The 54,891-nt window shown below is 72.0% G+C and carries 55 protein-coding genes and 1 tRNA gene (2 of these 56 only partly in view); 23 read left to right on the top strand and 33 right to left on the bottom strand.

The features are described 5' to 3' along the window. A protein-coding gene (locus AC230_RS28235; protein WP_049719186.1) for an aminotransferase class I/II-fold pyridoxal phosphate-dependent enzyme crosses the window boundary here: on the bottom strand, window positions 1-1,202 show its 5' portion. Its footprint begins 19 nt before the window's first position; 1,202 of the gene's 1,221 nt are visible here — the first part of the coding sequence; it begins with the start codon at window positions 1,200-1,202; its stop codon lies off the left edge, out of view. A gap of 300 nt (window positions 1,203-1,502) precedes the next feature. Here AC230_RS28235 and AC230_RS28230 point away from each other — a divergent pair, with 300 nt between their 5' ends. Next, entirely contained in the window at window positions 1,503-2,726 is a 1,224-nt protein-coding gene (locus AC230_RS28230) for a glycosyltransferase family protein (RefSeq protein ID WP_049719185.1), read from the top strand. A 19-nt stretch (window positions 2,727-2,745) separates the two neighbouring features. On the opposite strand, the gene AC230_RS28225 is transcribed toward AC230_RS28230, so the two are convergent. Then, window positions 2,746-3,291 (bottom strand): YbjN domain-containing protein, encoded by a 546-nt coding sequence (locus AC230_RS28225; protein WP_049719184.1) that lies wholly within the window; start codon window positions 3,289-3,291, stop codon window positions 2,746-2,748. A 120-nt stretch (window positions 3,292-3,411) separates the two neighbouring features. Next, window positions 3,412-6,048 carry an ATP-dependent chaperone ClpB gene (clpB, locus tag AC230_RS28220; protein WP_049719183.1) on the bottom strand — a complete coding sequence of 879 codons (2,637 nt, stop codon included), beginning with the start codon at window positions 6,046-6,048 and terminating at the stop codon, window positions 3,412-3,414. Between the two features lie 172 nt (window positions 6,049-6,220). Here clpB and AC230_RS28215 point away from each other — a divergent pair, with 172 nt between their 5' ends. Together AC230_RS28215 and AC230_RS28210 are read left to right on the top strand one after the other, a co-directional pair. Further along, window positions 6,221-6,655 carry a pyridoxamine 5'-phosphate oxidase family protein gene (locus tag AC230_RS28215; RefSeq protein ID WP_049719182.1) on the top strand — a complete coding sequence of 145 codons (435 nt, stop codon included), beginning with the start codon at window positions 6,221-6,223 and terminating at the stop codon, window positions 6,653-6,655. Window positions 6,656-6,746: 91 nt separating this feature from the next. Further along, the gene (locus AC230_RS28210; RefSeq protein WP_241833390.1) at window positions 6,747-7,157 is read left to right on the top strand and encodes a hypothetical protein; all 411 of its coding nucleotides are present in this window, start codon (window positions 6,747-6,749) and stop codon (window positions 7,155-7,157) included. 72 nt (window positions 7,158-7,229) lie between these two features. On the opposite strand, the gene AC230_RS28205 is transcribed toward AC230_RS28210, so the two are convergent. The 4 genes from AC230_RS28205 to dnaK are packed head-to-tail and all read right to left on the bottom strand — an operon-like array spanning window position 7,230 to window position 11,402. Further along, complete coding sequence (locus tag AC230_RS28205) at window positions 7,230-7,682, bottom strand: heat shock protein transcriptional repressor HspR (RefSeq protein ID WP_049719181.1); 453 nt, start codon at window positions 7,680-7,682, stop codon at window positions 7,230-7,232. Between the two features lie 4 nt (window positions 7,683-7,686). Next, the gene (gene dnaJ / locus AC230_RS28200; protein WP_049719180.1) at window positions 7,687-8,853 is read right to left on the bottom strand and encodes a molecular chaperone DnaJ; all 1,167 of its coding nucleotides are present in this window, start codon (window positions 8,851-8,853) and stop codon (window positions 7,687-7,689) included. Between the two features lie 60 nt (window positions 8,854-8,913). Then, a complete protein-coding gene (gene grpE, locus AC230_RS28195; protein WP_049719179.1) occupies window positions 8,914-9,549 on the bottom strand; it encodes a nucleotide exchange factor GrpE in 636 nt (211 codons plus the stop codon). Then, window positions 9,546-11,402: a molecular chaperone DnaK gene (dnaK, locus tag AC230_RS28190; RefSeq protein ID WP_049719178.1), complete on the bottom strand. Its 1,857-nt coding sequence runs from the start codon at window positions 11,400-11,402 to the stop codon at window positions 9,546-9,548. Before dnaK ends, grpE begins: the two co-directional genes overlap by 4 nt. A 255-nt stretch (window positions 11,403-11,657) precedes the next feature. Between dnaK and AC230_RS28185 the strand changes: the two genes are divergently transcribed. The 3 genes from AC230_RS28185 to AC230_RS30475 all read left to right on the top strand — a co-directional run bounded on the left by AC230_RS28185 (window position 11,658) and on the right by AC230_RS30475 (window position 16,529). Continuing rightward, window positions 11,658-13,934 carry a 4Fe-4S dicluster domain-containing protein gene (locus AC230_RS28185; protein WP_049719177.1) on the top strand — a complete coding sequence of 759 codons (2,277 nt, stop codon included), beginning with the start codon at window positions 11,658-11,660 and terminating at the stop codon, window positions 13,932-13,934. Window positions 13,935-14,092: 158 nt separating this feature from the next. Then, window positions 14,093-15,040 (top strand): Yip1 family protein, encoded by a 948-nt coding sequence (locus AC230_RS28180; protein WP_078871636.1) that lies wholly within the window; start codon window positions 14,093-14,095, stop codon window positions 15,038-15,040. 118 nt (window positions 15,041-15,158) lie between these two features. Next, window positions 15,159-16,529, top strand: a complete 1,371-nt coding sequence (locus AC230_RS30475) for a fibronectin type III domain-containing protein (protein ID WP_053161400.1) — start codon at window positions 15,159-15,161, stop codon at window positions 16,527-16,529. Window positions 16,530-16,578: 49 nt separating this feature from the next. On the opposite strand, the gene AC230_RS28170 is transcribed toward AC230_RS30475, so the two are convergent. From AC230_RS28170 to AC230_RS34435, 3 genes are all read right to left on the bottom strand, one after another. Then, window positions 16,579-17,076 carry a phosphoribosyltransferase gene (locus tag AC230_RS28170; RefSeq protein WP_049719175.1) on the bottom strand — a complete coding sequence of 166 codons (498 nt, stop codon included), beginning with the start codon at window positions 17,074-17,076 and terminating at the stop codon, window positions 16,579-16,581. A gap of 28 nt (window positions 17,077-17,104) precedes the next feature. Beyond that, entirely contained in the window at window positions 17,105-17,680 is a 576-nt protein-coding gene (gene dcd, locus AC230_RS28165) for a dCTP deaminase (protein WP_049719174.1), read from the bottom strand. A gap of 82 nt (window positions 17,681-17,762) precedes the next feature. After that, a complete protein-coding gene (locus AC230_RS34435) occupies window positions 17,763-17,891 on the bottom strand; it encodes a hypothetical protein (RefSeq protein ID WP_277816939.1) in 129 nt (42 codons plus the stop codon). 303 nt (window positions 17,892-18,194) lie between these two features. Between AC230_RS34435 and AC230_RS28160 the strand changes: the two genes are divergently transcribed. Further along, window positions 18,195-18,268 (top strand) — tRNA-Gly (locus tag AC230_RS28160). A 51-nt stretch (window positions 18,269-18,319) separates the two neighbouring features. Here the strand turns inward: AC230_RS28160 and AC230_RS28155 are convergent. From AC230_RS28155 to AC230_RS28100, 12 genes are all read right to left on the bottom strand, one after another. Next, a complete protein-coding gene (locus AC230_RS28155) occupies window positions 18,320-19,480 on the bottom strand; it encodes a tyrosine-type recombinase/integrase (RefSeq protein ID WP_078871635.1) in 1,161 nt (386 codons plus the stop codon). Then, on the bottom strand, window positions 19,480-19,716 hold the full coding sequence (locus AC230_RS28150; protein ID WP_078871634.1) for an excisionase family DNA-binding protein: 237 nt from the start codon (window positions 19,714-19,716) through the stop codon (window positions 19,480-19,482). Before AC230_RS28150 ends, AC230_RS28155 begins: the two co-directional genes overlap by 1 nt. Then, window positions 19,710-21,107 carry a replication initiator protein RepSA gene (repSA, locus tag AC230_RS28145; RefSeq protein WP_049719173.1) on the bottom strand — a complete coding sequence of 466 codons (1,398 nt, stop codon included), beginning with the start codon at window positions 21,105-21,107 and terminating at the stop codon, window positions 19,710-19,712. The genes AC230_RS28150 and repSA overlap by 7 nt, the downstream gene beginning before the upstream one ends. Continuing rightward, complete coding sequence (locus AC230_RS28140) at window positions 21,104-21,361, bottom strand: hypothetical protein (RefSeq protein ID WP_049719172.1); 258 nt, start codon at window positions 21,359-21,361, stop codon at window positions 21,104-21,106. The genes repSA and AC230_RS28140 overlap by 4 nt, the downstream gene beginning before the upstream one ends. After that, window positions 21,361-21,540 carry a hypothetical protein gene (locus tag AC230_RS28135; RefSeq protein WP_049719171.1) on the bottom strand — a complete coding sequence of 60 codons (180 nt, stop codon included), beginning with the start codon at window positions 21,538-21,540 and terminating at the stop codon, window positions 21,361-21,363. Before AC230_RS28135 ends, AC230_RS28140 begins: the two co-directional genes overlap by 1 nt. Window positions 21,541-21,827: 287 nt before the next feature. After that, complete coding sequence (locus tag AC230_RS28130; protein ID WP_049719170.1) at window positions 21,828-22,013, bottom strand: hypothetical protein; 186 nt, start codon at window positions 22,011-22,013, stop codon at window positions 21,828-21,830. Between the two features lies 1 nt (window position 22,014). Further along, window positions 22,015-22,341 (bottom strand): hypothetical protein, encoded by a 327-nt coding sequence (locus tag AC230_RS28125; protein ID WP_049719523.1) that lies wholly within the window; start codon window positions 22,339-22,341, stop codon window positions 22,015-22,017. Window positions 22,342-22,362: 21 nt separating this feature from the next. Next, window positions 22,363-22,551 (bottom strand): mobile element transfer protein, encoded by a 189-nt coding sequence (locus tag AC230_RS28120; RefSeq protein ID WP_049719169.1) that lies wholly within the window; start codon window positions 22,549-22,551, stop codon window positions 22,363-22,365. Window positions 22,552-22,564: 13 nt separating this feature from the next. Next, window positions 22,565-23,230, bottom strand: a complete 666-nt coding sequence (locus tag AC230_RS28115; RefSeq protein ID WP_049719168.1) for a DUF2637 domain-containing protein — start codon at window positions 23,228-23,230, stop codon at window positions 22,565-22,567. Between the two features lie 281 nt (window positions 23,231-23,511). After that, window positions 23,512-23,703, bottom strand: coding sequence for a hypothetical protein (locus AC230_RS28110; protein ID WP_049719167.1), 192 nt, complete (start codon window positions 23,701-23,703; stop codon window positions 23,512-23,514). 92 nt (window positions 23,704-23,795) lie between these two features. Then, window positions 23,796-25,136, bottom strand: a complete 1,341-nt coding sequence (locus AC230_RS28105) for an FtsK/SpoIIIE domain-containing protein (RefSeq protein WP_049719166.1) — start codon at window positions 25,134-25,136, stop codon at window positions 23,796-23,798. Window positions 25,137-25,138: 2 nt separating this feature from the next. Beyond that, window positions 25,139-25,468, bottom strand: coding sequence for an SCO3933 family regulatory protein (locus AC230_RS28100; RefSeq protein ID WP_049719165.1), 330 nt, complete (start codon window positions 25,466-25,468; stop codon window positions 25,139-25,141). 157 nt (window positions 25,469-25,625) lie between these two features. Here AC230_RS28100 and AC230_RS28095 point away from each other — a divergent pair, with 157 nt between their 5' ends. Further along, complete coding sequence (locus AC230_RS28095; RefSeq protein ID WP_049719164.1) at window positions 25,626-25,946, top strand: putative quinol monooxygenase; 321 nt, start codon at window positions 25,626-25,628, stop codon at window positions 25,944-25,946. Continuing rightward, window positions 25,943-27,181 (top strand): helix-turn-helix domain-containing protein, encoded by a 1,239-nt coding sequence (locus AC230_RS31635; RefSeq protein ID WP_078871632.1) that lies wholly within the window; start codon window positions 25,943-25,945, stop codon window positions 27,179-27,181. Before AC230_RS28095 ends, AC230_RS31635 begins: the two co-directional genes overlap by 4 nt. Window positions 27,182-27,948: 767 nt before the next feature. Here AC230_RS31635 and AC230_RS28080 read toward each other — a convergent pair. Then, the gene (locus tag AC230_RS28080; protein WP_049719162.1) at window positions 27,949-28,920 is read right to left on the bottom strand and encodes a helix-turn-helix transcriptional regulator; all 972 of its coding nucleotides are present in this window, start codon (window positions 28,918-28,920) and stop codon (window positions 27,949-27,951) included. 135 nt (window positions 28,921-29,055) lie between these two features. On the opposite strand from AC230_RS28080, the gene AC230_RS28075 reads away from it, so the two are divergent. Further along, on the top strand, window positions 29,056-29,637 hold the full coding sequence (locus AC230_RS28075; protein WP_049719161.1) for a TIGR03086 family metal-binding protein: 582 nt from the start codon (window positions 29,056-29,058) through the stop codon (window positions 29,635-29,637). An 18-nt stretch (window positions 29,638-29,655) separates the two neighbouring features. On the opposite strand, the gene AC230_RS28070 is transcribed toward AC230_RS28075, so the two are convergent. Next, the gene (locus tag AC230_RS28070) at window positions 29,656-30,849 is read right to left on the bottom strand and encodes a PucR family transcriptional regulator (RefSeq protein ID WP_049719160.1); all 1,194 of its coding nucleotides are present in this window, start codon (window positions 30,847-30,849) and stop codon (window positions 29,656-29,658) included. 177 nt (window positions 30,850-31,026) lie between these two features. Between AC230_RS28070 and AC230_RS28065 the strand changes: the two genes are divergently transcribed. Together AC230_RS28065 and AC230_RS28060 are read left to right on the top strand one after the other, a co-directional pair. Next, window positions 31,027-31,941, top strand: coding sequence for an SGNH/GDSL hydrolase family protein (locus AC230_RS28065; RefSeq protein ID WP_049719159.1), 915 nt, complete (start codon window positions 31,027-31,029; stop codon window positions 31,939-31,941). 139 nt (window positions 31,942-32,080) lie between these two features. Next, window positions 32,081-33,550 (top strand): helix-turn-helix domain-containing protein, encoded by a 1,470-nt coding sequence (locus AC230_RS28060; protein ID WP_049719158.1) that lies wholly within the window; start codon window positions 32,081-32,083, stop codon window positions 33,548-33,550. A 13-nt stretch (window positions 33,551-33,563) separates the two neighbouring features. Here AC230_RS28060 and AC230_RS28055 read toward each other — a convergent pair whose 3' ends face one another. From AC230_RS28055 to AC230_RS34780, 4 genes are all read right to left on the bottom strand, one after another. Next, window positions 33,564-34,298 carry a nucleotidyl transferase AbiEii/AbiGii toxin family protein gene (locus tag AC230_RS28055; RefSeq protein ID WP_049719157.1) on the bottom strand — a complete coding sequence of 245 codons (735 nt, stop codon included), beginning with the start codon at window positions 34,296-34,298 and terminating at the stop codon, window positions 33,564-33,566. 126 nt (window positions 34,299-34,424) lie between these two features. Further along, the gene (locus tag AC230_RS28050; RefSeq protein WP_049719156.1) at window positions 34,425-34,820 is read right to left on the bottom strand and encodes a rodlin; all 396 of its coding nucleotides are present in this window, start codon (window positions 34,818-34,820) and stop codon (window positions 34,425-34,427) included. Between the two features lie 204 nt (window positions 34,821-35,024). Continuing rightward, on the bottom strand, window positions 35,025-35,417 hold the full coding sequence (locus AC230_RS28045) for a rodlin (RefSeq protein WP_049719155.1): 393 nt from the start codon (window positions 35,415-35,417) through the stop codon (window positions 35,025-35,027). A gap of 224 nt (window positions 35,418-35,641) precedes the next feature. Then, complete coding sequence (locus AC230_RS34780; protein WP_049719154.1) at window positions 35,642-36,043, bottom strand: acyl-CoA carboxylase subunit epsilon; 402 nt, start codon at window positions 36,041-36,043, stop codon at window positions 35,642-35,644. A 245-nt stretch (window positions 36,044-36,288) separates the two neighbouring features. Between AC230_RS34780 and AC230_RS28035 the strand changes: the two genes are divergently transcribed. Next, window positions 36,289-36,861: a TetR/AcrR family transcriptional regulator gene (locus tag AC230_RS28035; protein WP_049719153.1), complete on the top strand. Its 573-nt coding sequence runs from the start codon at window positions 36,289-36,291 to the stop codon at window positions 36,859-36,861. A gap of 4 nt (window positions 36,862-36,865) precedes the next feature. On the opposite strand, the gene AC230_RS28030 is transcribed toward AC230_RS28035, so the two are convergent. Further along, the gene (locus AC230_RS28030; RefSeq protein WP_049719152.1) at window positions 36,866-37,558 is read right to left on the bottom strand and encodes a ScbR family autoregulator-binding transcription factor; all 693 of its coding nucleotides are present in this window, start codon (window positions 37,556-37,558) and stop codon (window positions 36,866-36,868) included. 724 nt (window positions 37,559-38,282) lie between these two features. Between AC230_RS28030 and AC230_RS28025 the strand changes: the two genes are divergently transcribed. Next, window positions 38,283-39,395 (top strand): alpha/beta hydrolase, encoded by a 1,113-nt coding sequence (locus tag AC230_RS28025; protein WP_049719151.1) that lies wholly within the window; start codon window positions 38,283-38,285, stop codon window positions 39,393-39,395. On the opposite strand, the gene AC230_RS28020 is transcribed toward AC230_RS28025, so the two are convergent. Next, complete coding sequence (locus AC230_RS28020) at window positions 39,352-40,548, bottom strand: alpha/beta hydrolase (RefSeq protein WP_049719150.1); 1,197 nt, start codon at window positions 40,546-40,548, stop codon at window positions 39,352-39,354. The genes AC230_RS28025 and AC230_RS28020 overlap by 44 nt on opposite strands. 258 nt (window positions 40,549-40,806) lie before the next feature. On the opposite strand from AC230_RS28020, the gene AC230_RS28015 reads away from it, so the two are divergent. The 6 genes from AC230_RS28015 (at window position 40,807) to AC230_RS27990 (ending at window position 46,338) form a co-directional block, all read left to right on the top strand. Continuing rightward, on the top strand, window positions 40,807-42,204 hold the full coding sequence (locus AC230_RS28015) for a carotenoid oxygenase family protein (RefSeq protein WP_049719521.1): 1,398 nt from the start codon (window positions 40,807-40,809) through the stop codon (window positions 42,202-42,204). Between the two features lie 120 nt (window positions 42,205-42,324). After that, the gene (locus tag AC230_RS34430; RefSeq protein WP_078871631.1) at window positions 42,325-43,359 is read left to right on the top strand and encodes a VWA domain-containing protein; all 1,035 of its coding nucleotides are present in this window, start codon (window positions 42,325-42,327) and stop codon (window positions 43,357-43,359) included. Window positions 43,360-43,527: 168 nt separating this feature from the next. After that, window positions 43,528-43,731 (top strand): hypothetical protein, encoded by a 204-nt coding sequence (locus tag AC230_RS28005; protein WP_049719149.1) that lies wholly within the window; start codon window positions 43,528-43,530, stop codon window positions 43,729-43,731. Beyond that, on the top strand, window positions 43,728-43,976 hold the full coding sequence (locus AC230_RS28000; protein WP_422125647.1) for a DUF7848 domain-containing protein: 249 nt from the start codon (window positions 43,728-43,730) through the stop codon (window positions 43,974-43,976). Before AC230_RS28005 ends, AC230_RS28000 begins: the two co-directional genes overlap by 4 nt. 125 nt (window positions 43,977-44,101) lie before the next feature. Next, on the top strand, window positions 44,102-45,817 hold the full coding sequence (gene metG / locus AC230_RS27995) for a methionine--tRNA ligase (protein ID WP_049719147.1): 1,716 nt from the start codon (window positions 44,102-44,104) through the stop codon (window positions 45,815-45,817). A 143-nt stretch (window positions 45,818-45,960) separates the two neighbouring features. Further along, entirely contained in the window at window positions 45,961-46,338 is a 378-nt protein-coding gene (locus AC230_RS27990; protein WP_049719146.1) for a hypothetical protein, read from the top strand. Between the two features lie 66 nt (window positions 46,339-46,404). On the opposite strand, the gene aspS is transcribed toward AC230_RS27990, so the two are convergent. Then, on the bottom strand, window positions 46,405-48,192 hold the full coding sequence (gene aspS / locus AC230_RS27985; RefSeq protein WP_049719145.1) for an aspartate--tRNA ligase: 1,788 nt from the start codon (window positions 48,190-48,192) through the stop codon (window positions 46,405-46,407). A 151-nt stretch (window positions 48,193-48,343) separates the two neighbouring features. On the opposite strand from aspS, the gene AC230_RS27980 reads away from it, so the two are divergent. Next, window positions 48,344-50,500, top strand: coding sequence for an ATP-binding SpoIIE family protein phosphatase (locus AC230_RS27980; RefSeq protein WP_049719144.1), 2,157 nt, complete (start codon window positions 48,344-48,346; stop codon window positions 50,498-50,500). Window positions 50,501-50,525: 25 nt separating this feature from the next. Here the strand turns inward: AC230_RS27980 and AC230_RS27975 are convergent, their stop codons facing one another. Further along, entirely contained in the window at window positions 50,526-51,491 is a 966-nt protein-coding gene (locus tag AC230_RS27975) for a pirin family protein (RefSeq protein ID WP_049719143.1), read from the bottom strand. A 106-nt stretch (window positions 51,492-51,597) separates the two neighbouring features. Between AC230_RS27975 and AC230_RS27970 the strand changes: the two genes are divergently transcribed. Next, complete coding sequence (locus AC230_RS27970; protein ID WP_049719142.1) at window positions 51,598-52,566, top strand: trypsin-like serine peptidase; 969 nt, start codon at window positions 51,598-51,600, stop codon at window positions 52,564-52,566. Between the two features lie 751 nt (window positions 52,567-53,317). Here AC230_RS27970 and AC230_RS27965 read toward each other — a convergent pair. Further along, on the bottom strand, window positions 53,318-53,770 hold the full coding sequence (locus AC230_RS27965; protein ID WP_049719141.1) for an SseB family protein: 453 nt from the start codon (window positions 53,768-53,770) through the stop codon (window positions 53,318-53,320). A 131-nt stretch (window positions 53,771-53,901) separates the two neighbouring features. Here AC230_RS27965 and AC230_RS27960 point away from each other — a divergent pair, with 131 nt between their 5' ends. Then, window positions 53,902-54,891: the 5' portion of an acyl-CoA dehydrogenase gene (locus tag AC230_RS27960; RefSeq protein WP_049719140.1), read on the top strand. The gene runs 837 nt beyond the window's last position; 990 of the gene's 1,827 nt are visible here — the first part of the coding sequence; its start codon is at window positions 53,902-53,904; its stop codon lies beyond the right edge, outside the window.

The following is a 54,891-nucleotide window of genomic DNA, read 5'->3' as shown; positions in this document are numbered from 1 at the left end:
GATCGGTCGCCGCTCTCCAGCCGTTCCACCGCCGCCCGGACCGACTCCTCGCTCCGGCAGAACGAGAATCGCACCAGATGGGACGGGGCGCCCGGGCGCACATAGAAGGCGGAGGTGGGAATGGCCACCACCCCGGCGCGCGAAGGGAGTTCACGGCAGAATCGCACGCCGTCCCCGTGCCCCCACGCGCGGATGTCCGCCTGGAGGAAATACCCGGCGTCCGCCCGGTACGGGCGCAACCCGGCGCGCTCCAGTCCCGCGCTCAGCAGGTCGCGGTTGCGCCCCAGGACCCGCCGCACCTCCGCCGCCCACCCCTCCACGCCCCCCAGGGCCCGTGCCAGCGCCTCCTGGTACGGCGTACCGGAGGCGTAGGTGAGGAACTGCTTGACCCCGGCCACCGCCGCCACCAGCCGCGCCGGGCCGCACACCCAGCCGACCTTCCAGCCGGTCACGCTGAACGTCTTGCCCGCCGACGAGATGGTGAGCGTCCGCTCCCGCATCCCCGGCAGCGCGGCGATCGTGCGGTGCTCCGGCCCGGGGGCGCCGGGACCGGAGCCGAGGACCAGGTGCTCGTACACCTCGTCCGTCACGGCCACCAGGCCGTGCTCCCGGCAGACCGCGGCGACGGCGGCCAGCTCGTCCGCCGTGAACACCTTGCCGGTCGGATTGTGCGGGGTGTTCAGCAGCAGGACGCGGGTGCGCGGCGTGACGGCCGCCCGCAGCGCGTCCGCGTCGAGCACGAAACCGTCCCCGTCCTCGGCCAGCGGCACGGCCACGAGCTTCGCACCCGCGAAGCGGGCGCCCGCCGGATAGGCGTCGTAGCAGGGATCGAAGGCCAGCACCTCGTCACCCGGGTCGCAGAGCCCCAGCAGCGCCGCCGCGAGCGCCTCGGTGGCCCCCGTGGTCACCAGCACCTCGCCCCGCGGGTCGTACGCCAGCCCGTAGCGCCGCAGCTGGTGCGCCGCGACGGCCTCCCGCAGGGCGGGCGCGCCGTGCGCCGGCGGGTACTGGTTGGCGCCCGACCGCACCGCCTCCGCCACGTCCGCCAGCAGCTCCGGCGGGCTGGGCAGCTCCGGTACGCCCTGCCCCAGGTTCACCGCGCCGGTGCGGCGGGCCAGCTCGGTCATCTCGGTGAAGACCGACGTCCCCACCCCGGCCACGCGCTCGGCGGGCCGCCACGCGCCCGTCCCGTCCATTCCCATGAAGCCCTCCCCAATCGGCCGTCGGCCCACGGTCCTTGATCGTCCCCACCCTAGGCGGGCACCCGCCCGTCGCGCCCGGTCCCGGACGGGCCGGGCCCTGAACGGCCCGGCGCCCGGACGTCCTGCGCCGAGTGGGTGGAAGCCACACCGCGTACGGGCGTGACGCGTCGCGCGCGCGAGACGGCCGACGCATGGTCGGTATGCCCGCCCGTTCCGCACCGGCGCCGTCCCCGGCGCCCGGCCGGTCACGCCGGCCGGAGTCCACCGGCGCCGGCCGGGGGAGGTCCCCGAGGAGGTCCCGTGTCAGCCGGCCCCGTCGTCAATCCCAGCGCGGCGCCCGTCCGCGCGCCGGAACCGCGCCGCGCCACCGGCGGCCGCCCCGTCCGCCGCACGGACCGGGTGCGCGAGGCCCTGCGCCGCGCCCTGCCCGCGCTGGGGCTCTACGCCTCGGCCCGGCTGCTCGGCCTCGCCATGATGGCCGGCTGGGCCTGGTCCACCGGCCGCCACCCACGCACGCTGCTCGGCCACTCCTGGGACGGCATCTGGTACGCGGGCATCGCCCGCAACGGCTACGGGCTCGTCCTGCCCTCCCCCACCAGCCGCGGCGTGATCTTCAACGACCTCGCGTTCTTCCCGCTGTTCCCCGGCCTCGTGCACACCGTGACGACGCTGACGCCGTTCGGCGTCGTCTCCGCCCAGCTCGTCGTCTCCTGGAGCTCGGCCGTCGCCGCGGCCTGGGGGATCTACGCGGTCGGGGAGCGGCTGTACGGCCGGCGGACCGGCACCTGGCTCGTCCTGCTGTGGGGCCTGCTGCCGCACGCCATCGTGCAGACCATGGGCTACACCGAGTCGCTGATGACCGCGCTCGCCGCGTGGAGCCTGTACGCGGCCGTCACCCGCCGGCCCGTGTGGGCCGGCGCGCTCTCCCTGGTCGCCGGCCTCTCCCGGCCCAACGCCGTCGCCGTGGCCGCCGCCCTGATCTGCGCCACCGCGCTCGTCCTGTGGCGCGACCCGCTCGCCCGCGCCGACCGGCGCCTGTGGGCCGGCGCCGCGCTCGCCCCGCTGGGCTGGACCGGCTACGTCCTGTGGGCCGGCATCCGCTCCGGCGACGGGCCGCTCGGCTACTTCGCGGTGCAGCGCCGCTGGGGGTCGCGCTTCGACTTCGGCGCGGACGCGTTCCGGTTCGTCCGCCACCTCTTCACCGGCCGCGACTTCATGGCCTACTACGCCTCGCTGGCCATCCTGGTCGTCGCCCTGGTCGCGCTCGTCCTGTTCGTGCTGGAGCGGCCGCCCGCCCTGCTGCTCGCCTACGTCGTCGTGCTGTGCGTCATCGCGGTCGGCGGCTCCAGCTACTTCGCGTCCAAGCCGCGGTTCCTGATCCCCGCCTTCCCGCTGCTGCTGCCGCTGGCCCTGGGCATGGCGAGAGCCCGGCCGCGCACCGCCGTCGTGGCGGTCGGCGCGCTGGCCGGGCTCTCGTTCGTCTACGGGACGTACCTGGTGACGATCGCCCGCATCCCCATGTAGCTCCCCGCCGAGGCCGGGATCAGGCGTCGTCGCCGGGCTTGTCGTCGCCCTCGTCGCCCTGCTCCAGCTCTTCCTCCAGGCCCAGCTGCTCCACGAGCCACTTGTCGAACTCGACGGAGGCGCGGACCCAGCTGACGGTGCTGGAGACGAAGTGCTCCAGCGACACCCCGACGCCGATCAGCATCTGCGCCTCGCCGATGAGGCGGACGGTGCCGTCGTCGTTGGTGTGCGTGTAGACCTTCGGCCACAGGGTGCGGCGGTTCCAGTCGTCGACGACCTCCAGGAGGCGGGCCTTCTCGTCGATGCCGTGCGGCCGGTCGTAGAACGTCCGCACCGAGAAGACCTGCTGCTCCTCCTCACCGCGGAACATGAAGTACGTACGGAACTGCTCCCACGGAGCCGCCAGATCGCCCTCGTCGTCGACGAGGTACTTCAGCTCCATCTGCTCCAGGAGCTGCTTGACCAGGTCCTGGTCGGGGATGACGGGGCCGGTGGGGCCCGTCTCTTCGGGCTGCGGCTCGGGCTGGCCCCCGAAATTCGGAATCGAGGACGGGTCGATGCTCACCGTGGATTTCCCTTCGTACGGTTGCTGCCATCCTCCCCCACACCGGCCCCTGCCCCGCAACCCCCGGCGCATGCGTCTCTCGCGACCACGCGGCCGGGGGCGCCCCCCGGGCCCCTCGGGCTAGGCCGTCCGGGCCTCCCGGCCGGCGGCCCGCACCGAGAGGCCCTCCTCGCCGGGGATCCGCTCGACGCGGACGGTGTCGCCGTCGCGGACGTCGCCGGCCAGGATCGCGCGGGCGAGCCGGTCGCCGATGGCGGTCTGCACCAGGCGGCGCAGCGGACGGGCGCCGTAGGTGAGGTCCGCGGCACCGGGCTCCTCGTCGTGGCCCAGCGCGGCCAGCCAGTGCAGGGCGCCCGCGTCGACGTCGAGCGTGAGCCGGCGGTCGGCCAGCCGCTTCTGGAGCTGGGCGATCTGGATGCCGGCGATGCGCTCCAGCTGGCCCGGGCCCAGCGGGTGGAAGACGACGATGTCGTCGAGGCGGTTGAGGAACTCGGGGCGGAAGGAGGCCCGGACGGTCTCCAGCACCTTCTCCTTCTTCTGCTCCTCCTTCAGCAGCGGGTCGACCAGGAAGGTCGAGCCCAGGTTGGAGGTGAGGATGAGGATGGTGTTGCGGAAGTCCACCGTCCGGCCCTGGCCGTCGGTGAGCCGGCCGTCGTCCAGGACCTGGAGCAGGATGTCGAAGACCTCGTGGTGGGCCTTCTCCACCTCGTCCAGCAGGACCACCGTGTACGGGCGGCGGCGGACGGCCTCGGTGAGCTGGCCGCCCTCCTCGTAGCCGACGTAGCCGGGGGGCGCGCCCACCAGGCGGGCCACCGAGTGCTTCTCGCTGTACTCGCTCATGTCGATGCGGACCATGGCCCGCTCGTCGTCGAAGAGGAAGTCGGCGAGCGCCTTGGCCAGCTCGGTCTTGCCGACGCCGGTGGGGCCGAGGAAGAGGAACGAGCCGGTCGGCCGGTCGGGGTCGGCGATGCCGGCGCGGCTGCGCCGCACCGCGTCGGAGACGGCCCGTACGGCCTCCTCCTGGCCGATCAGCCGCCGGCCCAGCTCCTCCTCCATGCGCAGCAGCTTCTGCGTCTCGCCCTCCAGCAGCCGGCCGGCCGGGATGCCCGTCCAGGCGGCGACGACCTCGGCGATGTCGTCGGAGCCGACCTCCTCCTTGACCATCAGGTCCCTGGCGACGGCCTCCTGCTCGGCCTCGGCCCGCGCGGCCTCCTCCAACTCCCGCTCCACGGCCGGGATCTCGCCGTACAGCAGCTTGGAGGCGGTGTCGAAGTCGCCGTCGCGCTGGGCCCGTTCGGCCTGGCCGCGCAGGTCGTCCAGGCGCTCCTTGAGCTCGCCGACCCGGTTGAGGGACTGCTTCTCCTTCTCCCAGCGGGCGGTGAGGCCGCGCAGCTCCTCCTCCTTGTCGGCCAGGTCGCGGCGGAGCTTCGCCAGGCGCTCCTTGCCGGCCTCGTCCGTCTCGTTGCGCAGGGCCAGCTCCTCCATCTTCAGCCGGTCGACGGCCCGTTGGAGCTCGTCGATCTCGACGGGCGAGGAGTCGATCTCCATGCGGAGCCGGGACGCGGCCTCGTCGACCAGGTCGATGGCCTTGTCGGGGAGGAAGCGGGAGGTGATGTAGCGGTCGGACAGCGTCGCGGCGGCGACCAGCGCCGAGTCCGCGATCTGCACCTTGTGGTGGGCCTCGTAGCGGCCCTTGAGGCCGCGCAGGATCGCGATGGTGTCCTCGACGGACGGCTCGGCCACCAGCACCTGCTGGAAGCGCCGCTCCAGCGCCGGGTCCTTCTCGATCCGCTCGCGGTACTCGTCGAGCGTGGTGGCGCCGACCATGCGCAGCTCGCCGCGGGCCAGCATCGGCTTGAGCATGTTGCCCGCGTCCATCGCGCCCTCGGAGGCGCCCGCGCCGACGACGGTGTGCAGCTCGTCGATGAACGTGATGATCTGGCCCTCGCTGGACTTGATCTCCGCGAGGACGGTCTTCAGCCGCTCCTCGAACTCGCCGCGGTACTTGGCGCCGGCGACCATCGCGCCCAGGTCCAGCGAGACCAGCCGCTTGTCGCGCAGCGACTCGGGGACGTCGCCCTTCACTATCCGCTGCGCGAGGCCCTCGACGACGGCGGTCTTGCCGACGCCGGGCTCGCCGATCAGCACCGGGTTGTTCTTCGTGCGCCGCGAGAGGACCTGTACCACGCGCCGGATCTCGTGGTCGCGCCCGATGACCGGGTCGAGCTTGCCCTCGCGGGCCGCCGCCGTGAAGTCCGTGCCGAACTTCTCCAGCGCCTTGTACGTGCCCTCGGGGTCGGCCGTGGTCACCCGCTGCCCGCCGCGGGCCTTCTCGAAGGCGTCCAGCAGCCGCTTCGCGGAGGCGCCCTGCTGCTCCAGCAGCTCGGCGACGCGCCCGCCCTTCGCCGCGAGCCCGATCAGCAGGTGCTCGGTGGAGATGTACTCGTCCCCCAGGTCGCGCGCCCGCTCGCCGGCGTCCACCAGCACGGCCTGGAGCTCCCGGGTCGGCTGCGGGGGCGCCACGGTGGACCCCTGGACGCTCGGCAGGCCGGCCAGCGTCCGCTCGGCCCCGCCGCGCAGCACGGCGGCGTCGGCCTCGACGGCGGCCAGCAGATCCAGCAGGTTCTCGTTCTCCCGGCCCGCGAGCAGGGCGAGCAGCAGGTGGGCGGGGGTCATGTCGGCATGCCCGGCCGCCACGGCCCGCTCATGGGCGGCACTCAGCGCCTCACGGCTCTTGTTGGTCAGCTCGGCATCCACGGCGGTGGGCTCCTCCTCGGCTCGTCCTGCTGTGGGGTCCATGCGATAAGTTGAGTCTAGTCCACTCAACCTCGGTTTGGGGAGGCCTTCCCGCAGACGCCCCACCTGCGAGTGAAACCGCCCGGGCCGGGGGCCGCCACCGCAGGCCGGGACGCGCCACTACGCTGCCCCCATGGCCCTCGACCTGCGCGACCTCCCCGCTCCCTACCTCGCCTTCTGGCGCGGCCGGCACTTCCCGACGCTCACCACGCTGCGCCGCGACGGCAGCCCGCACGTCGTCCCCGTCGGCGCCACCTTCGACGCGGCGACGCGCACCGCCCGCGTCATCACCCGCAAGCAGAGCGTCAAGGTCGCCAACGTCCTCGCCGCCGGCCCGGACGGCGCCCGGGTCGCCCTGTGCCAGGTCGCGCCGGGCGGCTCCTGGGCCACGCTGGAGGGCACGGCCGTCGTACGGACCGAGCCGGAGGCCGTCGCCGACGCGGTCGCCCGCTACGCCGAGCGCTACGGGCGCACGCCCGAGCCCAACCCCGACCGCGTCCTCGTGGAGATCGCCGTCCACCGCGCGATGGGCAGCGTCCGCGCCGCCCGGGCGACCATGGAGGCATGACGCACGACCCCCTCTTCGGCGAGATCGCCATCGCCCTGGACCGCGAACGCGGCACCCTGACCGTCTCGGGCCCGGCGGTCCGGAGGTCGTCGTGAGCCGCCCGCCCGGCGCCGCGGACGACGAACACGTCCCCATCGGCACCCGGGACGCCGACTTCCTCGCCCTGACCGTCGACGGCGAACGGGCCGTGCTCGGCCTCGGCAGGGGCCGGCTGACCCGCCGCTCGTACGCCGTCGACGCGACCTGCGCCGGCACGGCGTACCGCCTCGTCCCCGACTCCTTCGACGCCAGCCGCCTCCTGCGCGACGGCCGCCGGCTCGGCTCCTTCACCTCCGGCCTCACCCCCGACGGCACGTGCACGGCCTCCGCCGACTGGGCCGCGGGAGCCGCCCCCACCCCGCTCGACGCGGCCGTCGGCCACGCCCTCGCCGCCGCCTTCGGCACGGGCGCCCACCCCGCCTGGATGCTCGCCGTCGAGGCGGTCGGCAACCTGCTGCCCTAGGCGCGCCCGGGGTACGCGAAGGCCCGCCGCCCCCGGGAAAACGGGGGGCGGCGGGCCTTCACCGGAAACGGTTCAGCGCTCGCGCTTGTTGGGCCGCCAGACGACCAGGGCGCTGGTCTGCTGGACCTCCTGGTACGGGACCAGGTCCCGCCGGTAGGAGGCGTGCACCGCGGCCTCGCGCTGCTGCATCGCGGCGGCGGCGCCCTCGACCACCGTCTGGAGCTCGGCGACGCGCTGCTGGAGCGCGGCCACCTGGTTCTCCAGTTCGATGATGCGCTTGATGCCGGCCAGGTTGATGCCCTCGTCCTGCGACAGCTGCTGCACCTGGCGGAGCAGCTCGATGTCGCGGGCCGAGTAGCGGCGGCCGCGCCCGGCCGTGCGGTCGGGGGAGACCAGGCCGAGGCGGTCGTACTGCCGGAGGGTCTGCGGGTGCAGACCCGAGAGCTGGGCCGCGACGGAGATGACGTACACCGGTGACTCGTCGGTCAGCTCGTAGGGGTTACGACGGCGTCCGTCGCCGTTCATCGCGTCACGCTCCCTTCGCCGCCTGGAACAGCTCTGCGCGCGGGTCCTCACCCGCCGTCGCCTCGCGGAAGGACTCCAGCGCGTCCCGGGCCTTGTCGCTGAGGTCCTTCGGCACCGTCACCTCGACGGTGACCAGCAGGTCGCCGCGGGTGCCGTCCTTGCGCACCGCGCCCTTGCCGCGGGCGCGCATGGTGCGGCCGTTGGGCGTGCCGGGCGGGATCCGCAGGGTGACCGGGGGCCCGCCCAGGGTGGGCACCTTGACCTCGCCGCCGAGCACCGCCTCCGCGAAGGTGACCGGCACCGTGACGGTGAGGTTGTCGCCCTTGCGCCCGAAGACCGGGTGCGTGCCGACGTGGACGACGACGTAGAGGTCGCCGTGGGGCCCGCCGCGCTCGCCCGGGGCGCCCTTGCCGCGCAGCCGGATCCGCTGGCCGTCGGAGACGCCCGCCGGGATCCGGACCTGCATGGTGCGCGACGAGGTGGCCCGGCCGCTGCCCTTGCAGACGTCGCAGGGGCTCTCGGGGATGAGCCCGCGGCCCTTGCAGTCGGGGCAGGGGTCGGCGATGGAGAAGCCGCCGCCCGTCCCGCGCGACACCTGGCCGGTGCCGACGCAGGTCGGGCAGACCCTGGGCGTGCCGTTCTTGTCGCCGGTGCCGGAGCAGGCCTTGCAGGCCGCCGAGGAGGACATCCGCAGCGGGACGGTGGCCCCGTCCACGGCCTCGGTGAAGCTGAGCGTCACCTCGGACTCGATGTCCTGGCCCCGGCGCGGCTGGGTGCGGGTGGCCCCGCCGCGGTTGAACAGGCCGCCGAAGACGTCGCCCAGGCCCCCGCCGAAGCCGCCGGCCCCGGCTCCGCCCTGGGCGCCCCCGAAGAGGTCGCCCAGGTCGAAGTTGAAGGAGCCGCCGCCGCCCGGACCGGGGCGGAAGCCCCCGTTGCCGAAGAGCGCGCGGGCGTCGTCGTACTCCTTGCGCCGCTTGGGGTCGGCGAGGACGTCGTACGCCTCGGAGATCTCCTTGAAGCGCTCCTCGGCCGCGGCGTCGCCCTTGTTGGCGTCCGGGTGGAACTCGCGGGCGAGCTTCCGGTACGCCTTCTTGATCTCCGCCTCGCCGGCGTCCTTGGGGACGCCGAGGGCCTTGTAGTAGTCCTTCTCCAGGAAGTCCTTGGTACTCATCCCCGGCGTCCCTCCTTCCGGTACGAACAGTGCGAACGGGGTGTGCGGTCGGTCATCGCGTCAGCCCTCGTCCGGGCCACCGCTCTCCTCGTCGGACTCGCCCTCGGCCTTGGGCTGGGCGCCCGGCTGGGGCTCGGCGACCGCGACCCGCGCCGGGCGGATCGTACGCTCGCCGATCCGATACCCCGGCTGCAGGATCTGCACGCACGTGGTCTCGGTGACGTCCGGCGCGTAGCTGTGCATCAGCGCCTCGTGGATCAGCGGGTCGAAGGGCTCGCCCTCCTTGCCGAACTGCTGGAGGCCCATCTTCGCCACGACCGTCTCCAGCGACTCGGCGACGGACTTGAAGCCGCCGACGAGCTCGCCGTGGTCACGGGCGCGGCCGATGTCGTCCAGCGTGGGGAGCAGCTCGGACAGGAGGTTGGCCGTGGCCACCTCCTTGACCTGCACCCGGTCGCGCTCGACCCGGCGGCGGTAGTTCTGGTACTCCGCCTGGAGCCGCTGGAGGTCCGCGGTGCGCTCGTTGAGCGCGGCCTGGGCCTGGTCCAGCTGCGCCTGCAGGCCCACCTCGACCAGCTCCTCGCCGGCCGGGGCCGCGCCCGCCTCCTCGGCGGGTGCGGCGCCCTTGTCGTCGGCCGGCTTGCCGGAGGGAGTGCCTTCAGGCTTGTCGTCGAAGCCCGGGGTCTCCTCCGTCACGCCGACGCACCGCCCTTCGGCTTCTCGTCGTCGACGATCTCCGCGTCGACGACGTCGTCCTCGGCCTTGGCCTGCTGGCCGCCGGCCGCGCCCGCGGCGCCGGCGGCACCCTGGGCGGCCTGGGCGTCGGCGTACATGGCCTGGCCGAGCTTCTGGCTGACCGCGGCGACCTTCTCGGACGCGGTGCGGATCTCGGCGGTGTCCTCGCCCTTCAGCTTCTCCTTGAGCTCGGAGACCGCGGTCTCGACCTCGGTCCTGACCTCGGCGGAGACCTTGTCCTCGTTGTCCTTGAGGAACTTCTCCGTCTGGTAGACGAGCTGCTCGCCCTGGTTGCGGGTCTCGGCGGCCTCGCGGCGCTTGTGGTCCTCCTCCGCGTACTTCTCGGCCTCCTCGCGCATGCGGTCGACCTCGTCCTTCGGCAGCGAGGAGCCGCCGGTGACGGTCATCTTCTGCTCCTTGCCCGTGCCGAGGTCCTTCGCGGCCACGTGCATGATGCCGTTGGCGTCGATGTCGAAGGTGACCTCGATCTGCGGGACGCCGCGCGGGGCCGGCGGGAGGCCGGTCAGCTCGAACATGCCCAGCTTCTTGTTGTACGCCGCGATCTCGCGCTCGCCCTGGTAGACCTGGATCTGCACGGACGGCTGGTTGTCCTCCGCCGTCGTGAAGATCTCGGAGCGCTTCGTCGGGATCGTGGTGTTGCGCTCGATCAGCTTGGTCATGATGCCGCCCTTGGTCTCGATGCCGAGGGACAGCGGGGTGACGTCCAGCAGCAGGACGTCCTTGACCTCGCCCTTGAGGACACCGGCCTGGAGCGAGGCGCCGATGGCGACGACCTCGTCCGGGTTGACGCCCTTGTTGGCGTCCTTGCCGCCGGTCAGCTCCTTGACGAGCTCGGCGACGGCCGGCATACGGGTCGAACCGCCGACGAGGACCACGTGGTCGATGTCGGACAGGGCGATGCCCGCGTCCTTGATGACGTTGTGGAACGGGGTCTTGCAGCGCTCCAGCAGGTCCGCGGTCAGCTGCTGGAACTGGGCGCGGGTGAGCTTCTCGTCCAGGTGGAGCGGGCCCTCGGCGGAGGCCGTGATGTAGGGCAGGTTGATCGTGGTCTCGGTGGACGAGGACAGCTCGATCTTGGCCTTCTCGGCGGCCTCGCGGAGGCGCTGGAGGGCCATCTTGTCCTTGGACAGGTCGACGCCGTGCCCGTTCTGGAACTGCTTGACCAGGTAGTCGACGACGCGCTGGTCCCAGTCGTCACCACCGAGGTGGTTGTCGCCGTTGGTGGCCTTGACCTCCACGACGCCGTCGCCGATCTCCAGCAGCGAGACGTCGAAGGTGCCGCCACCGAGGTCGAAGACGAGAATGGTCTGGTCGTCCTTGTCGAGGCCGTAGGCCAGCGCGGCGGCCGTCGGCTCGTTGACGATGCGCAGGACGTTGAGGCCCGCGATCTCGCCGGCCTCCTTGGTGGCCTGACGCTCGGAGTCGTTGAAGTACGCCGGGACGGTGATGACCGCGTCCGTGACCTTCTCGCCCAGGTACGCCTCGGCGTCCCGCTTCAGCTTCTGCAGGATGAAGGCGGAGATCTGCTGGGGGTTGAAGTCCTTGCCGTCCAGGTTGATCTTCCAGTCGGTGCCCATGTGGCGCTTGACCGACCGGATGGTCCTGTCGACGTTGGTCACGGCCTGGCGCTTGGCGACCTCGCCGACCAGCACCTCACCGTTCTTCGCGAAGGCCACGACGGACGGCGTGGTCCTGGCGCCCTCGGCGTTGGTGATGACGGTGGGCTCACCGCCCTCGAGAACACTGACGACGGAGTTCGTCGTACCCAGGTCGATGCCGACCGCACGTGCCATGTCGATTCCTCCAGCTGACTTGAGTGGAACAGGCTCAAGGGTGCAGCACGGACGCCCCCGTGTCAACGGAGCTGAGTCGGGCGGGCTCAACTCTCATGCGCCGAAGATCGGCAAGAGGGGGTTCCCAAGGCTTGCCTGCGCGACGCAGATCACCGGCGCTGCGGGTATATCCCGCGGCCGTGAGTGAGTAGTCTCGTACGGACTGGATAAGTTACCGATTAGTAATTCGCTCTCGCAGGTCCGAGGAGCCCTCCCATGCAACTCGCCGCGATCATCGTGTCGCTGGTCCTCATCGCGGTCGGCGTCGCGCTGTTCGGCCGTGCCATCCTGCAGATCTACCAGCACATGCGGCTCGGCCAGCCCGTCCCCAAGGGCACCCGCACCGGCGAACCCGGGCGGCGCACGGTCACGGTGGTCAAGGAGTTCCTCGGCCACACCCGCATGAACCAGTGGGGCCCCATCGGCATCGCACACTGGGGCGTGGCGGTCGGCTTCTTCGCCCTGCTGCTGACGATCGCCAACGCCATCGGCCAGCTCTTCAAGGCCGACTGGCTGCTCCCGCTCATCGGCGACTGGCTGCCGTACGAGATCTTCACCGAGTTCTTCGCCCTGGTGACCACGCTGGGCATCCTCGCCCTGATCGTCGTCCGCCAGCTCAGCAAGCCGGGCAGGCCGGGCCGCAAGTCCCGCTTCGCCGGCTCCAACTTCGGCCAGGCCTACTTCGTCGAGGCCGTCATCCTGATCGTCGGCGCCTGCATCCTGACGCTGCGCGGCCTGGAGGGCGCCCAGCACGGCGTGGACGGCTACGAGGCCGGGTTCTTCGTCTCGTACCCCCTGGTCGCGGCGTTCAAGGGGCTGAGCGTCGGCACGCTCCAGAACCTCACCTACCTGGTCGCCGGCATCAAGATCGCGACGTCCTTCATCTGGATGATCACGGTCTCGCTGAAGACCGACATGGGCGTGGCCTGGCACCGCTTCCTGGCCTTCCCCAACATCTGGTTCAAGCGCGAGTCCGACGGCGACGTCGCCCTCGGCGCGCTCCAGCCGATGGTCAGCAAGGGCGAGCCCATCGACTTCGAGGACCCGGCCGAGGACGCGGTCTTCGGCGTCTCGAAGATCGAGGAGTTCTCCTGGAAGGGCCTGCTCGACTTCTCCACCTGCACCGAGTGCGGCCGCTGCCAGTCGCAGTGCCCCGCCTGGAACACGGGCAAGCCGCTGTCCCCGAAGCTGCTCGTCATGGCGCTGCGCGACCACGCGCACGCCAAGGCGCCGTACCTGCTGGCCGGCGGCGGCAAGAACGCGGAGGGCGAGGAGCGGGCCACCGAGGAGCAGCTCGCGAACGTGCCCGCGGCCGCGCTGGCCGAGGCCGACCGCCCGCTGATCGGCACGCTGGAGGAGAACGGCGTCATCGACCCGGACGTCCTGTGGTCCTGCACCACCTGCGGCGCCTGCGTCGAGCAGTGCCCGGTCGACATCGAGCACGTCGACCACATCGTCGACATGCGCCGCTACCAGGTGATGATCGAGAGCTCGTTCCCCTCCGAGGCGGGCACGATGCTCAAGAACCTGGAGAAGAAGGGCAACCCCTGGGGCCTGGCCAAGAAGCAGCGGCTCGCCTGGACGAAGGAGGTCGACTTCGAGGTCCCGGTCGTCGGCAAGGACGTCGAGGACCTGACCGAGGTCGACTACCTCTACTGGGTCGGCTGCGCCGGCGCCCTGGAGGACCGCGCCAAGAAGACGACCAAGGCGTTCGCGGAGCTCCTGCACATCGCGGGCGTCAAGTTCGCCATCATGGGCGGCGAGGAGGCGTGCACCGGCGACTCGGCCCGCCGCCTCGGCAACGAGTTCCTCTTCCAGCAGCTCGGTCAGCAGAACGTCGAGATGCTCAACATGGCCTTCGGCGAGGACGCCGACGAAGGCGTGAGGGTCGAGAAGTCCAAGAAGAAGATCGTCGCGACCTGCCCGCACTGCTTCAACACCATCGCCAACGAGTACCCGCAGCTCGGCGGCGAGTACGAGGTCATCCACCACACGCAGCTGCTCCAGCACCTCGTCGACGAGGGAAAGCTCGTCCCCGTCACCCCGGTCGAGGGTCTGATCACCTATCACGACCCCTGCTACCTGGGCCGCCACAACAAGGTCTACACACCGCCGCGCGAGATCATCGCCAAGGTGCCGGGCCTGCGGAACGAGGAGATGCACCGCCACAAGGAGCGCGGCTTCTGCTGCGGCGCCGGCGGCGCGCGCATGTGGATGGAGGAGCGCATCGGCAAGCGCATCAACAACGAGCGCGTGGACGAGGCGCTGTCCCTCGATCCCGACATCGTCTCGACGGCCTGCCCGTTCTGCCTCGTCATGCTGACGGACTCGGTCAACGGCAAGAAGAACGAGGGCAAGGCCAAGGAGTCCGTCCAGGTCGTGGACGTGGCCCAGCTCCTGCTCGACTCCGTCAGGACGCCCGTCGAGCCCGGGGGCGACGGCGAGACGGCCGACGCCCCGGAGCCGGACCCCGACCCGGAGCCCGTGAAGTAACCCCCTCCACCGTCCCCGGGGCCCGCGACGCGCTCGCGGGCCCCGAGGTTTTCCCCTAGGGGTTGTCACAGCTCCGCAGCAAGCGGGCTCCGCGGGCCCCCGCCGGGCTCCACCACCCCTCGCGAGCGGGTACGTTCGAAGGCGTGGCTGGATTCAGGATGGGACGCGGCGGGGACCCCAACGGGCCCGACGCCGCGCGGCAAGGACGACACCCGGGGCAGCAGGCCCCGTACGGCGGCCCCGCGTACGGCGGGGGCCCGGGCCCCGGCCACGCGCCCGGCGGTTACGGCGCTCCGCAGCCGCAGTGGCAGGCCCGCCCCGGCGGGCAGGACGAACCGGAGTACTTCGGGCCGCAGGGGGGCCACGACCCGTACGGCCGGCCCGGCGACAGCCCCGGGCACACCCAGCAGTTCGGGATCGGCGACGCCCCGGACGCGTACGGCGCCCCCGCCGGCCGCGGTCACGACGGCTACGGCAACGGCGGCTACGGCGACGGCGCTTACGGCGACGACGGCTACGGCGACGCGCAGACCTACGGCGCCCAGGCGCCCGCGCCCCCGCCCGGCCCCCGGCTGCACTGGAAGGACCTGCTGACGGGCGTCGTGCTGCGCCCCTCGGCCACCTTCTGGCAGATGCGCGACCACGCCCTGTGGGGCCCCGCGCTGATCGTCACCTTCGTCTACGGCCTGCTCGCGGTCTTCGGCTTCGACAAGGCCCGCGAGGACGTCCTCAACGCGACGCTCGCCAACAGCTTCCCGCTGGTGCTCACGGCGGGCGTGCTCGTCCTCGTCTCCGCCCTGATCATGGGCGCGGTCACCCACACCCTGGCCCGCCAGCTGGGCGGCGACGGCCTGTGGCAGCCGACGATCGGCCTGTCGATGCTGATCATGTCGATCACGGACGCGCCGCGGCTGGTGCTCGCCGTCTTCCTCGGCGGCGACAACACCCTCGTGCAGCTGCTCGGCTGGGCGACCTGGCTGCTGGCCGGCTATCTGCTCACCTCGATGGTGAGCAAGTCCCACGACCTGCCCTGGCCGCGGGCGCTGGGCGCCTCCGCGATCCAGCTCGTCGCCCTGCTGTCGCTCATCAAGCTCGGCACTCTGTAGCCGGCCGCACCGCCCGCGAAGGCCCCCGGACGCGCCGCGTCCGGGGGCCTTCTGGCAAGATCACCGCGGCGTCCCCCCACACCCTTGCGCCACCGGCTCCACCCGCAAGGACCTCTGTATGCCCCGACGCACCGCCGTACGCCGCGCCTCGGCGACGGCCCTCGTCCTCTCCTCCGCCGCCCTCGGGCTCACCGCGCAGGCCGGCGCCGCCCACGCCGCGCCCGTGACCTGCGCGCCCGGCGTCTGGAAGGCGGAGTTCTTCCCCGGCACCGGCTTCCGCGGCACCCCGCGGAAGACCGCCTGCGACAAGGACATCGCCGAGAACTACGGCACCGGCGCCCCGGCCGGCCTCCCGCGCGACAACTTCGGCGTCCGCTGGACCACCACCCGCGACTTCGGCTCCGGCGGCCCCTTCACGCTCTCCGCCGAGGCGGCCGACGGCATCCGCGTCTATGTCGACAACGTCCTCAGAATCGATCTGTGGAAGGACGTGGCGAAGACGCAGAAGAAGGGGGTCCGGGTCACGGTCCCCAAGGGGAAGCACACCCTCCGGGTCAACTACGCGGCCTTCACCGGCCCGGCGAACGTGAAGTTCTCCTACGCCCCCGTCACCGGCAAGGCCGACGACAAGGTCAAACCGCTCGCCCCGACGGGGCTGAAGGCCGCCTACGACGCCACGTCCAGCCGGACCACGCTGGCCTGGGCCCGGAACAACGAGCTGGACCTCGCGGGCTACCAGGTCCACCGCCGCGCCGGGTCCGGCCCCTGGACGGTCGTCTCCGGCAGGAAGCCGCTGACCGGAACCTCCTTCACCGACCGCCCCGCGAAGGACGGCAGCGACTACTCCTACGCCGTCACCGCCGTCGACCAGGCGGGCAACGTCTCCGGCCGTTCCGCCGGGGCGAGGATCGTCACCCCGGCTCCGGCCCCTCCGGCCGCCCCCACCGGCCTGAAGGTGTCGGGCGACTACCTGGAGGCCGGGCTGGCCTGGGCGAAGAACAAGGAAACGGACCTGGAGGGCTACAAGGTCTGGCGCCGTGACCCGCGGCACGACTGGCGGCTCGTCCTGACGACGCACGGCACCTCCGCCACCGACGTGCCCCCGGCCGACGGCACCGTCTACGAGTACGCCGTCAGCGCGGTCGGCGGCCGGGGCAAGGAGTCACCGCGCTCCGCGTCCGTCTCCTTCACGTCCGTGGACAGCCGTCTGCCCCAGGCCCCGACCGACCTCGCGGCCTACGACGTCCCCCGGGGAGCCGCCCTGTACTGGCGGACCCGTGACGACGCCACGCGCTTCCGCATCTACGTCCGGGACGAGGGCCGCCCCGACTTCACCTACCTCGGCTCCGTCCAGGGCACGGACCTGAAATATGTCGACTGGACCATCCGGCCGGGCGTGACCCGGAGCTACTACATCACCGCTGTCAACGACCAGGGCGTAGAGTCCGGCCCCAGCAACGTCGTGCGCAGCGGCGAGGAGCCGCTCTGACGTACGGCAGAGGGCCCCGGCTCTTCCGAACCGGGGCCCTCGTCGACCGTCACGCGTCGAGGACCTGGCCCTCACGCCGCACCACCGGCGGCTCCACGCTCCACGGGAAGTTGATCCACTCGTCGGTGCGCTTCCAGACGTACTCGCACTTCACCAGCGACTGCGGCTTCTCGTAGATCACCGCGCTGCGGACCTCCGCCACGTGCTCCAGGCAGAAGTCGTGCACCAGCTTGAGCGTCTTGCCGGTGTCGGCGACGTCGTCCGCGATGAGCACCTTCTTGTTGGAGAAGTCGATCGCGTTCGGCACCGGCGCCAGCATGACCGGCATCTCCAGCGTCGATCCCACGCCGGTGTAGAACTCGACGTTGACCAGGTGGATGTTCTTGCAGTCCAGCGCGTAGGCGAGGCCGCCGGCGACGAAGACGCCGCCGCGCGCGATGGAGAGGATGATATCCGGCTCGTAGCCGTCGTCCGCGATGGTCTGCGCCAGCTCACGGATGGCCTGCCCGAAGATCGGGTAGGTCAGGTTCTCGCGGATGTCACTCACTGTTGCTCTTCGCCTTGTTCCCTGGTCGTCAGACCTGCGTGCGATGGAAGTTCTGGAAGGACCGCGAGGGCGTCGGCCCGCGCTGGTGCTGATAACGGGAACCGTGCTTCGCGGACCCGTAGGGGTGCTCGACCGGCGAGGTCAGCCGGAACATGCACAGCTGGCCGATCTTCATGCCCGGCCAGAGCTTGATCGGGAGCGTCGCCATGTTCGACAGCTCCAGCGTCACGTGCCCGGAGAAGCCCGGGTCGATGAAGCCGGCCGTGGAGTGCGTCAGCAGCCCCAGCCGGCCCAGGCTGGACTTGCCCTCCAGCCGGGAGGCGATGTCCCCGGGCAGCGTGATGACCTCGTACGTCGAGGCCAGCACGAACTCGCCGGGGTGCAGGATGAACGCCTCGTCCCCCTCCGGCACCACCTCGCGCGTCAGATCCGCCTGCTCCACGGCGGGGTCGATGTGCGGGTACCGGTGATTCTCGAACACCCGGAAGTAGCGGTCCAGCCGCACGTCGATGCTCGACGGCTGCACCATCGACTCGTCGTACGGATCGATCTTCACCCGCCCGGCGTCGATCTCGGCCCGGATGTCCTTGTCTGAGAGAAGCACGGGTCGAGGATACGCGGAGACGGAGCACGGCGCGGGCCCGGTCCGAGGGGACCGGGCCCGCGCCGCCCTCACCGCCTTATGATCAACGCTTCCGGTGCGCCACCGGCACCGAGTGCCGCAGCCGGGCGCAGCGCGGGCAGCGCAGCAGCCGCCCGGGGCCGAGCCGCTCGGGACCGAGGTTCTGCATCGGGAACGAAGCGGTGCTGAACACGTGCCCTTCGGCACAACGAACGACGGTGCGCTCCATCGAGTCCCTTTCCCCTGGACGTGAAAGACAAAAGCCACATTAGGGGATGTATAGGACTTGCCTCCACGCGGCACTCCCACACCCCCGGACGGGCCGTCCGCGCCACACGGTACGCCCCAACTCCCCTCCCCCACGCCCGCGTCCCCCTCCCGCGCCCACCCTTTCCACACCACCCCCGCAAGCAGAAAAGGCCCCTGGCGACAGATGCGCCGGGAGCCTCGGATGGGGTACAGTATGCGACGATGCGACGCCTTGAGGGGCGTCCGCGCGGGCGTAGTTTAATGGTAGAACATGAGCTTCCCAAGCTCAGAGCGCGAGTTCGATTCTCGTCGCCCGCTCCAAGCAGAAGGCCCAGGTCATCGACCTGGGCCTTGCTCGTTGTCTGGACCACGCTAGGCGTCGCGCACCAGATCCGCACCAGAAGAGCCGTCTGCCGCCTTCTCCCGCTCAGCCCTTACGCGAGCGTCGATCCCGCCGGCCACCTCACGCTGCCGCTCGGTCTCCGAGTGCTGATAGATCATCGCCGCTCGCTCCGACGACTGCCCGGCGCGAACCATCGTGTCCTTGAGCGTGGCGCCCGACCGCGTCGAGAGCGTATGGCCCGTGTGCCGGAGGTCGTAGAAGCGGAAGTTGTCCGGCAAGCCAACCTTCGTACGGGCCTTGCGCCACCTCCGTCCGAACGTCGATCGCCGGAAGGGAGCGCCCTTCTCTCCCACGAAGAGGAGCCCGTTCGGATCCTTCTCAGCAAACCAGTTCAGGTGCCGTACGACGTCCTTCCGCATGAACTCCGGCAGCACGATGAACCGTTTGCCAGCATCCGACTTCGTCTCCCCGACCACCCTTCGACCGGTGCACAGCTCCGGAGCGGCACGACGGACCCAGAGGCCGAGCGGTTCCAGACTGACGTCCGGACGACGTGCCTCGGCTTGTTCCTCCGGACGCGCCGGGCCGTAAGCGCCGAGGTAGACCATCAACCGCCAGCGCGGGCCCACGGCATCGGCGAGCGCATCGACCTGGGCGACGGTCGCGGTGGGACGTTCCTTGGCGCGCTCGCGGCCGGCCCCCCGGACCCGGCAGGGATTCCGGCGGATCAGCTCGTCATCGACCGCGGTCTCCAGAACGGCCTTGAGAAGGCGGTACGCCTTGGCCACGGTCGTGGGGGCCTTGGTCGTGGCCAGCCGCTCCGTCCGCCAAGTGCGCACGCGGGGTGCGGTGATCTCGTCGAGATCCCAGTCGCGGAAGGTCGGGAGGACATGCAACCGGAGCAGTCGGCGGTACAACTCTGCGGTGGTGGGCGACAGTTCTCGCTCCTCAACCCACTGGAGGGCATAGACCTCGAAGTTCACGGCCCCGGCGTTCGGGTCCTGCCAGTTGCCCCGGGTGAGATCCGCCTCGACCTGGGACAGCCAGACCTCAGCGTCGGCCTTGGTCTCGAAGGTCTCGGGGGCCCGGTGTTCCTGCCCATCAGGAGCGCGGTAGCTGGCCGTCCAACGGCCCGACCGGTACTGACGGACAGAGCCAAAGCGCCGACGCCGCCCCTGGTTGTTCCCCATCAGGCAGCCCTCCGATGCCGGTTAAGCCGCCGCCGCACGACTACAGGCTCCACGGTGTGCACCGCCACGAAGTCGACCAAGGCACTTTCGGGGATGCGGACATGCCGACCAACCTTCACGAACCTGATCCGACGCTCCGCGATCAGCCGCCGAGGAAAGCGCTCACCACTTACCTCCCAGGTACCGAGGAGTTCGGCAGCTTCACGCACGGTGAGAAGTCGGTCCATGGTCACCAGTCCCCTCCTGCCTCGGTAGCGCCGAGATCAACTAAAGCTTCACGAGCGGTTTCGCGGTTGAGGTGGATGTCCCGGGCGATGCTGGCAGCAAGCCAGGATTCGCCAGGAGTGTGGCCATGGCCGGCGTAGGACCAGTGGGCGACGACGTAGGTGGTGGCTTCGGGGTGGTCGTCGGGGTTGGGCAGGCCGAGGCGTTCGCGTTCTTGGGCGACGCGGTAGTCGGCGCGCGTCTGGCGCAAGGCGCCCAATGTGGTGGAGTAGTGGCGGGACTTGGTGGAGAAGTGGCCTCGGAAGCCGAGCATGTGGGCCCAGTCCCGAAGCTTTCGGCCCGGATAGAGGGCGTGGAGGTCGAGGCACGCTGCGATGAGCCGGGCGGGGTGGTCGGGTACGCCGAGCAGGACCAGGGCTTCTTTGTTGCCGATACGGCGGTCGACGGTGCCGGTGGTTTCGGCGGCTTTGGTGGCGTACTTGGCGACGTAGGAGGCGACGGCTTGTTCGGTGAGGTCTTCGCCGTGGCCGAAGGCTCCGATGGGCTGGACGTCGAGCTGGGTGCCCCAGCGCAGTGTGCGGGCGGGTTGGTCTCCTGCCGGGGATACGTCAATCGCGACGCGGACGGCGGCCGCGTGGATGGCGGCGGTGAGGAGGTCGAGCGTGGCCCAAGCCGGCGGCGGGGTGCCGGGTCCGATGGGGCCGTCGAAGCGGATCACGGCGTGGAAGTGGACTGCTCCGCGTTTTTGGTACTCGGCGACCTTGCCGAAGGAGACGCGGGACTGTTCGCGGGCGTCCTTCTGCGTGAGTCCGACGCGTCGGGCGATCTCGCGGCGGAGGTAGATCGTGAAGTAGCGCCACAACTCGGAGGCGTAGTTGTTCCACAGCACGGCACCCGCGTAGTCGTAGGTATCCGCATCGAGCGGGGTGCCGAGTTCGGGCGCGTCCTCTGCGTGGCGGGTGCCGCAGGCGCAGGGCCGGGTGCCGGGGCGGTTGTGGACGGGACCGAACGAGGGCGCGGTGAGGGTGGCGAAGACGCGGGGGTGATCGCGGATGGTGTGAGGGGTGCCCTTGTCGGGATCGCCGACGAGTCCGGCGCGGATGAGGTGGTAGGTGTCGCCCGCGTAGGTCCAGGCGCACGAGGGGCAGCGGGAGGCGCGGCGGTTGCCGCAGGCGATGCGGAGCCGGCCGCCGGGTTCGGTGTCGGTCGAATAGGAGTGCAGGACCGTGCCGGTGACCTTGTCGCGGGTAACGGTGGAGCCTTGCAGATGGATCGGGTCGGAGCAGCCGCCGGTGCGGCGGATCTGTTCGTGCCAGCGGTCGTAGCCGGGGGACCCGGCCACCCTGAGCAAGTCGCCCAGGGTGATCGGGTCGAGGCCCGCCACGGTGGCGGAGTCGTTCACCAGCGTCGCCCCTGTCGGTGGTCGTTGGCGTTGTCGCAGGAGGGCCCGGACTGGCCACGCCCGGTGGGCTTTTCGGGCTTACTGCGGTGGGTGTCGTACTTGGCGTGGGCGTAGCGTGCTCGGAGAAGGTCACTGCCGTCGCGCTTGGCCCGGTCGATGGCCGCCCCCATGACGCGGTCGATCTGGTTCTCGCGCTCTACCTCTTCGCGGAGTTCGCGTTCGGCGTCGCTTTCCTTGCGGGAGAAGAGGCCCATCAGCGGTTCCTCCCGTCGGTGGGAGCGGTCGTGTGAGCGTCGAGCCAGGCTTCGGCGCAGACCTTGTGGACGGGCTTGCCATGGTCGGAGCGCATGGGGGTGGGCTTGCCGCAGATCACGCACGGTTCGTCGTTGAAGCGATCGAAGTGCTTGGCGTCCCGCCAGTTGAGAAGCGCCACGGCGATCAGCCCCTCACCCTGGTGAGGGCGGTTCGTGCCGGGGCTGCGTTGCCAGTGCCGCGACACGCGGGACAGGCAACAGTGACGGTTTCGCGGGTGCCGTCGGGGGCCCGCGTGCCGATGGTGACGGCGACGGTGGGGAAGCCGTCGCAGTCGTGGCAGCGGCGTAAGCGGGCATAGGTGGTCTCGGGCATGATGATGCTGTCCCTTTCGGGTCCGTTGGATCTGGAAGTGGTGGAGCCGTCCGGGGCGGCGGATCTTTGGCGAGAAGGCCGCCCCGGAGGGTGTTACTTGACGCGGCCGGAGCGCGTGCGGGAGGCGTTGAAGACGCGCTTGTCTTCGCGCGTGGCGGTGCCGTTGTCGATGCGGTCGGCGATCTCGTTCAGACGGCGCACGCCTTCGCGCTTGGCTTCCTGGATCTGACGGTCTCGTTCGTCGTGGTCGATCTCGGAGCGCTTGCTGAAGATGCCCATGTCAGTGGCCTTTCTGCTGGTTGAGGAGGGAGCGGAGGACGACGGCGCACACGGCCACGGAGGTGGCGGTGATGGCGACGGCGAGGAGGAGCGAGACGAGGACCGCGCCGACGACGAGCACGACGGCAGCGCCACCGCCGACGACAGCGACGAGGGCAGTCGGGGTGAGGCGAACGGTCGTGCCGGTCAAAGCCGGTGCGGGGGCCGGTGCGGGCGGGGTGTGCTGGCACGCACACGAGATGTGCTCAGCAGACGCAGATGTGGTCGGCGCGCTGGAGGCGGACGGGGTCGTGTAGGTGGTCACCGGCGGGTACTTGGGTCGGAACACCACGGGGTTCTCCTTTCGCGGTCAGGCGGGGCAGTGGTGGGTGCGGGCGGCGAGTTCGGCGCCGGAGCGGTCGGGGTAGTCGCCGGAGAATCCGCAGCCGGGGGCCGTGCAGGCGGCCGTGTACTTGGCGCGGCCCCGGCTGTCGTAGTGGGTGCCAACCTGGACGGGTCCGAGGCGGATCACATCGTGGAATCGATGCGGTCGCGGCATGTTCGGCTTCCTCTCAGGCGAGTTGGGCAGCGATCGCCTCGGCCAAGGCAGGTGTGACGCCGAGGCGGGCACGGAGGGTGGCGGTATCGATCGGGCTGCCAGTGCGGGCATGGTGGACTTCGGCGACCTTGCGGGCGTGTTCAACCAGCGCGGCCGGCACCGCCGGGAGCGGATCAGCGCCTGATTCCGGTGCCGAGGGCTCCAGTTGAGGCGTTGCCTCCGGGGGCGGCTCTCGCTCGATCACGACCGGGGGAACGGGCTCTTCGGCCGCTTGCGCCTCGACCGGATCCGGTTGGCCGGGCAGGGTTGTCGGGGCGTGGACGAGGAGGGTTCCGCCGAGGAAGGCGAGGGCGGGCCAACCGGCGACGAGAATGCGCAGGATGGCGGGGACGTGGTGCAGGTCGAGGAGTCCGGCCGTGGCGACGTTGGCGCCGAGTGACGCGCTCAGGGCGATGACGAACCAGGTCCATGCCGCTCGCGCTGGTTCGCCGTTGGCCTGCAAGGTGCGCATGCGTCGCCAGGCTGCAACAAGCAGGAGATCGACGCTGATCGGGTAGGCCCAGGCTTTCCAGCCGTCTTGACCTGCGGCTTGGGCGATGTCGTGCAGGTGGGCGAAGGACAGCGCCCCTGCGATCACGGCTTGGACGAGTACGGCGTCGAAGCGGATGGTGCGGAGCATGGTCGGTCACCTCCTTCGAGGTGGTGGCCGGTGCCGGGCGGCGCACGGTCAGCCGCCCGGACCGGTCGTCGATCAGGTGGTGGAGGCTTCGCCGGAGCCGAGGCAGGTGGGACACAGGCCCTCCTGCTGAGCTACTTCGCGCTGGCGGCCGCGTCGGCCGACCATGACCGGGAAGGTCACCGTTCCCTCCCCCTTGCACGTCGGGCACTTCTTCGCGGCAGCGGGCTTGGCGCCGGTTGAGGAGCGGCGGGCAGCAGTCTTACGGGCGGTGGCCATGGGGGTCACCGGATCCGGTGGCAGTCGCAGCGGATGACGCGCCCGGCCTTCAAGTCGGGGTACTTCCTGAACAGTTCGGCCAGGGTTCCCTCGACCAGTTCACGGGGGTCCGTGCCGTGATCGGTGAAGCTGTCGCCGCTGAACGTGTGGATCCCGTTGCCGAGCTTGATGGCGATGTAGAACTGCCAGTGGTCCATGGATCGCTCCTTCGTACTCAGGGCCGTTTTGGGCATGGGGCGGGTAGGGACGTGGCGCGAAGGCGGTCGCGCCGACCGGGATGAGGCTGGTGTCAGTCGGTCGCGGAGTCAGGTGTGACCAGCGACGACACGTCGTCCGGGATCGATTCGACGACCGGCCGGAAGGGCGCCAGGAACGGCAGCTCGGGGGTCAGGTGGGCGTACTTCTCGCAGGCGGATGCAGCTTCAGCCCGCGTTGTTTCGGGGGTGCGGATGCGGGACCAGCCGCCGGAGGAGTCGCCGGCCACCGCCACGCCGGGCCGGTCCGGCGGGATCGTCGCCGCTGCGGGAACCGCTTCCGGCGCGATGTCGCCCAGCCCCATCTCGGCGGTCTGCTTGTCGTTGACGCGGTGCACCACCCGGCCGGTGAGCTGGGCACGGAGCATCGTGGCGCCCTTGCCGAGTTCGGATCCGAAACGCTGCCCGCAGAACTCCAAGTAGATGCCGACCGCACGAGCCAGTTGGGCGAGGCGGACCATGTTCGTCACCATGCGGTCCCGGCGCTCTTCGTCCCTCTTCGCCGCGACGAGGAAGAGTTCCGCGACCTCATCCACGAGGACGACCAGCGGCACCGGCCGCACCTTCTCCGACAACTCCCACAGGTCCGACACCCCATGCTCACTGAGGAGATCGAAGCGCAATTCCATCTCACGCACGAGGACTTCCAGCAGCTGCAACGCCTCGGCCGGGGTGATCGCGAGAGCGGAGAGCCTCGGTATGTAGGCACTGTGTTCCACGCCCCGCTTGCAGTCGATACCGATCAGACCGACCGGCAACTTCGCCAGCCCCTTGATCAGATTGCGCTGATACATCGACTTGCCCGACTGGTTCGCCCCGAGCGTCAGCGCGTGAGGAACCCGCCGGTAGTCCCGCACGAACACGGTCCCATCGTCCCGCAACGCGACCGGCACCACCATCGGCCCGGACGGCACCCGGCGCGGCATGCGGACGCGACGCAGGACGTCGTAGCCCGTCATCCGCAGTTCCACCACACCGGGCTTGATCTCCACGACGCGCACGGAGTGAACTCCCCATGCATGCCGCAGGCGTTCGGACGCGGCAGCCACGTCCATGGGTTCGAGGCCGGCCGGGAGCCGAAGACGGACCCGCAAGCCAGTCGAGGTTCCCCGGACCGCTCGGACCTTCGGCGGGACCGGTTGCGCGTCCGGACGACGAGCAATGTTCCGCGCCAGGAAGGCCCGGAGGGCGGACGGCCGGACCGTCAGCCCACACACATCCATCGTGGACCGGTACGTGAACGTGAACCGACCCCAGGTGACCGGCAGTCCGACCACCGACCAGTACAGACGAGGAGCACGCACCTTCGCATAGCCCAAGCCGCCGGCACCGGCTAACGCGCCGGACGCTTCGAGGATCGTGGCCAGGTCCGACATGATCAGACCCCGGACGTGATCGCGACGGCACGGAACGAAATCCCGTGGCGCTTCTGCCCGTTGAACTCGTTCTCCCAGTCCCGCGCCTTGAGCCCGACCACCGAGACCGGCGTACCCGGCGTCAACGCCTCCGTGATCCCGGTCTCCGGCACGGTCACCTGGTAGAGGTTCCCCTCCCCCTCATCCGAGATCAGCAGACCCACCACGGACAGCCCCGCACCCGTCTCCCGGTCCACGGCCCGCTCCCCGGTCTGCTTGTTGACCACCTTCGGCACCGGCGCCGTCGCCACGAACACCACAGCGGTCGAGAGGTCGATCTTGAAGGACGGCATGAACTCGCCTCCTCGGCAGCGCAGTTAGCCACCCGGTCACTGCCGGGTAGCAGCTTCCCTACGACCGTACTCGCAGAAAAATTGCGAGTCAAGAAGTTCTGCTACTCGCAGGAACCCTGAAGCCCTGAGAGACTGGCTGCGACCGAGAGGAGTGCACATGAGCGAGGGATTTGGCCTGGTCGTCCGCTTCACGCTGCTCGACGAGGGGGCAGCAGCGGAGTTCGACAAGCTGTGCGCACACACGTTGGAGGGCATCAAGGCCGACGAGCCTGGCACGCTCACCTACGTCACCCACACGCCCGAGGGTGAGCCGCTGGTGAGGGTCTTCTACGAGCTGTATGCCGACCGTGCCGCGTTCGACACCCATGAGGCACAGCCCCACACCAGGCGCTTCCTCACCGAGCGCGAGCAGTACCTTGCCGGTATCGAGGTGACGTTCCTCGATGCGATCGCGGGGAAGGTGGCAGGTCGGCAGTGAGTTCCGAGGAGCGGCGCATCTTCGGCGCGCGGGTGGCTGAACTACGCAAGCAACGCGGCTTGACCCAGGGCGAGCTAGCAGCGGAGATCGGGCGCACGTCGAGCTGGCTTTCCCAGGTAGAGCGGGGAATCCAGCCCGTCAACCGCCTTGACGTGCTCCGTCTGCTTGCTGACGGTCTGGGTGTGCCACTCCAGGTCCTCCAACCTGACGCGCCCCCACCTGTCGAACAGGGACCGGCCGCACAGCCCGAGACGAATGACCTTGACCAAGCACGCCTTGTCCTCTCCGGTCATCCGGCGATTGACATCCTGCTCAGCCCTCGCGAGGACTTCAGGCCGAGCACCATGCAGGATCTGCGCGGAGCAGCCCAACGTGTCTGGGACCTTACGCACACCGATCAGTTCGCCGAACTCAGTGCGGCTTTGGGCCCACTGGTGCCCCGCCTCGAACGGGCTGCTCGGACCGCTCCTCCGGAGTACCGAGCAGAACTGCATGGCCTGACCGCACGCACCTACCAGGCCCTCGCAGCCGCGTTCGTCCGGCAGAACGAAGCGGACGCGGCATGGGTCGCAGCAGACCGCGCAATCCGCGAAGCCGAGCTGTCCGGCGAGCCGTTGGGCGTTTTCGCAGGCATCTACCGGCTTGCCCATGCGTTCGTACGGCTCAAGCATCTTGACCAGGCCGAACATGCCACGGTCACTGCTGTGAACGCCTTGCAGAGCTACGTCAAGGATCACGAGTCCACGCCACAGCATCTGTCTGTACTGGGTTCGTTGCATCTCATGCTTGCTCTCGTGCATGCGCGAGCCGGCGAGCGGTCGGCCGCCCGCAAACAGATCGAGAATGCGCGGAAAGTCGCTCAGCAGCTCGGCGAAGATCGCAATGACTTCAACCTGGAGTTCGGACCGACCAATGTCGAGATCCAGGCGGTATCGACAGCCGTAGATCTAGGGGACGCGGGCGAGGCTCTGGACATCGGGGAAGGTCTCGACGCCAGCAGCTTGTCTATCGAGCGGCAAGCACGTCTGCTCATGGACTTGGGACGAGCCCACACGCAGCGGCGGCACTTCGGCGATGCCCTGAGCTCTCTACTCGCAGCTGAGGAGTTGGCCCCGGAGATGATCCATACGCACATTGCGGCGCGGGAAGTTGTTCGGGAACTGATGCTCGTCGCCGGGCGAGCGGCATCGGACGAACTACGGGCCCTTGCAGAGCGGACTGACTCCCTCGGTTGATACGGCTTGGGGCGCCCCGTGGAGATCAATAACATGGCACTCGACGCCGCCCCGTACATCCTGGAGCAGGGTCTCTCCCCGTAGACCCGGCATAGGCTGTTACAGGTTTCTCTACCTCATCAAGGCCCGCCGCGCACGGCGCGGCGCGCGGGGCCGCTCGCTCGGGCTCGCCCGGCCTGCCTACGGCGCCGGGCAGCCCGGCGGCGGCCCCGCGCCACTGGTACGGCGGACCGGAAAAGGTGAAGGTCAGAACGATGCCTCCGGCGGGGGCGCTCCAACTCCGGGATGGGAGGGGGCGCCGCTTGCGGGTGCCGGCGCATCGTGGCGTGCGTAGGGAGGCTCCCATCCCGTCTGCCTTCGACCCAGGACAAGCCGAGCAGACGCGGCCCATGGCGTCCAGGTCGTTCGTACAGTGGCGCGCTCCACCTGGACGCCATGGACCACGCCCGCTCCACATACGTGTGGGTCGAAGGCAGACGGGATGGGAGCAAGGACCGCTGTGGTTCCTGCCGGAGGGCTCACCAAGGCCGCACCAGATGCGCACCAGAAGGCGCGGTAAACCACGGTCAACAGCGGTGAGGCGCAGCCCCTGGACTAGAGCCTCAAAAGCTTCATTTTTCCAGGTCACGGCGTCAATCAGCCCGTTTGGACCCGTGATTCCCAAGCTCAGAGCGCGAGTTCGATTCTCGTCGCCCGCTCTTCTCGGCAAGGCCCAGGTCATCGACCTGGGCCTTGTGCGTTGTCCGGCTCCGTCGGGGCCAACGGGCTCATGGGGTGCGGGCGTTGGGCGGGCCGTAGAGGGTGGCCGCCTCCGCCGCCGTGCGGGCCAGGGAGTCGCGGACCTCGGGCGGGGAGAGCACTTCCACGTCGCGGCCGAAGGCGAGGAGCGTCAGGGCCGCGTCGGGGGCGGGGAAGGCGAACTCGACGGTCGCGGGATCGCCCTCGGTCGGGGGGCCGGTCAGCTGGTGGCCGCGCAGGCGCAGCAGCATGTCGAGGCGGGAGCGGCGGACGCGGGCGGTGACGAGGATGTCGGTGGGGCGCTGTTCGACCTGGCGGCGCAGCGTCTCCCAGACGTCGGCCAGCTCGGCGCCGGGGCGGCGGCGCACGGCGTCCGCGGTGACGGTGACGGCGACGACGCGGTCCGCGCGGAAGAGGCGGGGCCGGCCGCGGTGGTCGGCGACCAGGTACCAGACGCCCGCCTTGGCGACGAGGCCGTAGGGGTCGACGGTGTAGGTGCGTGGCCGTGTGGTGCCGCCGTGGCGGTAGCGCAGCCGCAGGCGCCGGTCGGCGAAGACGGCGTCGGGGAGCTCGCCGGGGCCGGCGTCGGGGGCCGGGCCGGGCATCCAGCGCACCGGGTCGACGAGGATGCGGCGGCTGGTCGCCTCGGCGGCCGGGCGGTGCGGGGCGGGCAGGGCGGCCATCACCTTGCGCAGGGCGGAGCCGAGCGCCCCGTCCAGGCCGAGGGCCGCGTGGGCGCCGCCCTGCGCGGCGAGGACGAAGAGGGCGCGGGCCTCGTCGGCGGTGAGGCCGGTGACGTCGGTGCGGTAGCCGGGGAGCAGGGCGATGCCGCCGTGCCGGCCGCGCTCGGCGTAGACGGGGACGCCGGCGGCGGAGAGGGCCTCGACGTCGCGGTAGACCGTGCGGACGGACACCTCCAGGCGCCGGGCCAGCTCGGCGGCGGTCACCCGGCCGCGGGTCTGCAGGAGCAGCAGGACCGACAGCAGCCGGTCGGATTTCACCTGGTTTCTCCTCTGGTGGTGCGCTCTGCCGTGGACCTTGTCGTGAGCCGTCGGAAAAGTTGACGGCAGGTGTCAGCTTATGTGCGCAGACTCCCCTCGACCGCTCACGGAGATCACTGACGGAGGACACCGCCGATGGACACCACGACCGACCCGCGCCCCCTTCTCGCCCGCGCCGCGCAGCAGTTGGCGCGTCTGATCGCGGCCGTCCCCGCGGGGCGGTACGACGACCCCACCCCGTGCGAGGACTTCGACGTGCGTGCCCTGGTGGGGCACCTGACCGGCGGGGCGCACGCGTTCGCGGCGATCGGCGAGACCGGCCGGGTGGCGGGCCGGATCACGCCGCCCGAGGGCGTGCCGGACGACGGCTGGGCCGCGGCCTTCGACGCGGCCCGCGCCCGGTTGGCGGCGGCCTGGGCGGACGACGCCAGGCTCGACATGCCGGTCACCGTGCCGTGGGGCGCGCTGTCGGGGCGGGACTACCTCTTCTCGGGGTGCGTGATGGAGATGGCCGCCCACGCGTGGGACCTGTCCCGGGCCCTCGGCGACCCGTTCCCGCTCGACGAGGAGCTCGGTGCGTGTGCGCTGGAGTGGGCGCAGCGGATCATGCCGGCCGAACGGCGCGGCGAGGGGGTGCCGTTCGGCCCGGTGCGGCCCGCCCCGGAGGGCGCGGACGTGTACGGGCGGCTGGCGGCCTGGCTGGGCCGCGAGGTCTGAACGGCGCCGCGCGGCAGGTCAGTCGTCGGCCGGGAGGAGGCGGAGGGCGCACAGGGCCACGGCCAGGTCCGCCACCGAGCGGGGGTCGGAGAGGGAGCGTCCGGTGAGGTCCTCGAGCCGGCGCAGACGGTAGCGGACGGTGTTGGGGTGGCAGTACAGGAGGCGGGCGGCCGCGGCGGCCGAGCCCCCGCCGGCGAACCAGCGCTCCAGCGTGTCCAGCAGCCGGTCGCGCTCGGCGGGAGGGAGGGCGCGGACGCGGGCGAGGACGGTGTCGGCGGCGCGGGCCGCCTCCTCCGGGGCCGCCGCGACCAGCAGGGAGACGGGACTCTCCGCGAACCGGGCCACACCCGGCGCCGCCCCCGCCGCCCCGGCCAGGGCCAGGCGGGCCAGGCGCAGCGCCCGGGGCGTCTCGCGGAGCGGCCGGTAGGGCGGGCTGACGCCGACGCGTGAGGCGGCGCTCCGGCCGAGGACGCCCAGCACCGCCTCCTCGGCGTCGGGGCCGGGCAGGGCGACGACGCCGACCTGGAGGCCGGGCAGCAGGCGCCAGGCCGAGCGGGCGTCCTCGGCCCGGAGGCGGGGTTCGACGCCGGGCAGGGCCTCGCGGCCGGGGGCGGGCACCTCGGCGGCCACGACGACGTACGGCCCCTCCGTGGGCAGGCCGAGCGCGTGGGCCGCCTCCCAGAGCGTGGTGCGGTCGGTGAGCATCCCGGTGAACAGGGCCTCGGCCAGGGCGGACCGTTCCCGTTCGCGCTGGAGCGCCATCTCCGTGGCGGCTTCGCGGTACGCGTCGCCGGACGCCGCCGCGAGCCCCTCCCGCACCCACCAGGCGGCCAGCGCGGTGACGCTCTCCACGGTGACGCCGTCGGCACCGCAGACCTCGGCCGCCAGGGCGGACCAGAGGTACTCGGAACCGACCCGGTAGGCGTGCAGCAGCTCGGCCAGCGGGACGCCCCGCCGGGCGCCCTCCCGGCCCGTCCGCCGGGCCGACTCCATGCCGGCGCCGCGGCCGTGGGCCAACTGCCCCAGAACCAGTTCGGCGTTGCGCCGGCAGGAGGCGAGGAGTTCGGCGGACGGGACGCGCTCCGCGCTTCCGTAGTACGTCACTTGGGCCCGTATGCGGCGGGCCATGCCCTCGGCGAGGGCCGGCGCGCGGGCCAGCAGCGCGGCCGCGGCGGGGGCGACCTCGGGCGGCGGTTCGGGTGCGCTGCTCATGACCGGCAGGTTACAAAGCCCCACCGCGTCATGGGTGTTGTTGTGCGCGGGGACAAAGGGACGGCCGCGATTCCTGTGGTCCCGCACATGGTTCACGAGGCGGGGCGCCGCGACGATACCGGCAACGTTACCGGCCGGTTTCGTCCCACCGTTCCCCCTCCCTCCTCTGGAGGAACCGTGCCCAGAGCCGCAACGAAGCGCACCAACCACCGTGCCGGGACGCACCGTTGGCGCTCCGCCCTCACCGGCGGCGCCCTCCTCGCCGCCGCCCTCGCGCCGTGGGCCGTCCCGGCCCGGGCCGCCGAGGGGTCCGGCGCCGGGGCGTACGTCGCGCTCGGCGACTCGTACGCCGCCGGCGCCGGGATACCCGCCGCCTCCGGCGGTCTGTGCCTGCGCTCCGACCACAACTACGGCCACCTGGTGGCCGCGAGCCTCCGCTCGTCCGCGTACCAGGACGTGACCTGCGCCGCGGCCAAGGTGAACGCGCTGACCGAGACCCAGACCGACGCCGGGATACCCGTCAACGGCCCCCAGCTGAACGCCGTTTCACGTGAAACCCGCCTCGTCACCGTCACCGTCGGCGGCAACAACCTCGGCACCTCGGACCTCGGCTTCGTGGACGCCGTCGCCGTCTGCACCGCCCTCGCCCCCACGAACCCCTTCGGCGCGCCCTGCCGCGACTACTACAAGGACACCCTCGCCCAGCGCCTCGACGCGGCCGCGCCCCGGCTCACACAGGCGCTGCGGACGATCCACGACCGGGCGCCGCGGGCCCGGGTCCTGGTCGTCGGCTACCCGTCGGTGATCCCCACCGACACGAAGCGGTGCGCCGGCAAGCTGCCGACCACCACCGGCGACACCGCCTACCTGCGGTCCGTCCTCGACAAGCTCAACTCCATGGTCTCCCGCGCCGCCACGGCCGGCGGCGCCGCCTACGTCGACACCCTCGGCCCCACGGAGGGCCACGACGCCTGTTCCGCCGACCCCTGGGTCGCGGGCCTCCTCCCGGCGTCGCCCACCCTGCCGCTCCACCCCGACGCCACCGGCGAGCGCGCCATGGCCGACGCGGTGTTGCGCACCCTCGGGCACTGACCCCGGTGCCGCGCCGTGGCGCGATCCCGCGGCACGGCGCGGCGCTCCCCGGAAGGAGGCGGAACGGCCGCATATAGTCCGGACCAGGGGAAATGCCGCGCCCTGCAACGCGGTCCGGGGACGGGGAGACAGCACGGGAATGGCCGAGGGGACCGAGGGAACCGAGGGCATAGCGGCGTTCGCGGAACGGCTCCGCGAGCTGAAGGAACGTTCCGGGCACAGCTACGGAACCCTGGCCAAGCGGCTGCACATGAGCACGTCGACCGTCCACCGCTACTGCAGCGGCGCGGCCGTGCCGACGGAGTTCGCCCCTGTGGAGCGCTTCGCCCGCCTCTGCGGCGCCGACCGCGAGGAGCTCGTCGCACTGCACCGCCGGTGGATCGTCGCCGACGACGCCCGCCGACGGAAAGCACTCCCCGCTGCCGGCGGCGCCGCGGCCCCGACGACGGCCGCGACCGACACGACCGCCGCCACGCCTGACGGGACAGCCGGGACCGGCACAACGGCCGCCACGACCGCCACAGCCGACGCGAAGGCCGCCCCGGCCACCACCACGACCACCGAACTCCCCCCACAGAACACCCCCCGCCTCCGGCGCGCCCTCCTCGTGGCCGGGGTCGCCGCCGTCGTCGTGCCCGGCGCCGTCCTGGCCGGCTGTTCGCTGGAGAGGTCGCACGGCGACCGGGCCCGGGGCGGCAGCGCACGGCCGCAGGCGGACGGCGCGTGGCGGACACCGCGCCCCGGCGGACCGTCCGGGACGGCCGACGTGCCCTCCGCCACTCCCTCCCCGGCCACGCCGCCCGGTGAATTCCCGCTGCACGACGGCCTGTTCCCGCCGTCCACCACCCCGCACCCCCCGTCCCCCGGCGCGGAACCGGACGTTCCCGGCAACCCGCCCGACAGCCCGCCCGGCTCCCGGAACCCGGGGCGCACCCCCGACTCCCCCACCCGCCCCTCCCCCCGCCCCGACGTCCCCCTGACCGCCACCGTCCGCATGGACGACCTGGGGGACGAGCGGTGCGACACCCTGTACGTGTCGGGCCGGCAGCCCGGCGCGGTCGCCGCGCCCCCGGCCGGCGACGCGGACGCCGGCGGCTGGCGGGCCGCGATGAGCGCCGTGCCCGGCGGCAGGATGCGGATCGAGGTGACCGTCCAGGGCAAGGAGCGGAAGGCCGTGGTCCTGCACGCGCTGCGCGTCCGGACGGTGGGCGGGCGCCGGCCGCCGCTGGACTGGTCCGCGTACGCGATGGGCGACGGCTGCGGGGGCGGCGTCACCCCCGAGCACTTCGACGTGGACCTCGACCGCGACCGCCCCGCCGCGCGCCCCGTGAGCGGGCGGCAGGGCGACATCGTGATCCCGGCCAGGGACTTCCCCTACAAGGCGTCCTCGACCGACCCGGAAGTGCTGAAGGTACTGGCGCACACCGACGCCCACGACGTCAGCTGGTACCTGGAGCTGGACTGGAGCAGCGGCGACCGGCGCGGCACGCTGCGCATCGACGACCACGGGCGGCCGTTCCGCACCAGCGCGGTGAGGCAACGGCCGCAGTACGCCTACCGGTTCGACACGAGGACGTGGGAGCAGCTCCCGGACTACGCCCGCCGGTGAACGCGCGGGGCGCTCAGGCGTCCCCGATCCCGTCGTCCTCGTACGGCGCCTCCTCGACGAGCCGTTCGCCGAGGTCGTCGGCCCACTGCTGCGCCCAGCGGCGCAGCCCGTCGACGGCCCGCGCGTCCAGGCCGTGGGCGGCGAAGGCCCGGTCGTCCATCCACTCGGCCCCCTCCAGCCGGGCCCGCAGGTCGGCGAGGTCGAAGTCCCCGGGGCCGCGCGCGTGCCGGCGGCCGAACTCCTCCAGCTCGGCGGCCGGCCAGCGGGCGGCCGCGCCGTGGACGTCGACGAGGTCACCGGGCAGGCCCCGTTCGGCGAGGGCGCGCACCTTGGTGCCCACGGCGTCCTCCGCCGCGAGGGCGGGGCCGAGCGGGGTGGGGACGGGCGGGCGCCACATCGTCTCCTTGAGGAGGTCGAGCGGGCACTCCTCGCCGGCGTCGGGGTCGGTGACGGCCAGCCGCGCCGAGAGCGGCCCGGCCTCGACGTCGCGCACCCGCCAGCCGCGCTCGCGCAGCCCGGCGCGGACGCCGGCGGCGATGTCCGCCATCGCGGCCTGCGACTCGGTGGCGAGGGCCACGCCGGCGCTCGCCCGGTTCGTCAGCCCGTGCGCCCGCACCGCGTAGCCGCCGGCGAGGACGAGGGAGTACGGCGAGCCGACGGAGAGCGCGTCGGCGATCAGCCGCAGGTGCGTCGAGGGCGGCTCCGGGGAGCCGGCCGCGGGGTCCGGCGTGCCGGTGGCGGGGGGCATGCCCTCATTCTCCGGTACCGCCGCATTCTCGGTAAGGCCGCGTTCTCCGGTACGGCCGCCGGGGCCCGCGGCGCACGCCGAGGCCGCCCCCGGGGATCCCGGGGGCGGCCGGTGCGGCGCCGGGCGTCAGTCGTTCTTGGAACCGTTGCCCGAGATGATCGGGATGTTGTCCAGGATGTGCGACAGCGGGTCGTCCCCGTCGTTGATCGTCGAGTTCTCGGTGCACATCTGCTGCTGCTGCGAGGAGAGGATCGGCACGTCCTGCAGTCCGACGTTCAACAGGCCGATGAGCGACTGGGCGCCCAGCTTGCCGATGGCGATGCACGGCTTGTTGAACGAGCCGTTGATCAGGCCCATCTGCGGGCTCATGTAACCGCCGGTGTAGGTGTTGCCGTACATCTGGACGGCTTGGTTCGCATTGGCGACGTCGTCGCCGCCGGGGCCGGCTGCCAGCGCGGGGATGGCGGACCCGCCGACTGCGGACGCCGTCAGTGCGGCCGTGGCCACTACCTTCTTGATCACGATGGTTCCTTCGCTCTGGTCGGTTTACGAGCGCTACTTGCCCAACCCGCGCGCCCGGGGAAAGTCATCGGTTTTCATTCATTCGGCCCAGAGAGGGTTCGGCCGGGGAGTCCCGGGAGAAACAACCGGGAGAAACAAACGGAAACCCCCTGCCGCAGGTCCCGCACACCCGCCGCAGGGGGAATCCCGTGCTCGCTTCCGGGATCAGCCGTTGGCCGAACCGTTGCCCGAGATGATCGGGATGTCGTCGATGAGGTGCGACAGCTGGTCGTCCCCGTCGTTGATCGTCGAGTTGTCGGTGCACTGCTGCTGCTGCTGCGACGTGAGGATCGGCACGTCCTGGACGCCGACGTTGATGAGCGCCAGCACCGACTGGAGACCCAGCTTGCCGATGGCGATGCAGGGCTTGTTGAGCGTGCCCTGGATCAGGCTCATCTGCGGGCTTTCCTTGCCCCCTGTCTTGGTGTTGCCGTAGCCGGTCTTCGCGCCGTTGGCGTTGGCCACGTCCTGGTCGTTACTGAGGGCCATCGCCGGGGCGCTGACGGCGCCGACCGTGGAGACCGTCATGGCGGTCGTGGCGAGTACCTTCTTGAGCACGTGATTAGCCTTTCGATCGTGTAGCGCCCCCACTGAGAAAGCGAACTGAACAACTCCCGCCCCGGAAGAGAGGTTCCGGGCTTTCACTCATTCGAGCCAGTGTGCCGGGCCGCCCCGCCGGGCAATTCCACGGAATGCCGTCCGTACGAAAAGCGGCTGGTCCGCGCGCATTTCGCGGACGCCGCGGTACGGCAATCGGAATTGCGGGTGAAAAGGCCGTCGGCTCAGCCGGTCCGGTGCCGCCAGCTGATCGGGGAGGCGAAACCCGAGGGGTGCCAGTGGGCGGGGGTGCGCAGCAGTCCGTACGCGGAGAAGTCCCCGGACAGCGGGAGGCCGGTGCCCGCGGCGGCGCAGGCGAGGAGCACCGCGGTCACGGCGGCCAGCTCCTCGCGGCCGGCGGCCCCCTTCTCGACGCGTACGAGCGGGTCGTCCATGGCGTTCCACGCTTCCTGCCGGTGCCTCCCTTCCACCGTCTCCCGGTGGCGGCAGCGGAGGAACCTCGGTACGTCCGAACGGGTGACGGGCCTGTCGCAGCCCGGATCGCGCGTCCGGATGAACCGCCCCGCGCGGCCGCCGGGGGCGGGGACCGCGGCCGCGGCGCGGCAGGCGGCGCCGGCGCCGCTCATCTCCCGCTCAAAAGGGGCGACTTGGACCTCACGGCGGTGCGGTGCGGCACGGGGCGCCAGCGCGGCCTGCCGGCAGGCGCGTTGGGGGCCGTGACGTCCACGGGGCGTGCGGCGCAGGGAAGTTGTGACCGTCCTCCCGAGGATGTATGGCCGGGGGAACCCGAAGAGAGGGGCGCGCCCGACGACGGCGAGGGCACGGCGGTACGAGAACACGGGCACGGCGGACCGAAGGAGAGCAGGGACCAATGGGCAGCACCCCCCACACGCGCAGGAGCGACACCCGGGAACGCATCCAGCGCACCGCGCTGGACCTCTTCGTCAGCCGCGGCTACGAGAAGACCTCCCTGCGGGAGATCGCCGAGCGGCTCGGGGTCACCAAGGCGGCGCTCTACTACCACTTCAAGACGAAGGAGGACATCCTCGCGGCCATCTCCGACCAGGTCGGCGGGCCCGTGGACGAGCTGATCGCGTGGGGCGAGGCACAGCCGCCGACGCCCGGGGCCAAGCGCGAACTGCTGTGCCGTTACAGCGAGAAGCTGCGCGGGGCGGCCCCCGTGTTCCGCATCCTCCAGGAGAACCAGGCGTCCCTGCGGGCCCTCGGCATCGGAGGGCGGCTGCGGGAGCGGGTGACGCGGCTGTCGCGGCTGATGCGGGCGGGCGAGGACGGCCTGGACGCCCAAGTCCGGCTGGCGAGCGCCCTGTTCACGGTGCACTTCGGGGCGCTGGCGCTGGACGACGTGGCGGGTGACCCGGAGGAGAAGCGTCTCGCCACGCTGGCCGTGGCCCTGGAGGTGCTGGAGACGGCCGCCGCCGGGTGAGCGGTCAGCCCACGGCGACGGGGGCGGAGGCCGGCGGCGGCCCGGCGGCGCGCAGCCGTTCGGCCTCGGCGAGCGCGCGGGCGCCGCGGCCGGGCGCCAGGTCGAGGCGGGCCAGGACGGAGGGGACGGCGATGCTCGGCATGATGTGCTCGTAGAGGCTGATGGCCCGGCGTTCCAGGTCGGCGCGGCCGCTGACGGCCTGGGACATGGTGTTGATCCCGGCGTAGGCGCCGACGATCAGCTCGGCGGTGTCGGCCGGCACCACGTGCGGGAGCACCTCGCCGCGCTCCTTGCCCTCGGCCAGGACCCGGGCGTGCAGCCGCGTCCAGCCCCGGAAGGGGCCGCCGCGGTCGATGCCGGAGGGGCCCTGGTCGAGGGTCAGCCGGACGCTGCCGCGCAGCAGCGGGTCGTCCCTCATGCGGTGCGCGAACACCAGGCCGAGGTCGACGAGTCGCTGCATGCGGGAGGCCGGCGGGGGCTCGGGCAGCCGGGGGGCGTCGAGGAGCTGGGCGTCGATGACGGCGTGGGCGAGGTCCTCCTTGGAGGCGAAGTGGAAGTAGAGCGCGCCCTTGGTCACCTCGGCGCGGGAGAGGATCTCGGTGATCGTGGCGGCCTCGTAGCCCCGTTCGTCGAAGACCGCCGCCGCAGCCTCCAGGATGGTCCGGCGGGTCCTGATCGCCCGGTCCTGCTTCGCCACGGTCCGCCTCCGAATCGCTGGTCCGCCCCCGTGGTGCGCCGGCACCTCCACCGGAATCAAACCGACGCGTCCGCATCCCCGTCGCCGCGGGCGCCGGGCCCGCCCGACGAGCCTACGCAGCCGGACCTCGTCAGCGGAGGACGGCGAACCGGCCATGTCCACGGGGCCGGTGAGCGCCCCCGCCGGTGCCGTGCGGTGCCGTGCGGACGGGGCGCGGGCGACGGGCGGAGGGGCCGCCGGCCGGGGAAGGCGGCCCTCCGCCCGGCCGAAAGCCACCCGTGGGCGGGCCGGGGGCCGGCGGGCACGGTGGACCGGACGGTATGTCTCCGTCCCGGGCCGTGCGCGCGGGGGTCGTGCGATCAGGGCTGAATGTTGCCGATCATGTAGCAGACAATCGCGATCACGATGAGGGCCAGTACGACAACGGTCTTTCGTTCCTTGTGCGTCATGGATGCCATCACGCCTCCCAGACGGCGTCCGACGGCTCGGACCGCCCTGCCGGGGAAACTACTCGTGTTCAGACGGTCACACCACGGAACGATCGAAAGTCTGAGCAGGACTTGAGGATTGCTCCTCCGCTTTCCTCCGCTTCCCTTCACTTCCCTCCGCTTCCCGGACCCATCCGGGTTCTCGTCCTCCGTTACGGCCGATTCCCGCACGCTTCGTCGTTATGGTCGGCCCTGCCGTCCTTCGCCGGCGACCGCTTCGAGGGAGATCGCGACGGATGACTCTCAGCCTCACCGGAAACGCCTTCCTCGCCCTGCTGGTGTCGGCGGCGGTCCTGGCCGTGCTGGCCGTCCTGCTGCTGTGGACGCGGATCCCGGGCCCGGCCCCGGTGCGCTGGGGGGCACGCCTGGCCCTGATCCTCCTCTGCCAGGCCACCGCGATCTGCGTGGTGGCCGCCTGGATCAACACCAGTTACGGCCTCTACGCCTCCTGGGACGACCTGCTGGGCCGCACCGACGGCGCCGGGCCGGTGGCGATGCAGGGCCCGCCGGCCGAGCACGCCACCTTCACCAAGGACGACAACGGCATGCGGGAGACGTACTTCCGCGGCACCCGCTCCGCCCTGTCGGGCCAGGTGATGATCTGGACGCCGCCGCAGTACGACGAGCCGCGCTACCGCCGGACGGCCTTCCCGGTGGTCATGCTCCTGCACGGGGTGCCCGGGTCGCCGCAGTCGTGGACGGAGCAGGGCCGGATGCCGAGGGCGTACCGGAAGCTCCTCGCGGAGGGCACCACCCGTCCGTTCATCCTCGCCGTCCCCGTGATCAACCCGGGCGGGCGGGACACCGACTGCTCGGACGCGGGCGGGCGCAACGTGGCGACCTGGCTCTCGCAGGACGTGCCGGATCTCGTCCGGCGGCACTTCCGCGCCGCGCCGCAGCCCAAGTCGTGGGGGCTGCTGGGGATTTCCACCGGCGGGTTCTGCGCGGCCAAGCTGCCGTTGCAGTTCCCGCGGGTCTTCGCCGCGGGCGCGGCCCTCGACCCCGATCCGCTCAACGGCGACGGCGGCGCCCTCACCGACCCCGTCCTGCGCGAACGCAACAGCCCCACCTGGCTGGTCGCCCACTCCCGGGCGGAGGCCGCGCTGTTCCTGGCCACCTCGCGCCAGGACCGCGACAGCCCGCCGTCCTATCTGGAGGAGTTCCAGCGGGCCGCGTCCGGGAGCCGGGTGCGGCTGAAGACCATGCTCCTCGACAAGGGCGGGCACAACTACCGGACGTGGTCCACGCTGTACCCGGAGGCGTTCGCCTGGCTCGCCGCCCAACTGCCGGGCGGGCCGGGGCCGTTCAGTGCTTCTTCGGGCGGTCCTGGACGTCCTGCGGGAAGGTGAGCTTCCGGCTCATCCACCTCATCGTCTCGCCGATCTCCTGCTGCCAGGTCTTGAACCCGTGGCTGCCCTCGGGGAGCACGATCTGGGCCACGTCCATCCCCTTGCCCTGGGCGGCGCGGACGAACTGCTCGGTCGCCTCGTAGTTCTTCTCGCCCTTGCGGCTGGTGGCCACGAGCAGCGAGACCGGCGGCACCGGCTTGTTCTCCAGGCGCCACATCAGGTCGTGCTCGCGCTTGCGCTCCTCGGCCTTGTCGCCCGAGCCGAAGAGGTTGCCGGTGGCGATGTCGTTCTTGATGCGGAAGTCGCCGGAGAGGGAGGCCGCGACCGGGTAGACCTCCGGGGCGCGCAGGGCGAGCTGGAGGGCGCAGGTGCCGCCGGAGGAGTAGCCGAGGACGCCCCAGGAGGTGGCGTGGTCGCCGACCCGGTAGGCGCTGCGCAGCGCCTCGGGCAGGTCCTTGGTGAAGAAGGTCTCGGCCTGCGGGCCGTCGGGGACGTCCACGCACTCGGTGTCGCGCGGCGAGGCGATCGTGGGGGCGAGCATCACGATCACCGTGGGGCTCATCTTCTTCTCCTCCAGCAGGCGGGCCGCGTTGAGCGGCACCCGGAGGTTGCGGGCGACGCTGGCGCGGCCGCCCGGGTAGCCGCTGACGGCGACCATGACGGGGAAGCGGGTGCGCTGGTACTGCTTCTGGAAGTACTGCGGGGGCAGGTAGACGTAGGCCGGGTTGACCGCCTGCGAACGCTTGCCGATGACGCGCACGGAGCGGATGGCACCGACCTTGTCCTCGGGGCCCTTGGGGTAGCCGGGGAAGGATTCCACGTTCTCGCCGTCGGTGGGCTGGATCAGGCCGTTCCGCGACTCGTCGACCGTGGCGCGGGGCCCGCCCGTGTTCATCTCGACGACGTTGACCGGCGCCTTGTCGACCCTGCCGAGGAGCTGGTTCCAGGTGCCGAAGAAGCCGACGTTGGCGTTGACCGCGAGCAGCACCACCGCCATGATCGACAGCTGGGTGAGGAGGATCGAGCCCAGCCGGCCGAGGACGGGCAGCGGCCCCTTCCCGGAGAGCCGCGGCCAGACCCACACCATGAGCGCCACGCACAACACGGCGGCGAAGGCCACCGTGTACAACAGCGACCTGCTGGTCAGGCCCATGCGGTTCTCACTCCCTGCCCGGACGTGCGTACTCGTGTCCGTATCGGCGATGCTCGACGGATAAGAGGCCGGAAACGGCCGCAGGGGTTGCCCTGTCCGCATTTCTTCCCCGCCGCTTGTCCGGCGCGCCGCCCCCGCTTCCCCCGCCGTTCCCGCCCCGGACACCCCCGCCGCGGGGTGGCCGAACCGGGCCTTCCGCCCGATGGTGGAGGGAAGGCTCCGAGGGGACGGACCGGGACACCGGCGGGGGTGGGCGACATGGCGGACCAGGGCGTGACGACGGGGACGAAGGGCGCGCATCCCCTCACCGGTGGCCTCTTCGCCCCGGTCCACGAGGAGGTCACCGCGTTCGACCTCCCGGTGACCGGCCGGATCCCGGACGCCCTGCGCGGCCGCTACCTGCGCAACGGGCCCAATCCGCTGTGCGCCGGGGACGCCGCCGGGCGGCCCTGGTTCGCCGGCGAGGGCATGGTGCACGGGGTGCGGCTGCGCGACGGCCGCGCCGCCTGGTACCGCAACCGCTGGGTCCGCTCCGACGCCGTCGCCCGGCACCTGGGCGAGAAGGTGCTGCACGGGCCGCGGCACCTGGTGGACTTCGCGCCCAACACCCACGTCCAGCGGTTCGCCGGGCACCTGCTGGCCCTGGTCGAGGGCGGCGCCCTGCCCTACGAGCTGGACTCGGAGCTCGACACCGTCGGGCCGTTCGACTTCCACGGGACGCTGCCCGGCGGGTTCGCCGCGCACACCGTGGTCGACCCGGCGAGCGGCGAGCTGCACGCCGTGGCGTACTGTCCGGCGCGGCCGTCCGCGCAGTACCTGGTCGCCGGGGTGGACGGCCGGGTGCGGCACCACGTCGACGTGCCCGTCGAGGGGCGGCCGATGATGCACGACTTCTCGCTCACCGCCCGCCACGTGCTGCTCTACGACCTTCCGGTCGCCTTCTCCGACGGGTCCGGGGGCCACGGCTTCGGCTGGGACCCCGGGCGCCCGGCCCGGCTCGGGGTGCTGCCGCGCGAGGGCGGTCCGGAGGAGGTGCGCTGGCTGGAGACCGACCCCTGCTTCGTCTTCCACACGGCGAACGCCCACGAGCGGGACGGGGTGATCACCGTCCACCTCGTCCGCCACGACCGCTTCGCCGACGAGCGCTTCTCCGAGGGGCGTTTCGCCGCGGGGCCCGGCGGCGCCCGCCCGGCCCACCTGGAGCGGTGGACGGTGGACCCGGCCGCAGGGACGGTGCGCCGCGAGCGGCTGGACGACCGGCCGGTGGAGCTGCCGCGCGTCGATCCCCGGCGGCTGACCGCCGACCACCGCTACGCGTACGCGGTGCACGAGCGGACGGACCCCGGCCGGGCCGGGTTCGGCCGCGGGCTGCTCAAGTACGACCTGGCGCGCGGCACCTGCGAGGAGCACCCGGTCCCGCCCGGCGGGGACGTCGGCGAGGGCGTCTTCGTGCCCGCCGCGCCGGGGGCGGCCGAGGACGACGGCTGGGTGCTGGCGTTCGCGTACGACGCCGGGCGGGCGGCCAGCGACCTGCTGGTGATCGCGGCCGGCGACTTCGCGGCCGGGCCGGTCGCCCGGGTGCACCTGCCGGTGCGGGTGCCCGTGGGGGCGCACGGCAACTGGATCCCCGATCCCTTGTACGGGGCCGGGGTGTAGGGGATCCGTGGGACGGCGCCGGGTATACGGGACGTTCCCGGGGGCCTGACGGGGCGTTGGGGCTAGCCTTACCGTCACCCCCAGTCGGTACATTCCGGACAAAGGTAAGGATTTCTCCTCATGGGACTTCGCAGCCTGCTGCGGAACGCGTTCGGCCGCCCCAAGGAGCCGGGGAGCGGGACACCCGCCCTCCCCCAGCAGGGCACCCCCGTCCCCGCCGCCCCCTCCGTCCCCGCCCAGCCCACCGGCGACCGCATCCCCGACCCCGGCCCGCTCTCCCCCGTCCCGCCCGGTCCCGTCCCCGGACCGGTGCCCGGCCCCGAGCCGGTCCCCGAGCCCGAGCCCGTACCGCCGATGCCCGGCCCGCACCCCGTCCCCGGACCGGAGCCCGCGCCGCGCCCCGAGCCCGAGCCCGCCCCGGACCGCCGGTCGTCCGGCCCCGCGGCCGCACCGGCCACCACGGGCCTGGACACGGTCCTCCGCACGGCCCCCGGCCTGGCCGGCCTCTACCGCAAGGCCGGTGACGCGCTGCGCGCGCAGGGCCTGGCCGGCCGGCGGGCCGCGGTCCACCTGGTGCTCGACCGCTCCGGCTCGATGCGCGGCCACTACCGCGACGGCAGCGTCCAGCACCTCGCCGAGCGGGTGCTCGCGCTCTCCGCCCACCTCGACGACGACGGCACCGTCCCCGTCGTCTTCTTCTCCACCGAGGTGGACGGCGTCTGCGAGCTCGGCCTCGACCGCTACCGCGGGCGCGTCCAGGAACTGCACGGTTCCTACGGGCACATGGGCCGCACCAACTACCACCTGGCCATGCGCGCCGTCCTCGACCAGCACCGCGCCTCCGGGGCCGACGTCCCCGCGCTCGTCGTCTTCCAGACCGACGGCGGGCCCTCCAGCCGGGCGGAGGCGGAGAAGGCGCTGCGCGAGAGCGCCGGGCTGCCGGTCTTCTGGCAGTTCGTCGGGTTCGGCGAACCGGCGGGCCGGGGCTTCGAGTTCCTGCGCGGACTGGAGGACTGGCCGGCCGTGGACAACACCGGCTTCTTCCCGGCCGGCCGCGACCCGCGCGCCCTGCGGGACGAGGAGCTCTACCGCGGCCTGACGGAGGGCTTCGCGGCCTGGCTCGACCGGGCCCGCGCCGCGGGCACCGTCCGCTGAACCGGCTCGTCCGGCCCCCCTGCGGCGGGGGCGGCCCCGGCCGTCCCCGCGCCCCGCGCGCCCACACGGAGAGTGACCGTTCCGCCGACCTCTCCGCGTAAGCCCGACGCCCTCCGACATCACCCTCCGTCACCGGTCAGGAGGGCGCGAAGTGGGCATCGTTACCGTGTGAACGATGAATTCCCCCTCGGCAGCTACGTCATCGACACCCGCACCGGCCGGCTCGGGCAGATCATGGACACCCACGCCGGTTACGTTCAGCTACGACCACCGCGGGGCGGGATCGAGTGGTCCTGTCCGCCGGCGGCCGTCCGGTTCCCCTCCGAGGAGGAGATCGCGGCGGGGGCGGGAGAGGCCGGGTGCGGCCGGTGAGCGCCCGCAGCGTCTTCCTGTTCGGCACCTGGACGCTGGAGCCCGACCACGAGCCCGACGCCGAGCCGGTGACGTACGCGATGCAGTGCGTGGTGTGCGGCGCGGCCTCGGAGCCGGCCGAGGACTTCCTCGACGCCCAGCACTGGACCTTCCGGCACGCGGGCCGCAACCCGTCGCACCACACCTACCGCGAGCTGATCAGGCGCCCCTGGCGGGCCTGGATGGACCGGCCACAGGGAGTCTGACCACGGGGCCCACGACCTGCGGAGCGGAAAACGCCGCGCGGCTGCCCCCTGGTACTCGGATACGCTAAAGGTGCCTGTGAACACAGGCTCCGTCACCCCGAGCACCGACCAGGGAGCAGCCGGCAATGGCTCGACACCTCATCACCAGCGCCCTTCCGTACATCAACGGGATCAAGCACCTGGGCAACATGGTGGGGTCCATGCTCCCGGCGGACGTCTACGCACGCTTCCTGCGCCAGACCGGCCGCGAGACGCTCTACATCTGCGCCACCGACGAGCACGGCACCCCGGCCGAGCTGGCCGCCAAGGAGGCCGGCCTCCCGGTCGCCGAGTTCTGCGCCCAGCAGCACGACCTCCAGAAGGCCGTGTACGACGGCTTCGGCCTGAACTTCGACTACTTCGGCCGCAGCTCCTCCCCGGAGAACCGGGAGATCACCCAGCACTTCGCGCGGCAGCTCCAGAAGAACGGCTTCATCGAGGAGCGGTCGATCCGCCAGGTGTACTCGCTCGCGGACGGCCGCTTCCTGCCCGACCGCTACATCGTCGGCACCTGCCCGCACTGCGGCTACGACAAGGCCCGCGGCGACCAGTGCGAGAACTGCACCCGCGTCCTCGACCCGACCGACCTGATCGACGCCCGCTCGGCGATCAGCGGCAGCAGCGACCTGGAGGTGCGCGAGACCAAGCACCTGTTCCTGCTGCAGTCCAAGCTCCAGGGCGAGGTGGAGGCGTGGATCGACGAGCACGGCAAGGACTGGCCGGTGCTCGCCTCCTCCATCGCCCGCAAGTGGCTGACCGAGGGCCTCAACGACCGTGCGATCACCCGTGATCTGGACTGGGGCGTGCCCGTCCCGGCCGACACCTGGCCGGAGCTGGCCGCCGAGGGCAAGGTCTTCTACGTCTGGTTCGACGCGCCCGTCGAGTACATCGGCGCGACGAAGGAGTGGGCCGACCAGGACCCGGAGAACCGCGACTGGAAGTCCTGGTGGTACGACGCCACCGACGTCCGCTACACCGAGTTCATGGCGAAGGACAACGTCCCGTTCCACACGGTGATGTTCCCGGCCACCGAGCTCGGCACCCGCGAGCCCTGGAAGAAGGTCGACTACGTCAAGGCCTTCAACTGGCTGACGTACTACGGCGGGAAGTTCTCCACCTCGCAGAAGCGCGGCGTCTTCACCGACGCCGCCCTGGAGCTGCTGCCCGCCGACTACTGGCGCTACTTCCTGATGGCCAACGCCCCGGAGTCGGACGACACCTCCTTCACCTGGGAGCTGTTCGCCTCCACGGTCAACAAGGACCTGGCCGACGTCCTGGGCAACTTCGTCAACCGCGTGCTGTCCTTCTCCCGCAAGCGGTTCGGCGACGCGGTCCCGGCCGGCAACGAGGCGGGCGCGGCCGAGGCGGCGCTGGGCCAGGAGGTCGCCCGTCTGCTCGCGGAGTACGAGGAGCACATGGAGTGCCTCCAGTTCCGCAAGGCGGCGCAGGCGCTGCGCGCCCTGTGGAGCGCGGGCAACTCCTACCTGGAGACCAAGGCCCCCTGGCTGGAGATCAAGTCCGACCCGGACGCCGCCGCGCTGACGCTGCGCACGGCGATGAACCTGATCCACCTGTACGCGGTGGTCTCCGAGCCGTTCGTCCCGGCGTCCGCGGCCGCGATGCGCTCGGCGTTCGCGCTGCCCGCCGACGAGCGGACGTGGATCACCCAGGACGAGGCCCGCTCGCTGTCGCTGGTCCCGGCCGGGACGCCGTTCACCGTCCCGCCGGTGCTCTTCGCCAAGATCTCCGACGAGGACCTGGCGTCGTACAAGGAGCGCTTCGGCGGGGCCGAGGAGGCCTGAGCCGACGGACCGCAAGGGCCCGGAACGCATCGTTCCGGGCCCTTTGCCGTGCCCGTTGATCGTTCGGCAATCGTTCGTTGAGCGCAGCGCGCCAGGCTGTGGCGTGTTGAGCCATGGGGGAAGACGAAGGAAGTGCCGGACCAGTGTTGGATGACCATCGCATCACCGTGAAGGTGCACGCCACCGACGAGTTGGGGCGCGCCAGGATCGTCCGTCAGCTGCGGACGCTGCCCGAAGTGCGGGTGGTGAGGGACGCGGCGGCGGTGGAGATCCTGCTGCTGGGGCGCCACGACGAGGACGCCCCGGAGCAACTGCGGCGCAGGACGCGGGAGTCGTGGGCCCCGCTGGTGGTGGTGGCCGACGAGCTGGGCGAGACGGAGCTGATGGCCGTGACGGAGTACGGCGTGCGGTCCGTGCTCTGGGGGCACCGCCTCACCCCCCGGCGGCTCGCGCGCGCCGTGCACGCGGCGGCGGGCTGCTGCCCGCCGGAGCCGCTGCCCAAGCTGCGGGCGCTGATATGACGGAGGGGCCCGGCACATCGGTGCCGGACCCCTCCGTACGACGGGATCACCCCGCCGACGGGCCGCCTACTTGGTCGGCTTGTACGGCGTGGCCTTCGCCGGGCCGGTGCGGATGCTCAGGTGGAGCTCCTTCAGCCGGGCCTCGTCGACCTCGCTCGGGGCGCCCATCAGCAGGTCCTGGGCGTTGCCGTTGAGCGGGAAGGCGATCGTCTCGCGGATGTTGGGCTCGTCGGCCAGCAGCATGACGATGCGGTCGACGCCCGGGGCGATGCCGCCGTGCGGCGGGGCGCCGAACTTGAAGGCCCGCAGCATGCCGCCGAATTCGCGCTCGACGTCCTCCTTGGAGTACCCGGCGATCTCGAACGCCTTGTACATGACCTCGGGCTCGTGGTTCCGGATGGCGCCGGAGGACAGCTCGGTGCCGTTGCAGACGATGTCGTACTGCCAGGCCAGGATGTCCAGCGGGTCCTTGGTCTCCAGCGCCTCCAGGCCGCCCTGCGGCATGGAGAAGGGGTTGTGGGAGAACTCGACCTGGCCGGTGTCCTCGTTCTTCTCGAACATGGGGAAGTCGACGATCCAGCAGAAGCGGAAGACGTTCTCCTCGAACTGGCCGGCGCGCTTGGCGGCCTCGACGCGGACGGCGCCCATGATCTTGGAGACCTCGTCGAACTCGCCGGCGCCGAAGAAGACGGCGTGGCCGGGCTCGAGGCCCAGGCGCTCGCTCAGCGCCGCGACGTTCTCCTCGGTGAGGAACTTGGCGATCGGCCCGGTCAGCGCGTTCTGCTCACCGACGCGGACCCAGGCCAGGCCCTTGGCGCCCTGCTCGACGGCGAACTCGCCCAGCCCGTCGAAGAACTTGCGCGGCTGGTCCTGGACGGCCGGCACGGCCAGCGCCCGGACGTGCTTGCCGGCGAAGGCCTTGAACTCGGAGCCCGCGAAGACGTCGGTGACGTCGACCAGTTCCAGCTTGGCGCGCAGGTCCGGCTTGTCCGAGCCGTACTTGAGCATCGCCTCGCGGAAGGGGATGCGCGGGAACGGCGAGGTGACGTGGCGGCCGTTGCCGAACTCCTCGAAGAGGTCGGTCATGACCTTCTCGATGACCTGGAAGACGTCCTCCTGCTCGACGAAGGACATCTCCACGTCGAGCTGGTAGAACTCGCCCGGCGAGCGGTCGGCGCGGGCGTCCTCGTCGCGGAAGCAGGGCGCGATCTGGAAGTAGCGGTCGAAGCCGGCGATCATCAGCAGCTGCTTGAACTGCTGCGGGGCCTGCGGCAGCGCGTAGAACTTGCCGGCGTGCAGACGCGAGGGCACCAGGAAGTCGCGCGCGCCCTCGGGGGAGGTGGCGGACAGGATCGGGGTGGCCATCTCGTTGAAGCCGAGGGCGGTCATCTTCTGCCGGAGCGAGGCGATGACGGCCGAGCGCAGCATGATGTTGCGGTGCATGCGCTCGCGGCGCAGGTCGAGGAAGCGGTACTCCAGGCGGCGCTCCTCGTTGACGCCGTCCTCGGCGTTGATGGTGAAGGGGATCTGCTCGGCGGCGCCGAGCACCTCCACCTCGGTGACCTCGACCTCGACCTCACCGGTGGGCAGGTCGGGGTTGACGTTGTCCGCGCCGCGGCTCGCGACCTTGCCGTCCACGCGGACGACGGTCTCCTTGGTGAGGTGGCTCAGCGCCTCGTTGGCCGGGGTGCCCGGGCGGGCCACCAGCTGGGTGATGCCGTGGTGGTCGCGGAGATCGATGAAGAGGATGCCGCCGAGGTCGCGCCGATTGTGCAGCCAGCCGCTCAGGCGCACGTCGGTGTCGACGTCCGCCGCACGGAGCTCGCCGCAGGTGTGGGACCGGTAACGATGCATCGTTCATCCAAGTCGTGGTCGAAGGCGTGGTTCGAGGGGCGCGCTGCACTGGCCCGCCGCACTGGGTTAGCGTGCATACAGCACTGAGCAAGGGTACTGCCCCACCCGCCTTCGGTGGTCTGCCTCCGTCGAACCCACATAAAGTGGGGCAATGCGCACCGAGGACGTCCTGGCCGCCGTCGCGACCGGCCTCTGGCACTGGGACCGGGTCACGGGCATCGTCACCTTCGACGCCGAGGCCGCCCGGCTGCTGGGCCTGCCCGCGGCGCGGACCGAGCTGACCGAGTCCGGCACCCGGGCGCGCTTCCACGCGGTGGACTGGGTCGAGCTCCAGGGCGTGATCAGCCTGGCCGTGGCGGAGCACACACTGGCCGAGGCCCGGATCCGGGTGGTGGACGAGGCGGGCAAGGTGCTGCGGACGCTGCGCGCCCGCGCCCGGTCCGTGGACGGCGGCACGCCCGCCCTCGTCGGCACGGTCGCCGAGGTCCCCGAGCCGCACCCCGGCACCTCGCCCCGGCGCGGGGCCGTCACCGGGGACTGGCGGCGGCACCGCGAGGCGTTCCTGCTGGACGCCGGGCGGGCGCTGGCCGAGGCGCGCTCGACGGCCGAGGTGCTGCGGGTGGCCGCGGGCCTGTCGATGCCCGGCTTCGAGCCGTCCGCCCTGGCGGTCTTCGGCACCGACGGCAGCCGGGTGACGATGATCGGCCACCACGGCTACGGCACCGAGGATGTCGAGGCGCTCCTCGACATGCCGCTGGACAGCAGCCACCCCGCCGCCGAGGTCATCCGCACCGGCCGGGCCATCTACATCCCCTCGCCGGACGACTACGCGCGCCGCTTCCCCCGCATCTGGCCCCTGGTGAAACGGTTCGGCCGACGGGCCTGGGCCTTCCTGCCGCTGATCAACGCGGGGCAGACGATCGGCGCCTGGATGGCGGGCTTCAGCGTCCCGGTCTCCTTCACCCCCGACGAGCGCTCGGTGCTCACCACGGTGGCCCGGATGCTCGCCCAGGCGCTGGGCCGGGCCAGCGTCCACGAGTCCGAGAAGGAGCTCTCCGTCGGCCTCCAGCGCTCGATGATGCCGACCCTCCAGCCGGACATCCCCGGGATGTCGGTGGCCGCCCGCTACGTGCCCACCGGCGGCGGGCTCCAGGTCGGCGGCGACTGGTACGACATGATCTCGCTGCCCGACGGCAGGCTCGCCCTGGTCATCGGCGACGTCCAGGGCCACGACGTGCGCGCCGCCGGGCTGATGGGCCAGCTGCGGATCGCCCTCCGCGCGTACGCCTCCGAGGGCCACCACCCGGACGCCGTGCTCTCACGCGCCTCCCGCTTCCTGGCGGGCATCAACGGCAGCCGGCCGGGGATCCCCGAGGAGGTGGACCCGCGCTTCGCCACCTGCCTCTACATCGAGGTGGACCCCGCGACCGGCCTGCTGGTCATCGCCCGCGCCGGCCACCCCGACCCGGCGATCCGCATGGACGACGGCACCCTGCTGGTGCGCTCCACGGCCGGGGGGCTGCCGCTGGGCATCGACCCGGACAGCGACTACCCGACCACCCGGCTCGTCCTCGAACCCGGCGAGACGATGCTGGTCTGCACCGACGGGCTCATCGAGACCGGCGGACACGACCTGGAGACCGGCTGGCAGCGGCTGCGCGAGGTCGTCGAGGCCCAGCCCACCGGGGACGCGGCGGACGGCTCGGCCTTCCTGGAGGAGCTCGCCGACGGCCTCGTCCGGGCCGTGCACGGCCCCTCGTCGCACTACACGACCGGCCCGCTGGTGGACCGGCGCGAGGACGACATCGCGCTGCTCCTGCTGCGCCGCGAGCCGCTCGCGGTGCCGGCCGGCGCCGCCCCGGTGCCCACCCGGCGCACGGTCCTCGCCATCGCGCAGGCGGAGCCGGAGCGCATCGCCGAGGCGCGGCAGCAGGTGCGCGACCTGATGCACGACTGGCCGGACGAGGACCAGAAGGACTCCGCGGTCCTCATGGTCTCCGAGATGGTCACCAACGTCCTGGTCCACACGGACGGGGACGCGCTGCTGCGGGCCGCCATATCCGGCGGCCCCGGCCGGCGGCGGCTGCGGGTGGACGTCGCCGACTCCAGCGACGAGCTGCCGCACCGCCGGCACCCGGGGGAGATGGCCTCCTCCGGGCGCGGCCTGGTGCTGATGGAACTGCTCGCCGGGGCGTGGGGCGTGGAGCCCCGGGGCGAGGGCAAGAACATCTGGTTCGAGCTCTACGAGGGGGCGGAGGCGCCGGGGACCTCCGCCGCGGCGCCGGCCGGCCTGGAGGCCGTCACGTAGCCCCGCCCGCCCCCTCGCGCCGCCGTCAGGCCCCGTCCGCCGGGACCGTGCCCAGCCGTCCGGCGCGGAAGTCGTCGAAGGCCTGGGCGAGTTCGGCGTGGCTGTTCATGACGAACGGTCCGTAGTGCGCCATCGGCTCCCGGATCGGCCGCCCGCCCAGCAGCACGACCTCGAAGCCGGGGCTGCGCGACTCCTGCGCCGTGCCGGCGCCGAGGGTGATCGCGTCGCCGTCGCCGAAGACCACCGCCTGGCCCGAGCGGAACGGCCGCCCCTCGGCGCCCGCGGTGCCGCGCCCGGAGAGGGCGTAGGCGAGGCCGTTGAAGCCGGGAGGCCACGGAAGGGTGAGCTGCGCCCCCGGGTTGAGGGACACGTGCAGCATCGTGATGGGCGTGTGGGTGACCCCGGGCCCCCGGTGCACGCCCGTCTCCCCCTGGAGGTCCCCGGCGATGAGCCGCAGCAGCGCGCCGCCGTCGGCGGAGCTGAGCAGCTTGACCCTGCCGCCGGCGATGTCCTGGTAGCGGGGGGCCATCATCTTGTCCTTGGCGGGCAGGTTCACCCACAGCTGGAGGCCGTGGAAGAGCCCGCCGCTGACCACCAGCGCCTCCGGCGGCGCCTCGATGTGCAGCAGGCCGGAGCCGGCGGTCATCCACTGGGTGTCGCCGTCGGTGATGGTGCCGCCGCCCCCGTGCGAGTCCCGGTGGTCGATGACCCCGTCGATCATGTAGGTGACGGTCTCGAAGCCGCGGTGGGGGTGCCACGGGGTGCCCTTGGGCTCTCCCGGCGCGTACTCCACCTCGCCCATCTGGTCCATCATGATGAACGGGTCCAGGTACCGGTAGTCGATCCCCGCGAAGGCCCGGCGGACGGGGAAGCCCTCGCCCTCCAGGCCCTGCGGAGCGGTGGCGACGTGCAGCACCGGGCGCTGCCGGGCGTCCGCGGGTGCGGAGACGCGGGGCAGGGACAGCGGGTTCTCTACGGTTACGGCGGGCATGTCGGCCTCCTCGGACGGTTCGCCCCCAATTTAGTTGAAGGCTGAACAACCAGCAAGCGTCACCCATTCCCGCGCCCGGGCCCCTCCGGTGGTGGACACTTGATCAATGCGCGCCAGATCCTCCGGGCCGGCCGGCTCCCCCCGCACCCCCGGCCCCGCCGGTTACGCGGCCCTCGTCGCCGCCGTCCTGGCGCTGGCCGCCGTCGGTCTGCTGGTCGCGGGCCAGGGCTCGGCCTCGGACGGGTCCCTCGCCCGGGGCGAGTCCTCCGGCCACTGGACGGAACCGGAGGCGAACGGGGACCGCACCGCCGACGCGATGGCCTCCGCGGTGCGCACCGAGCCGGGCGTGCCCCGGCCCGCGGTGGACTCGGCGGCCGCGGACCACGGCGCCCGGCGCACCGACCCGCTGCCCCGCTCCGAGCCGCTGGAGGCGGCGCCGGGGAACCCCTCGCCGGCGGTCGGCCCGCTCTTCTACACCGACCAGGACGAACCGGGGCACGGCTGCACCGCGAGCGTCGTCCACAGCGAGCGCGGCGATCTGCTGGTCACCGCCGCCCACTGCGTCTACACCGGGGGCTTCCACACGGACATCGCCTTCGCCCCCGGCTACCGGGACGGCGTCGCGCCGTACGGCGTCTGGGTGCCCACCTCCATCGACGTGGACCCCGAGTGGATGGCCGACCGCGACGAGGACCACGACGTCGCCTTCCTGCGCGTGCGCCAGGTCGGCTCGGACGCGGCCGTCGAGCGCGTGACGGGGGCCGAGCGGATCGCCTTCCACCCGGCCGCCGGGCGGCCCGCGCGCGTCCTCGGCTACCCCGGCGACGCGGAGCGTCCCCTCGCCTGCCAGAACACCGTCCGCGCCGAGGGCGCCACCCAACTCCGCTTCGACTGCCGGGGAATGCCCGGCGGTACGAGCGGCAGCCCGCTGCTGACGGATGTGGATCCGGTGACGGGGCTGGGGACGATCGTCGGCGTCCTGGGCGGCAAGGACGAGGGCGGCGACGACGAGACGTCGTACAGCTCGTATTTCGGCGACGCGGTACGCGACTTGTACCACCGCGCGGCGAACTAGCCCCGGCCGCGCGGGGGCTCGCCCCCCGGATGCCTCGCCCCGCCCCGCCCTTTCACCGTTTCTCCCGGGGCTCCGCCCCTCGGCCCGGCGCCGGGCGGGGGCGCGGCGGCGCGCGGGGGCGCGGGGGCGCGCGGGGGCCCGGCGCCACCCCGCGGGCCCAGCGCCACCCCGGGGCTGCGCCCCTGCGCGGGGGCGGGGGCTCCGCCCCCTGCACCCCCCTGATCGTGGCTCCGCGCGGTTGCGGGGTCCGGGGCGGAGCCCCGAAACGGGGGCAGGGGCACGGCCTCGCAAGGGTCCAGGGAGCGCAGCCACCCGGTGGGGGCAAGGGGCGAAGCCCCGCGCCACCTGCGCGGAGCGCGCGGTCCCGCCCCACCTGCGCGGAGCGCCCCGCCCCGCCCACGCGGAGCGCCCCTCCCTGCCCGCGCGGCGGCAGGCGGCCTCGCCCCCGCGCGGAGCGCGGTCCGGGCCGGGGCGCAGCTCCCGGAAGGGGCCCAGGGGGCGCAGCCCCCGGTGGGGTGCAAGGGCGAAGCCCCGCCGGGGTGCAAGGGCGAAGCCCCGCCGGGGTGCAAGGGCGGAGCCCCGCCGGGGTGCAAGGGCGGAGCCCCGCCGGGGTGCAGGGGCGCAGCCCCGCCGGGGTGCAGGGGCGCAGCCCCAACACCCCACCCCCCGCGGGACGCGGGGTCGCACAGGGGCGCAGCCCCGGGGGAAACGGGGAAAGGGCGGGGCGGGGGCGAGGATCGGCGGGGGCGGATCAGCCGTACATGCGCCGCATCGCGAAGTCCACCATCTGCTCGACCGCCTTGGCGTCGAAGACCATCCGGTGGTCGCCCTCCATGTCGAGGACGAAGCCGTAGCCGGTCGGCAGGAGGTCGATCACTTCGGCGCCGGTGATGACGAAGTACTTGGACTCCTTGCCGGCGTAACGGCGCAGCTCCTTCAGGGAGGTGAACATCGGGATCACCGGGTGCTGCGTGTTGTGCAGGGCGAGGAAGCCGGGGTTGTCACCGCGCGGGCAGTAGACCTTCGAGTTGGAGAAGATCACCTGGAAGTCCTCGGCGGACATCGACCCGGTGGTGAACGCCCGCACCGCGTCCGCGAGCGACGGCGGCGACGGCTCGGGGTAGAGCGGCTGCTCGCCGTAGCCGCCGGGCTGCTGCGGCGGGGCGTAGCCCTGTTGTCCCACGTTCGTGTCGTAGCCGTACATGGGCAGAAGCGTAACGAGTCACAGTTGGCCGAACAGGGGTTGCTTCTTATTACCGGTGGGTAGCATCATGCACATTACCGACCGGTACGCACGAGGACCGCCCCTCCCGTCACCCCTTACGGAGCCGTTGTATGGGCCACTACAAGTCGAACCTCCGCGACATCGAGTTCAACCTCTTCGAGGTCCTCGGCCGCGACAAGCTGTACGGCACCGGCCCGTTCGCGGACATGGACGTCGACACCGCCAAGGACATCCTCTCGGAGATCGCGCGCCTCTCGGAGAACGAGCTGGCCGACTCCTACGCCGACGCCGACCGCAACCCGCCCGTCTTCGACCCCGAGACCAACACCGCCCCCATCCCGGACACGTTCAAGAAGAGCTACCGGGCCTACATGGACGCCGAGTGGTGGCGCCTGGGCATCCCTGAGGAGATCGGCGGCACCGTCGCCCCGCGCAGCCTGCTCTGGGGCTTCGCGGAGACGATCCTCGGCGCCAACCCGGCGGTCTGGATGTACTCGTCCGGCCCGGCCTTCGCCGGTGTGCTGTTCGCGGAGGGCACCGAGCAGCAGAAGCACATCGCGAAGATCGCGGTCGAGAAGCAGTGGGGCTCGACCATGGTGCTGACCGAGCCGGACGCCGGCTCGGACGTGGGCGCCGGCCGCACCAAGGCGATCAAGCAGGAGGACGGCTCCTGGCACATCGAGGGCGTGAAGCGCTTCATCACCTCGGGCGAGCACGACATGGCGGACAACATCCTCCACTACGTCCTCGCCCGTCCCGAGGGCCACGGCCCCGGCACGAAGGGCCTCTCCCTCTTCCTCGTCCCGAAGTACGAGTTCGACTTCGAGACCGGTGAACTCGGCGCCCGCAACGGCGTCTACGCCACCAACGTCGAGCACAAGATGGGCCTCAAGGCGTCCAACACCTGCGAGATGACCTTCGGCGACAAGCACCCCGCCAAGGGCTGGCTCATCGGCGAGAAGCACGACGGCATCCGCCAGATGTTCATGATCATCGAGTTCGCGCGGATGATGGTCGGCACCAAGGCCATCGCCACCCTCTCCACCGGCTACCTCAACGCGCTGGAGTACGCCAAGGAGCGCGTGCAGGGCCCGGACCTG

The sequence above is a fragment of the Streptomyces caatingaensis genome (assembly GCF_001187435.1).
GTDB classification, from domain to species: Bacteria; Actinomycetota; Actinomycetes; order Streptomycetales; family Streptomycetaceae; genus Streptomyces; species Streptomyces caatingaensis.
The sequence above is the reverse complement of the archived record's forward strand: the minus strand, read 5'-3'. Positions and strand labels throughout refer to the sequence as shown.

What these genes read in the sequence shown, in the direction of transcription:
- AC230_RS28180 (WP_078871636.1), top strand. Translation starts at nt 14,093, where the DNA reads ATGGGACGCGGCGGGGACCCCAACGGGCCCGACGCCGCGCGGCAAGGA.
- AC230_RS28035 (WP_049719153.1), top strand. Translation starts at nt 36,289, where the DNA reads ATGGGCAGCACCCCCCACACGCGCAGGAGCGACACCCGGGAACGCATC.
- AC230_RS28205 (WP_049719181.1), bottom strand. Translation starts at nt 7,682, where the DNA reads ATGAACGGCGACGGACGCCGTCGTAACCCCTACGAGCTGACCGACGAG.
- AC230_RS28185 (WP_049719177.1), top strand. Translation starts at nt 11,658, where the DNA reads ATGCAACTCGCCGCGATCATCGTGTCGCTGGTCCTCATCGCGGTCGGC.
- dnaJ (WP_049719180.1), bottom strand. Translation starts at nt 8,853, where the DNA reads ATGAGTACCAAGGACTTCCTGGAGAAGGACTACTACAAGGCCCTCGGC.
- AC230_RS28075 (WP_049719161.1), top strand. Translation starts at nt 29,056, where the DNA reads ATGGACACCACGACCGACCCGCGCCCCCTTCTCGCCCGCGCCGCGCAG.
- AC230_RS27965 (WP_049719141.1), bottom strand. Translation starts at nt 53,770, where the DNA reads ATGTACGGCTACGACACGAACGTGGGACAACAGGGCTACGCCCCGCCG.
- AC230_RS30475 (WP_053161400.1), top strand. Translation starts at nt 15,159, where the DNA reads ATGCCCCGACGCACCGCCGTACGCCGCGCCTCGGCGACGGCCCTCGTC.
- AC230_RS28100 (WP_049719165.1), bottom strand. Translation starts at nt 25,468, where the DNA reads ATGCCGTCCTTCAAGATCGACCTCTCGACCGCTGTGGTGTTCGTGGCG.
- AC230_RS28020 (WP_049719150.1), bottom strand. Translation starts at nt 40,548, where the DNA reads ATGGGCCTGACCAGCAGGTCGCTGTTGTACACGGTGGCCTTCGCCGCC.
- AC230_RS28120 (WP_049719169.1), bottom strand. Translation starts at nt 22,551, where the DNA reads ATGCCGCGACCGCATCGATTCCACGATGTGATCCGCCTCGGACCCGTC.
- AC230_RS28110 (WP_049719167.1), bottom strand. Translation starts at nt 23,703, where the DNA reads ATGGACCACTGGCAGTTCTACATCGCCATCAAGCTCGGCAACGGGATC.
- AC230_RS28015 (WP_049719521.1), top strand. Translation starts at nt 40,807, where the DNA reads ATGGCGGACCAGGGCGTGACGACGGGGACGAAGGGCGCGCATCCCCTC.
- AC230_RS27970 (WP_049719142.1), top strand. Translation starts at nt 51,598, where the DNA reads ATGCGCGCCAGATCCTCCGGGCCGGCCGGCTCCCCCCGCACCCCCGGC.
- AC230_RS28130 (WP_049719170.1), bottom strand. Translation starts at nt 22,013, where the DNA reads ATGGGCATCTTCAGCAAGCGCTCCGAGATCGACCACGACGAACGAGAC.
- AC230_RS28025 (WP_049719151.1), top strand. Translation starts at nt 38,283, where the DNA reads ATGACTCTCAGCCTCACCGGAAACGCCTTCCTCGCCCTGCTGGTGTCG.
- AC230_RS28215 (WP_049719182.1), top strand. Translation starts at nt 6,221, where the DNA reads ATGGCCCTCGACCTGCGCGACCTCCCCGCTCCCTACCTCGCCTTCTGG.
- AC230_RS27975 (WP_049719143.1), bottom strand. Translation starts at nt 51,491, where the DNA reads ATGCCCGCCGTAACCGTAGAGAACCCGCTGTCCCTGCCCCGCGTCTCC.
- AC230_RS34780 (WP_049719154.1), bottom strand. Translation starts at nt 36,043, where the DNA reads ATGAGCGGCGCCGGCGCCGCCTGCCGCGCCGCGGCCGCGGTCCCCGCC.
- AC230_RS28070 (WP_049719160.1), bottom strand. Translation starts at nt 30,849, where the DNA reads ATGAGCAGCGCACCCGAACCGCCGCCCGAGGTCGCCCCCGCCGCGGCC.
- aspS (WP_049719145.1), bottom strand. Translation starts at nt 48,192, where the DNA reads ATGCATCGTTACCGGTCCCACACCTGCGGCGAGCTCCGTGCGGCGGAC.
- AC230_RS28115 (WP_049719168.1), bottom strand. Translation starts at nt 23,230, where the DNA reads ATGCTCCGCACCATCCGCTTCGACGCCGTACTCGTCCAAGCCGTGATC.
- AC230_RS28060 (WP_049719158.1), top strand. Translation starts at nt 32,081, where the DNA reads ATGGCCGAGGGGACCGAGGGAACCGAGGGCATAGCGGCGTTCGCGGAA.
- dnaK (WP_049719178.1), bottom strand. Translation starts at nt 11,402, where the DNA reads ATGGCACGTGCGGTCGGCATCGACCTGGGTACGACGAACTCCGTCGTC.
- AC230_RS28155 (WP_078871635.1), bottom strand. Translation starts at nt 19,480, where the DNA reads ATGGGGAACAACCAGGGGCGGCGTCGGCGCTTTGGCTCTGTCCGTCAG.
- AC230_RS34430 (WP_078871631.1), top strand. Translation starts at nt 42,325, where the DNA reads ATGGGACTTCGCAGCCTGCTGCGGAACGCGTTCGGCCGCCCCAAGGAG.
- AC230_RS28055 (WP_049719157.1), bottom strand. Translation starts at nt 34,298, where the DNA reads ATGCCCCCCGCCACCGGCACGCCGGACCCCGCGGCCGGCTCCCCGGAG.
- AC230_RS28095 (WP_049719164.1), top strand. Translation starts at nt 25,626, where the DNA reads ATGAGCGAGGGATTTGGCCTGGTCGTCCGCTTCACGCTGCTCGACGAG.
- AC230_RS27980 (WP_049719144.1), top strand. Translation starts at nt 48,344, where the DNA reads ATGCGCACCGAGGACGTCCTGGCCGCCGTCGCGACCGGCCTCTGGCAC.
- AC230_RS28105 (WP_049719166.1), bottom strand. Translation starts at nt 25,136, where the DNA reads ATGTCGGACCTGGCCACGATCCTCGAAGCGTCCGGCGCGTTAGCCGGT.
- metG (WP_049719147.1), top strand. Translation starts at nt 44,102, where the DNA reads ATGGCTCGACACCTCATCACCAGCGCCCTTCCGTACATCAACGGGATC.
- AC230_RS28140 (WP_049719172.1), bottom strand. Translation starts at nt 21,361, where the DNA reads ATGGGCCTCTTCTCCCGCAAGGAAAGCGACGCCGAACGCGAACTCCGC.